This is a genomic window from Mycolicibacterium nivoides (genome assembly GCF_003855255.1).
Classification (GTDB): Bacteria; Actinomycetota; Actinomycetes; order Mycobacteriales; family Mycobacteriaceae; genus Mycobacterium; species Mycobacterium nivoides.
The window spans coordinates 911,175-968,845 of sequence record NZ_CP034072.1; the positions used below are offsets into that span (position 1 = coordinate 911,175).

Sequence of the window (57,671 nt, forward strand, 5' to 3'; positions counted from 1 at the left end):
GACCGGGCCCGCCAGTCGCGGCGCTTCATGCAACTGCTCGGGGTCGGCGCCGAGCAGCTCAAGGTGCTGCCGCAGCGCCAGTTGCGCCGGGCCGCCGGTCAGCTACAGCTCGAGAGTGCGCAGCAGACACCGAAGTTGGCCTACGGGCTGACCCACGGCGTCGACCTGCTGCCGCTGCACCCGACCGAAGCCGCACGCGCGGGTGCGGTGTCCGCGGTGCCGTTGATCATCGGCACCAACAGTCACGAGGCGTCGATGTTCGCCTGGGGCAAGCCGCCGATGCTGCCGACCACGCAGGCCGGCGTCGAGGACTATCTGCGCCGTCGCGCTCCGCACGACCGCGATCGGGTGTTGAGCGCCTATCCCGATCTCCCGCGCCGCAGGGCGTTGATCGCTTTCGGGTCCGACGTCATGTTCGGGGCGCCGACCTGGGCGTTCGCCGATGCCTACAGCGGGCACGCGCCGACTCACGTGTACCGGTTCGACCACACCACCTGGACGTTGAAGGTATTGGGCCTGGGCGCCACCCATGGCAGCGAGATCGTGCACATCCAGCACAGCTACGGGTCGTATCTCGGGCGCAAGTTGCACCCGCTGGGCCGGCGGGTGCAGCCGTCGGTCGGCCGGCGGATGCAACGTACCTGGCTGGATTTCGCCCGCGCCGAGGTCGCCGACTGGCCTGAGTACGACGTCGAGCGGCGCCTGACCCGGGTGATCCGTTCCGCGCGCGACGAGACCGTCGCCGATCCGGACGCGGTGCGGCGCGTGGCGTGGGAAGGGCTGGGCTGACGCCCTACTTGCCGTAGCGCTCGTCGCTATACCGGCGGAGGTTGTGCAGGAACCGCTGGAACAGCCACGCCATCACGGGCCGGCCCATGGTCATCCCGAGGCGCCCGGCCAGCCCGCTGGGCTTCATCGCCATCACCCAGGTCAGGCGGCAGCCGTCGGCCGTCTCCACCACGCGGTAGTCCTCGGCGAAGGCCGAGATCGCGTTCGAGGTGCTGGTGTTGAAACGGAAAGCCATGTGAGAGAAAGGTTCCCACGCCAGGAATCCTCATCGCCGACGATGTGCCCGCGCATCGTGACCGTACGGGTGGTGCCGACGCCGCGGGGTTCGGGGCTGGTCCACTCGACATTGGTGATGACGGTGGCCCAGTGTGGCCAGGAGGTCTCGTCGGACAGCACCTCGAACAGCTGCTCTCCGGTGATGGCGAGGTCGACGGTGCTGACGAAGCGGAACGGCGCACGGTCGATGAAATCCAACTCGACGCGTTCGCACTGGTAGGTCCGGGCCATGGGTAGACACCCTAGGGGAAAGTGTCTAGTGCCGGGTCAGCCCGGCCCGTCGCCGGCCGCCGCCAGCAGTGGGACCACCACGTCACTGATGGGGGTGGGCAGGCCATGCGCGGCCGCCTTGCGGGAGATGACGCCGTTGCGGATATCCCACTCCAGCGGCCGGCCGGCCCGATGGTCGGTCAGCATCGAGGTGGTGAGGTCCTCGGGTGCGGCGGCCAGCATGGTGACGATCTCGTCGACCACCTCATCACCCAGATCGGCGCCGTCGGCGCGGGCCACGGCGAGGCACTCGGTCAGATAGCGCCGCGCCAAGGCGGCCACGTCGTCGCGGCGGAACATGCCCGCGCGCCGGTCTGCCAGCACCATGAACCCGACCACGGCGTTGACCAGCAACTTGCGCCAGGCCGCGCTGCGGAAATCGGGGTCGTGTTCGACGGTGATCGCGGTGCCGCGCACCGCGCCGGCCACGGTCGCCGCCGCCGGGGTGTCGGGCAGCACCAACCGGGCCTCGCTGCGCAACCGCACCCAGCCGCCGGGCTGCATCTCCGACGAGATCCACACCGCTGCGGGCACCACGTGGGCCTCGTCGGTGCGAGGGCTGATCCCACTGACCCGCTCGACCTGCTCGACGCCGTTCTGCAGCGCGCACACCACGGTGTTCTCGTCGCACAGCCGGTCCAGCCACCCCGCCGCCCTGCCGTTCTGGGTGTCCTTGACGGCGAGAAACACCACGTCGAGCGGCCCGTCGACCGTGGCCGGATCGGTGTGCACCGGGCCGGGTAAATAAATGGGCGGGTGGCCGTCGGGCCGCACCTCGACACCGTCGCGCGGGGTCCGTCCACACAGCAGGACCGGTCGGCCTGCGGCATACAGGAGTGCGGCGACGGCGGACCCGATGGCGCCCGGGCCGATGACCGCGATGGGGGAGTTCAGTGTTCTCGGGTCTTCGCGCAAGCGCTCATCCACAGCCGATCGGTCTTCGCGCAAGCGCTCATCCACAGCCGATCGGTCTTCGCGCAAGCGCTCATCCACATCGCCAAGTTACCGCCGCAGACCGACTCTCTAGACTGGTCAATCGTCACCACCAGTCTCTCTCGACTCAACATTCAGGAGTTTTCGTGCTGCGCAGTCATGGCGCCGGTTCATTGCGGGCCGCGGATGCCGGTCAAACGGTCACCTTGGCGGGATGGGTGGCGCGTCGCCGTGACCACGGCGGGGTCATCTTCATCGACCTGCGCGACGCTTCGGGCGTGTCTCAGGTGGTGTTCCGCGAAGGCGATGTGCTCGCCGCCGCGCACCGGCTGCGCGCCGAGTTCTGCATCGCCGTGACCGGAGTGGTCGAGGTCCGTCCCGAGGGCAACGAGAACCCCGACATCCCCACTGGCAAGATCGAGGTGAACGCCACCTCGCTGACCGTGCTGTCCGAGAGCGCCCCGCTGCCGTTCCAGCTCGATGAGACCGCCGGCGAGGAAGCCCGGCTCAAGTACCGCTACCTGGATCTGCGCCGCGAGGGCCCGGGCCACGCAATCCGGTTGCGGTCCAAGGTCAATGCGGCCGCCCGCAGTGTGCTGTCCGAGCACGACTTCGTCGAGATCGAAACCCCGACGTTGACGCGTTCGACCCCGGAGGGCGCCCGCGACTTCCTGGTGCCCGCGCGCCTGCAGCCCGGCTCGTTCTACGCGCTGCCGCAGAGCCCGCAGCTGTTCAAGCAGCTGCTCATGGTCGCGGGCATGGAGCGCTACTACCAGATTGCGCGCTGTTACCGCGACGAGGACTTCCGAGCCGACCGCCAGCCGGAGTTCACCCAGCTGGACATGGAGCTCAGCTTCGTCGACGCCGACGATGTCATCGCGATCTCCGAGCAGATCCTGAAGGCGTTGTGGGCCCTCGTCGGCTACGACCTGCCGCTGCCGCTGCCCCGGATCAGCTACGCCGACGCGATGCGCCGGTTCGGCTCCGACAAGCCCGACCTGCGGTTCGGCGTCGAACTCATCGAGTGCACCGATTACTTCAAAGACACCCCCTTCCGGGTGTTCCAGGCGCCGTACGTGGGTGCCGTCGTCATGGCCGGTGGTGCGTCGCAGCCGCGTCGCACCCTCGACGGCTGGCAGGAGTTCGCCAAGCAGCGCGGCCACAAGGGGCTGGCCTACGTCCTGGTGGCTGAGGACGGCACGCTGGGCGGCCCGGTGGCCAAGAACCTCACCGACGCCGAGCGCGACGGCCTGGCCGCCCACGTCGGCGCCAAGCCCGGTGACTGCGTGTTCTTCGCGGCGGGCCCGGCCAGGTCGGCGCGAGCGCTGCTGGGCGCCACCCGCATCGAGATCGCCAAGCGCCTCAACCTGATCGACCCGGCCGCCTGGGCGTTCACCTGGGTGGTGGACTTCCCGATGTTCGAGCCCGCCGATGTGGCGACGGCCTCGGGCGACGTGGCTGTGGGCTCGGGGGCCTGGACGGCCGTGCACCACGCCTTCACCGCGCCGAAGGCCGAATCGGAGGGCAACTTCGACACCGATCCGGGCAGCGCGTTGTCCGATGCCTACGACATCGTCTGCAACGGCAACGAGATCGGCGGCGGCTCGATCCGTATCCATCGGCGCGACATCCAGGAGCGGGTGTTCGCCATGATGGGCATCGATCACGATGAGGCCCAGGACAAGTTCGGATTCCTGTTGGACGCCTTCGCCTTCGGGGCGCCGCCGCACGGCGGCATCGCGTTCGGCTGGGACCGCATCACCGCGCTGCTGGCCGGGGTGGACTCGATCCGCGAGGTCATCGCGTTCCCCAAGTCGGGTGGTGGCGTCGACCCGCTGACCGATGCGCCCGCGCCGATCACTCCGCAGCAGCGCAAGGAATCGGGAATAGACGCCAAGCCCGAGGAGCTCAAGAAGTCATGAGCGATATCGACCCTGACTTCGACAAGAGCGAATTGGTCGCCGACACGGCGGCTCTCGATGACTTCAACCGCAACGTGGTCGAGGAATTCCGCGCCAATGGAGGCAAGGTGGGCGGGCCCTTCGAGGGCGGCACGCTGCTGCTGTTGCACACCACCGGGGCCAAATCCGGTCAGCCCCGGCTGTCGCCGCTGGCCTACCTGGATGTCGACGACCGGATGCTGATCGTGGGCTCCTACGCCGGTGCACCGAAAGACCCGGCGTGGGTGCACAATCTGCGGGCCAACCCCAAGGTGCGCGTCGAGGTGGGCACCGAGGCCTACGACGCGACGGCCCGGGAGCTGCCCGCCGACGAGCGCGACGCGGCGTACCCGAAGATCATCGAGCGCGCCCCCGTCTTCGCCGAGTATCAGTCCAAGACCACCCGGGCCATCCCGCTGTTCGAGCTGGTCCGCGCTTAACCCGTGAGTCGAGACGGTATTCCGGCAGCTCAGCTGCCGGGATACCGTCTCGGCGCGGATCGGGGTTACAGCCGCTCGATGATGGTGGCGTTGGCCATGCCGCCGCCCTCACACATCGTCTGCAGGCCGTAGCGCCCGCCGCGCTGCTCGAGCGCGTTGACCAGGGTGGTCATGATGCGCGCCCCGCTGGCGCCCAGCGGGTGCCCGATCGCGATCGCCCCGCCGTTGACATTCGTCTTGCCCAGGTCGGCACCTGTGTCATGCGCCCAGGCCAGCACCACCGGTGCGAACGCCTCGTTGACTTCGAACAGGTCGATGTCCGACAGTGTCAGACCCGCGCGCGCCAGGACCTTCTCGGTGGCCGGGATGACGCCGGTCAGCATGTAGAGCGGATCGGACCCCACGACGGTGGTGGTATGAATACGCGCAAGCGGGCTCAAACCCAGCTTCCTGGCCGTCGCGCCGCTGGTGATCATCACCGCGGCACTGCCGTCGGACAGAGGTGACGAGTTGCCGGGGGTGATCTCCCAGTTGATCTGCGGGAACCGGGCGGCATATGCCTCGTTGTAGAACGCCGGCTTCAGCCCGGACAGGGTGTCGACCGTGGTGCCCGGCCGGATGATCTCGTCGGTGCTCAGCCCGGCGATCGGCGCGAGTTCGGCCTCGAACGATCCGTCCTTGGTGGCCCGGGCGGCCTTCTCGTGACTGCCCGCCGAGAATTCGTCCAGCTGGGCACGGGAGAAGCCCCATTTGGCCGCGATCAACTCGGCGCTGATTCCTTGTGGGACAAGACCTTCGGAGTAGCGTTCGGCGAAGGCCAGGCCGAAGGGGTCGCTGCCCGGCAGCACCGAGCTGCCCATCGGCACTCGCGACATGGACTCCACGCCCGCGGCGATCACGACGTCGTACGCACCGGCCAGCACGCCTTGGGCGGCGAAGCTGATCGCCTGCTGGCTGCTGCCGCACTGGCGGTCGACGGTGGTCCCGGGTACCGATTCGGGGAACCCGGCGCCCAGCAGGGCGTTGCGGGCGACGTTGACGGCTTGATCGCCGACCTGGGTCACGGCGCCCGCTATGACGTCGTCGACGAGTACCGGGTCGACACCAGTGCGGGTGATCAGCTCCCGCAGGCTGTGGGCCAGAAGATCCGCCGGCAGAACGCCGTGCAGTGCACCGTTGGCCTTGCCTTTGCCGATCGGGGTCCGGACCGCTCCGACGATGACTGCGTCCCGGTCTGCATATCCGGTCATTCCGTGCCTCCTGATGCTCGACGCTGAGTATTGTTATGGCTACCCAGGTATAACACCTGGGTATAGTAAGAACAACTCAGGGATGGGGTTTGATTCCGTGGGAATGCTGCAGGGCAGGCTCGCCGACCGGGACAGTTGGTCGGCGGTGGGCCATTGCCCGATCGAGAGGACCATGGCGTTCGCCGGCACCAAGTCGGCGATGCTGATCATGCGCGAGGCCTTCTACGGCACGACCCGCTTCGACGACTTCGCCCGCCGGGTCGGGATCACCAAGGCGGCAACCTCGGCACGGTTGTCCGACCTGGTGGCGGCTGGACTCCTGGCAAAACGGCCCTATCGCGAGCCCGGTCAGCGGGAGCGCGACGAGTACGTGCTCACCGAATCCGGAACCGATTTCATGCCGGTGGTGTGGGCCATGTTCGAGTGGGGTCGCAAGCATCTCAACGACACCGGGCTGCGGCTCGCGCATGACGGGTGTGGTGCGCTGGCCGGAGTCGAAATCCGTTGTGAGGAAGGACACCAGGTGCCGCCCGACGATCTCGTCGTACGCGTCGAGCGTGGCACGTCCTGACGACTGAAACCGCTACTCTCGGCCCGTGCTGCACTTACGCGTCATCGCGCCGGCCGATCTGCGTGAACCGATTCTCCATGTCCTGGGCGAGCAGCCCGGTGTCACCCACATCGTGTTGTTGCCCGGTGCCGCGGTTGATCCCGCCGGCGACCAGATCACCGCCGATGTCGCCAGAGAAGCGGCCGACGACGTCGTCCATCGGTTGAAATCCCTTGATGTGCAGCACTTCGGCGCCATCACCCTCGAACCGCTCGACACCGTTCTGTCGAGTGCGGCCTATCACGCGGAGGACGTCGCGGGCGGTGACGGAGCCGATGCGGTGATCTGGGACGAACTGGTGTCGCGGACCCGCGAGGAGTCCAGTCTCAGCGTGACGTTCCTGATGTTCCTGTGCATCGCGTGCCTGCTCGCCGCCATCGGTGTGGTGACTGATTCGGCCATCACCGTGGTCGGGGCGATGGTCGTGGGGCCGGAGTTCGGCCCGCTCGCGGCACTCGCGGTCGCGCTCGTCCAACGCCGGATGTCGCTGGCGCGGCGGGCCGGCGCAGCGCTGCTGGTGGGCTTCCCGCTGGCGATGATCGTCACCGCGGTCGCGACGCTGGGTTTCGAGGCGCTCGGGTGGGTGCAACTGACCACGTTCAGCGAACTCACCGAAGTCGACTTCATCTTCCAGGTGGGACCGTTCTCCTTCGTCGTCGCACTACTGGCCGGCGCCGCCGGAATGCTGTCGCTCGTGTCGTCGAAATCCGAGGCGCTGGTCGGGGTCTTCATCTCGGTGACAACCGTGCCCGCCGCCGGGTTTGCCGTGGTGGCGGCCACTGTGGGCGATTGGGGCGTCGCCGCCGAATCAGTGCTCCAGTTGTTGGTGAACCTGCTGGGCATCACCTTGGCCGGCGTCCTGACGCTCGCGGTCTACCGCCGCGCGAAGGTCGGCCGCGCCGTCACAAGTGGCTGATGCCCGAGGCGAGGAAGAACAGTCCGACCGCGCCGGCGATCACGGCCACCACCAGGCGATGGTGGCGCCCCATCCAGGCATACAGTCGCTCGACACCTGACCGGGTGGCTTCCGGGGCGACCCAGAAGCTGATGATCGGGATCAGCGCGGCCAGGAAACCGACCAGGTTGAACACCACCAGTGCGGCCATCTGCTCGGCCAATGCGGCGCCCGAGGTGAGGGCCGCAGCCATCGCGGCCAGGTAGTAAGGCGTGGGGAAACCATTGATGAGGCCCAGCAGGGCAGCTGCCCACGGTGCCTCGCCGCGCAGCGCGGCCTGCATCCCCGCCGGCAGTTTCGACAGGCCTGGCACCTCGTCCTCTGCGGCCTCCACGGGCTGCGCATCGGTGCCGTCGCCCACCCCGGCCGGTACGGCCCGGCGAGCGCGCACCCGGTTGACCAGGCGTTCGAGCTGTCCTGTCGCGGACAGGACAGCGATCACCAGCGCCACGGCGCCGATGCCGAACTCCAGCCCCGGCGGCATCGTGCTTCCGCCGCCGCCCGTGGCGTTCTTGAAGACGAACACCACCGCGGCACCCACTGCGACATTGGCGGTGAAGGCGAAGAGGAAGAACGGGAGCAGCAACCGGACCGGCCGCGACCGCGACAGCATGAAGGCAACGACCCCGATTCTCAGTGGGTCGATTGCCGCCACGGCGGCCATCACCAGCACGGTGCTCCACATCGCGGGCGGCCACATCCCTTCACCTCAGTCACTCCACCGCTGAATTCAACCAGCGCTGACCGAATACGGCCGAATCCGGGCGCGCCGGCCGTGGCCGCCAGTCGCACACAGTGCGGGGGAGTGCGCCGTGTGGTGGGATTTGCAGATGGGGATCAAAGTGGCGCTGGAGCACCGCACCAGCTACACCTTCGACCGGTTGGTGGAGCTGCATCCACACGTCATCCGGTTGCGCCCGGCGCCGCACTCGCGCACCCCCATCGAGGCGTACTCACTGACTGTCGAACCGGCCGGCCATTTCATCAACTGGCAGCAGGACGCGTTCGGGAACTTCCTGGCCCGCTTGGTGTTCCCGGACCGGGCGCGCACGCTGACCATCACCGTCGGGCTCATCGCCGATCTCAAGGTGATCAACCCGTTCGACTTCTTCATCGAGGATTACGCGGAGACCTTCGGCTTCGAGTACCCCAAGGCTCTGCTCGAGGATCTCAAGCCGTACCTGCGCCCGGTCGACGAGGAAGACGAGGGATCCGGTCCGGGCGAACTCGTGAAGGCCTGGGTGAGCAATTTCACCGTGCCGCCGGGCACCCGCACGATCGATTATCTGGTGGCGCTCAACCGGGCCGTCAATGCCGATGTCGGCTACTCCGTCCGGATGGAACCGGGCGTGCAGACCCCCGACGTCACGTTGCGCACCGGAATCGGTTCGTGCCGCGACTCGGCGTGGCTGTTGGTGTCGATCCTGCGGCAGCTGGGTCTGGCGGCTCGCTTCGTCTCGGGTTACCTGGTCCAGCTGACCTCGGATGTGCAGGCCCTCGACGGTCCATCCGGCCCTGCCGCGGATTTCACCGACCTGCACGCGTGGGCCGAGGCATACATTCCGGGTGCGGGCTGGATCGGCCTGGACCCGACCTCGGGACTGTTCGCCGGGGAAGGCCACATCCCGCTCTCGGCGACCCCGCACCCGGAATCGGCGGCCCCGATCACCGGTGCCACCGGACCGTGCGAATCCACGCTCGAATTTTCCAACGTGGTCACCCGGATCCACGAGGACCCGAGGGTGACGCTTCCGTACACCGATGCCGCCTGGACGGCGATCACGAAGCTGGGCGCCGAGGTGGATCAGCGCCTGGCCGACGGCGATGTGCGGCTCACTGTCGGGGGCGAGCCGACCTTCGTCTCGATCGACAACCAGGTCGATCCGGAATGGACCACCGACGCCGACGGTGAGCACAAGCGCGAACGCGCCTCGGTGCTCGCGGCGCGTCTCAAGGCGGTGTGGGCGCCTGCCGGGCTGATCCAGCGCAGCCAGGGCAAGTGGTACCCGGGAGAACCGTTGCCGCGCTGGCAGATCGGCCTGTTCTGGCGCACCGACGGCCAGCCACTGTGGAACGACGCGGCGCTGCTGGCCGATCCGTGGGGCGGTGAGGTGCCCGCCCTGGCCGACGACGCCGGTCAGCGCATCCTCGCAGCGGTCGCCGCCGATTTCGGGCTTCCTGCCCGTCAGGTTCGCCCGGCTTATGAGGATGCGCTGAGCCGGCTGGCGGCTGCTGTGCGGCAGCCGGCCGGCGAGCCGGTGGCCGCCGCCGACGACCTGGCCGAGGACACCCCGGGCGCCCGGGCCGAGCTGCTGGCCCGGCTCGATACCTCGATCGATCAGCCCACCGCCTATGTCCTGCCCCTGCACCGCCGCGCCGACGGCTCCGGCTGGGCCAGCGCGGACTGGCAGCTCCGGCGTGGGCGGATCGTGCTCACGGAGGGCGATTCACCGGCCGGGCTGCGGCTGCCGCTTGATGCGATCAGCTGGCATCCGCCGCGCCCGTCCTATGACGCCGACCCGCTGTCACGGGGCACCGACGTGCGCGCCGAACCCGACGAGGCGGAGCTCGAGCCCGCAGACGACGCGCCCACGACGGCGCTGGTCGCCGAGATCCGTTCGGGGTTCCTCTACGTCTACCTGCCCCCGACCGAGGAGCTCGACGATTTCGTCGACCTCGTGGCCCGTATCGAATCCGCGGCCGCCAAGTTGGACACGCCGGTGGTGATCGAGGGGTACGGGCCGCCACCGGACGCCCGCATCGCGTCCATGTCGATCACGCCGGATCCGGGCGTCATCGAGGTCAACGTCGCACCGACCGCCAGCTTCGCCGAACAGAGCGCCCAATTGGAGACCCTCTACGAGCAGGCCCGGCAGGCCCGGCTGTCAACCGAATCGTTCGACGTGGACGGTACGCACGGCGGTACCGGCGGCGGCAACCACATCACGCTCGGCGGCATCACTCCGGCCGACTCACCGCTCTTGCGCCGGCCCGACCTGCTGGTGTCGCTGCTCACCTATTGGCAACGCCACCCCTCGTTGTCCTACCTGTTCGCCGGCCGGTTCATCGGCACCACGTCACAGGCCCCGCGGGTGGACGAGGGCCGGTCGGGAGCGCTCTACGAGCTGGAGATCGCCTTCGCCGAGATCGCGCGTCTCACCGATGCTGGCGGGACTTCGCAAGCCTGGGTCACCGACAGGGCACTGCGCCATCTGCTCACCGATATCACCGGCAACACTCACCGCGCCGAATTCTGCATCGACAAGCTCTACAGCCCCGACAGTGCACGAGGGCGCCTGGGGCTGTTGGAGTTGCGGGGTTTCGAGATGCCGCCGCACTTCCAGATGGCGATGGTGCAGTCGCTGCTTGTGCGCGCACTGGTCGCCAGGTTCTGGGACGAGCCGTTACGGGCTCCGTTGATCCGGCACGGCGCCAATCTTCATGGCCGGTACCTGTTGCCGCACTTCCTGATTCAGGACATCGCCCAGGTCGCGGCCGACCTGCGGGCGCACGGCATCAACTTCGACACCAGCTGGCTGGATCCGTTCACCGAGTTCCGCTTCCCGCGGGTGGGCACCACGGTCTGTGACGGCGTGGAGATCGAGCTTCGCGGCGCGATCGAACCGTGGAATGTGTTGGGGGAGGAGTCGACTGCCGGGGGCACCGCCCGCTACGTGGACTCGTCGGTGGAGCGGGTCCAGGTGCGGCTGGTCGGGGCGGACCGGCACCGCTACATCGTGACCGCCAACGGCTACCCGATCCCGTTGCTGGCCACCGACAATCCCGACGTCCAGGTGGGCGGTGTGCGGTTCCGTGCCTGGCAGCCGCCCAGCGCGCTGCACCCGACGATCACCGTGGACTCCCCGCTGCGGTTCGAACTGGTGGACAGCAGTACAGGGCAGTCCAAGGGTGGCTGCACGTACCACGTGGCGCACCCGGGTGGGCGGTCCTACGACACCCCGCCGGTCAACGCGGTCGAGGCCGAGTCGCGGCGTGGCCGTCGATTCGAAGCGACGGGATTCACCCCGGGCACCATCGACCTGTCGGACCTGAGGGAGAAGCAGGCGCGCCAATCCACCGATGTCGGCGCGCCCGGAATTCTGGATCTCCGTCGGGTGCGTACCGTTCTTCACTGATGGTTCTACGTGCGAATGGCTCACCGGAGTCCGCCCAAGCCACCGGTGTAATCGCGGACACCGGTGTGGATGTTGACGGCTTGCTGGCCGCCTACTGCCGCTCCCGGGCCCAGCAGGCGCTGTTCGACATGCGCGACGACGGTGGCGGTGCCGGTTACGACGAGCTGGTCGATGCCTCGGGCGATGTCCGCCCGGCCTGGCGGGAGCTGGCCGAAGGCGTGGGTGAGCGCGGCCGCGACGGGCTGGACCGGCTGCGTGCCGTGGTGCGCGGCCTCGTCGACAACGACGGCATCACCTACATCCAGGTGGACCGCCACGGGGAAGTGGTCACCGACGGCGACGGGACCGCGGTGCCCGGTCCCTGGCGTCTCGATGCCCTGCCGCTGGTCGTCTCGGCACAGGATTGGGACGGCCTGGAATCGGGTCTGGTGCAGCGTTCCCGGTTGCTGGATGCGGTTCTCGGCGATCTGTACGGGGCCCGTCGCTCGATCACCAGCGGGGTGCTGCCCGCCGAGTTGCTGTTCGCCCATCCCGGATACCTGCGCGCCGCCCGCGGCATCGTGGTGCCCGGGCGTCATCAGCTGTTCCTGCACGGCTGCGACATCAGCCGCGGCGACGACGGCGCATTCGTCGTCAACGCGGACTGGACGCAGGCGCCGTCGGGCGCCGGCTACGCCCTGGCGGACCGACGGGTCATCGCCCATGCGGCGCCTGACCTCTACGAGCGGATCGGCCCGCGGCCGGCCTCACCCTGGGCCCAGGCGCTGCGCCTGGCGCTGCTCGACGCGGCACCCGAGGCCGCCGAGGAACCCGTTGTGGTGGTGCTCAGCCCCGGTATCCATTCCGAGACCGCCTTCGACCAGGCGTACCTGGCCGGAGTGCTCGGCTTTCCACTCGTCGAGAGTGCCGATCTCGTGGTCCGTGACGGCACGCTGTGGATGCGGTCGCTGGGCACCCTCAAACGCGTCGACGTGGTGTTGCGCCGCGTCGACGCCGATTACATGGACCCGCTCGATCTGCGCCCCGATTCCCGGCTCGGCGTGGTCGGCCTGGTCGAGGTGTTGCGCCGTGGCGCGGTGACGGTGGTCAACACGCTGGGAAGCGGAGTCCTGGAAAGTCCGGGTCTGGCACGGTTTTTGCCGCAGTTGGCCGAGCTGTTGCTCGACGAGACGCCGCAACTGACGACCGCTCCGATGTACTGGGGCGGCATCGACATCGAGCGCTCCCATCTGCTCACCAAACTGTCCTCGCTGTTGATCAAGCCGGTGAGCGGCGGCGAGACCATCGTCGGTCCCATGCTGTCGGCGGCCGCCCGCGAGAAGCTGTCGGCCCGTATCGAGGCCGAACCGGGCGAGTGGATGGGGCAGGAGCTTCCTCAGTTCTCCACCGCACCAACCGATTACCGGGCCAATGGGCTGTCGGCCGGAAATGTCGGCATGCGGTTGTTCACGGTGGCCCAACGCGGCGGGTATGCCCCCATGATCGGTGGGCTGGGGTATGTGGTCGCACCTGGGCATGCCGCCTACCGGATGAACACCCTTGCCGCCAAGGATGTTTGGGTACGCACACCGCAACGGGTCACCGCCGAGCGCGGCCCCGTGATCTCGGTCGAGCTGGTGGCTCCCGGCACGATCCCCAGCTCCACCCGGGCGGTCAGCTCGCCCCGTGTGCTCTCGGACCTGTTCTGGATGGGGCGCTACGCCGAACGCGCCGAGGGGACGGCCCGGTTGCTCACGGTCACCCGCGAGCGCTACCACGAATTCCGCTACCGCCCGGATCTCGAAGAGAGCCAGTGCGTCCCGGTGCTGTTGGCGGCGCTCGGCTCGATCACGGGCACCGATACCGGCGACACCGACGACGACCACGAGATGATCGCGATCGCCCCGGCCACCCTGTGGTCGGCCACTGCGGACCGGCACCGGCCGGGCTCGCTCGCCCAATCGGTCGAGCGCCTCGCGCTGGCCGCGCGGGCGGTGCGTGACCAGATGTCCAACGACACCTGGATGGTGTTGGCCGGGGTCGAACGCGCGGTGTTGCGGCCGTCGGCCGCTCTGCCCGAGTCGCCTACCGCCGCCGACCTCTATCTCGCCAACGCGCACAGCCAGACCCTGGCCGGAATGCTCGCGCTGTCCGGGGTGGCCGCGGAGTCGATGGTGCAAGACATCGGCTGGACCATGATGGATCTGGGCAAGCGCATCGAGCGGGGCCTGGCGCTGACCGCGTTGCTGCGCGCCACCCTGACGAAGATGCGCAGCGCCGAAGCCGAGCGCGCGGTGACCGAATCTGCGTTGGTGGCCTGTGAATCGTCGGTGATCTACCGGCGGCGCAATCCCGGCCAGATCAATATCGCGGCGATCGCCGAACTGGTGTTGTTCGATGCGGAGAACCCCAGATCGTTGATCTACCAGCTGGAGCGGATCCGGTCCGGTCTCAAGACCCTGCCCGGATCGTCGGGCTCGTCGCGTTCGGAACGTTTGGTCGACGAACTGGCCACGCGGTTGCGCCGGCTCGACCCGGCCGACCTAGAGGAGGTCACCGGCGAGGGGACACGCGCCGAACTGGCGGCGCTGCTCGACGGCATGCATGCGGGCCTGCGGGACCTGTCCGTCGTGATCACCGCGGCCCACCTGTCCCTGCCCGGCGGCATGCAACCGCTGTGGGGACCGGACGAACGACGGGTGGTGCCATGACCGAACCCGGCACTCGCTGCTACGAGATCACCCATCGCACCGTCTACCGATACTCCGACGATGTCACCAGCTCCTACGGTCGTGGCTTTCTGACGCCTCGTGACCTCGACTGGCAGCGTTGCCTGTCCCACGAGCTGGTGATCGAACCGGACGCGGCCGACCGTTCCACCAGCCGCGACGCCTACGGCAACATCAGCTCGTATTTTCACGTGACCGAACGTCACCGCACTCTGAGCATCACCAGCCACTCCGTGGTGGAGGTGGATCCGCCTGAGCCCGAACGTTATTCAGGTGCATCCGCGCGGGCGCCGTGGGAGCTGGCCCGGCCGGTCGGCGGGGACGGCGCGCTGGCTGCCGAGTTCACTCTGGACCTCTCTCCGCCGGAGATCACCGATGCCGTGCGGGAGTACGCCGCACCGAGTTTCGTGCCCGGACGGCCGCTGATCGACGTGCTGCGCGAACTGACGTCGAGGATCTATTCCGACTTCACCTACCGGTCGGGTTCGACGACGGTGTCCACCCAGGTGGCCGAGGTGCTGGCGGCGCGCGAGGGAGTGTGTCAGGACTTCGCCCGGCTCGCCATCGCCTGCCTGCGCGCCAACGGCCTGGCTGCCAGTTACGTCTCGGGTTATCTGGCCACCGATCCGCCGCCCGGTAAGGAACGCATGATCGGGGTGGACGCCACGCACGCCTGGGCGTCGGTCTGGACACCGCAGAACGTCTGGCTGGGAATGGATCCCACCAACGACCAGATGGTCGACGAGCGCTACATCGCTGCCGGATTCGGCCGTGATTATGCCGACGTACCCCCGTTGCGGGGCATCATCTACACGGATTCGGACAGTAGCGTGATCGAGGTATCGGTCGACGTGGCGCCGTACCGGCCGGATCGAGAAGGGTTGCTGCATGCGTGATTTCAACTGCCCCAACTGTGGTCAGCACCTGGCATTCGAGAACTCCCTGTGCCTTTCGTGCGGCAGTGCGCTGGGGTTCTCGGTCGACGACATGGCGCTGCTGGTGATCACCGACACCGACCAGAGCGACCACGCCGGCGCGGTCGACGAGGACCAGTATCAGCTGTGCGCCAATCTGCATCTGGCCGAGTGCAATTGGCTCGTCCGGATCGGGCAGGGCGGCCAGCTGTGTGCCTCATGTGCACTCACCCGCACCCGGCCGGCCGACACCGACACCGCGGCGATGGCGTCGTTCGCCGACGCGGAGAAGGCCAAGCGCCGGTTGATCGCCGAGCTGCACGAGCTGAAGCTGCCGATCGTCGGCCGTGACCAGGATTCTCAGTTCGGACTGGCGTTCGACCTGCTCTCCAGCGAGTCCGACAAGGTGTTCACCGGCCATCACAACGGTGTCATCACCCTGGATCTCGCCGAAGGCGACGATGTGCACCGCGAGCAGCTGCGGATCGCGATGGACGAGCCGTACCGCACTCTGCTGGGCCACTTCCGCCACGAGATCGGTCACTACTACTTCTACCGATTGGTCGCCCCGTCAGAGGACTACTCCGCGCGGTTCCGTGAGTTGTTCGGGGATCCGGACGCCGACTATCAGGCCGCCCTGGACCGTCATTACCAGGACGGTCCGCCCGCGGGCTGGGAAGACGAGTTCGTGTCGTCGTATGCCAGCATGCACGCGGCCGAGGACTGGGCCGAGACGTTCGCGCACTATCTGCACATCCGCGACACCCTGGATACCGCGGCGGCCTACGGGTTTGCCCCGGCCGGGGCAACCTTCGATCGGAAACTGCTGGGGCCCAGCGGGTTCGACACCATCATCGAGATGTGGCTGCCACTGGCATGGTCGCTGAACATGGTGAACCGATCGATGGGCCACGATGACCTGTACCCGTTCGTGTTGCCCCCGGCGGTGCTGGAGAAGATGCGGTTCGTTCACACCGTCATCGACGAGGTCACCGCCTAGACCGCCGACAGGTTACCCGGGATCGAGTATCCCGTGGGCGAGGCGGGTGAGCGCCCCTTTGATCTGCTCGACGCTCAGCCCACGCGCACGCTGGTGGGTGAAGCTTTCCGCCGCCAAGGGGGCCAGTAGCACATCCACCAGCGGATCCGGTTCGGCCACACCGGCTTCCATCAACAGGGCGCGCACATGCGCGGCCCAGAAACCGTAGGCGCCGGTCGCGAACCGGGCGCCCCCGGTCTCGGCGCCGAGTGCCAGATCGGCATGCGTATCCAGGAGTTCGGCCATCGCCGCGTAGAACGCGGAGAGCCGCTCGGCCGGTGGCGCGCCCGGGCCAAGCGGTGGTTCGCCTGACAACAACTGCTGCTGCAGTGCGCGTTCGTGTTCGTCGAGCAGCGCCTCGGCAATGGCGGCGGTGCTGGGGTAACGGCGATAGAGCGTGCCGCGCCCGACGTGGGCTGCCGTGGCGATGTGGTCCATCGTGACCGTTCGAGGATCGCGGCCGGCGAACACCGTGGCGGCTGCCGCAAGAATCTTGGCGCGGTTGCGGGCCGCGTCGGCCCGCTCCGCGCCGGCCCGTCCGGTGCCGGCGTCGTCGGACGCAAGGAGGTCTGCGCCGATGTCCATCACTGCACTGTAGCCGATCCGGGAAATAAGTGGACGAATTGTCCGGTTATCTGGAACGCTAAACCGGACGTAGTGTCCACTTACCTGGAGGTTGTCATGCCCACGCTTCTTCACATCGACGCCAGTGCCCGCAATCGCTCCGTGAGTCGCCGGATCGGCGCGGAGTTCGCCCGGTCCTGGCGGGCTGCCCGTCCGGATGGCCGGTACCTCTACCGAGATGTCGCGGCCGATCCGGTGCCGTTCATCGGGGAGGGCTGGACGGAACTCTGTGACGCGGTGCTGGCTGCCGGCAGTACCGACCTGGACCGGCTCGAGGAGTTGGCGCGCACGCCGGAGCAGGCCGCGGCCTGGGCCATCGTGGAACCGCTGCTGGGTGAACTGCGCTCGGCCGACATCGTGCTGATCGCAACGCCGATGTACAACTACTCCATCCCGGCCTCGCTCAAGGCCTGGCTGGACCAGGTGACTTTTCCGCGAATGTCCCTGGCGCCGAGACGGTTTGTCGTGGCTACGGCACGAGGCGGTGCGTACTCACCGGGCTCGCCGAAGGCGCAGTTCGACTACCAGGAACGGTTCCTGCGGGATTTCGTCGCCGGACACTACGGCGTGGCCGACACCGTGTTCATCAACGCCGAGATGGCCAACGCGCGGGTGGATCCCGCGTTGGCGCGGTTTCGGTCCATGCACGACGATTCAACCGCGCAGGCCCTTGCGGCGGCTCGCACTCTCGGCAAGGAGTACGCGAAATGAGCTGGCTGGTACTGGGTTTGGCCGGGCTGGTGGAGATCGCCTGGTCGCAGAGCATCAAGCCGACCGAAGGATTCACCCGTCCGCTACCCACGATGGTGTGCGTCGCGGTCGGGGCGTTGTCGGTGTACCTGCTGTCGTTGGCCATGCGCGGTCTGCCCGTCGGCACCGCCTACGCGGTCTTCACCGGCATCGGCGCGGTAGGTGCCATCGCGCTGGGCGTGCTCATCCACCGTGACCCGTTGAGCGTGGGGCGGGCCCTGGCCCTGTCGATGATCGTGGGAGGGATCGCGCTGGCCCGGTTCACGAATCCGGATTGACCCCGGTGGCCGCCAGGTAGGCGCGTCCCCGCGGGGCGAGCCGGTAGCCGACGTCGAGGCTGATGGTCAGGCCCAGTCCCTTGAGTTGGCGCACCCGTCGCTTGAACCGTGGCACCTCGAGGCCGACGCTCGCCGCCAGATCCGGTGCGCGGACGGCCTCGTTGGCCGCGATCATCGCCAGGTACCGACGGGTCCACGCACCGTCGGTGCCGGCCGCGTCCCAGCGGTCCAGCCGCGCGTCGATGGCCTGGACGTCGGCGTCGGAAAGCGTGTCGTCGGCCGCCAGGTCGGGCCGCTCGTCCGGACCCAGGTACGAGACCGCGATGAGGTAGGTGTGCGCGGCGGGCCTCTGGTCGAGCTGGGCCTGTGCCGCTGCGGCATCCGGATATCCGGCGGCGCGGGCCTGCCAGGCACTGACTCGGTAGTCGCCGGGGTATTCGGTGACCGACCCGATTCGGATCGTGCCGGCCTGGGTGCGTTGGGTTCCGCCCGGCTTGGCCCGGGGCTTGTCCCAGCGCCGTAGCACCAGTGAGATGGTCCCGTCGGCAATGCCATCGGCAGTCGGCCGATCTAACAGCACGATCACGATCGTATGTCGCAACCCTGCTTTCGCCGCAGGCGTTCCTAGGATCGCCGCGTGACTGATCGCTACGGTTCCGACATTCTGGCCCGAAATCCGCACACCCCGAAGCTGACTCGATCGGCGGAGCAGCCCGCGGAGAAGGGCCTGGTCGTCGAGGATGCCCAGAGCGGCTACGTGGGCGCGGTGGTGCGGATCGAGGGTGGCCGGGTCGAACTCGAAGACCGTAGGGGCAAGGTGCGGGCTTTCCCGATGGGGCCGGGTTTCCTGATCGACGGCAAGCCGGTGAGTCTCGTGGTGCCCAAGCGGACCGCCGCGCCGGCACGCACGGCGTCGGGATCGGTCGCGGTACCCAATGCCAAGGCGCGGGTCGCGCTGGCCAGCCGGATCTATGTGGAAGGCCGCCACGACGCCGAGCTCGTCGAGCAGGTCTGGGGCGCCGATCTGCGTATCGAAGGTGTCGTCGTCGAGTACCTCGGCGGCGTCGACGACCTGGCCGGCATCGTGGCCGAGTTCGCGCCCGGACCGGGACGCCGTCTGGGCGTGCTGGTCGATCACCTGGTGACCGGTTCCAAGGAAGCACGCATCGCCGAGGCGGTGCGCCGTGGCCCTGGCGGTGGGCACACCCTGGTGGTCGGGCACCCGTTCGTCGACATCTGGCAGTCCGTCAAACCGGCCCGGCTCGGGATGAAGGCCTGGCCGGCCATCCCGCGCAACGTGGAGTGGAAACACGGCATCTGTGCGGCGCTGGGCTGGCCGCACCAGGACCAGGCCGACATCGCGCGGGCGTGGCAGCGGATCCGCGGCCGGGTCCGGGACTGGAACGACCTGGAGCCCGCGCTGATCGGCCGGGTCGAGGAACTGATCGACTTCGTCACCGCGCCGGCGTAGTCCGTCGTGTCGGCGTGGTAAGCAGAAAGCGTGTCCGACGGTTTGTTCGACGTGCCAGGTGACCCGGGGCCGGGTGACCCCGGCGCGCTTGCCGCACCCGGCAGCGCGCCGCTGGCGGTGCGGATGCGCCCGGCCGGGCTCGACGAGGTCGTCGGCCAGACCCATCTGCTGCAGGCCGGTTCGCCGTTGCGCCGCCTCGTGGAGGGGTCGGGAGCGGCGTCGGTCATCCTCTACGGCCCGCCCGGCACCGGCAAGACCACGCTGGCCTCGCTGATCTCGCAGGCCACCGGCCGCCGGTTCGAGGCTCTGTCTGCGCTGAGCGCCGGGGTCAAAGAGGTCCGTGCCGTGATCGATGTGGCCCGGCGCGCGGCCGTCCACGGCGAACAGACCGTGCTGTTCATCGACGAGGTGCACCGCTTCTCCAAGACCCAGCAGGACGCCCTGCTGGCCGCCGTGGAGAACCGGGTCGTGCTGTTGGTGGCGGCCACCACGGAGAACCCGTCGTTCTCGGTGGTCGCGCCGCTGTTGTCGCGGTCACTGATCCTGCAGTTGCAGCCGCTGACCCCGCAGGACGTCGAGATCGTGCTACGTCGCGCGATCACCGACCCGCGGGGTCTGGGTGGTGCGGTCGAGGTCACCGACGAGGCCGTCGATCTCCTGGTGCAGCTCTCCGCCGGCGATGCGCGGCGGGCGCTGACCGCGCTGGAGGTTGCTGCCGAACCCGGCGAACAGGTCACCGTCGAAATCATCGAGCAGTCGCTGGACAAGGCGGCCGTGCGGTACGACCGCGACGGCGATCAGCATTACGACGTCGTCAGTGCCTTCATCAAGTCGGTCCGCGGATCCGATGTCGACGCGGCCTTGCACTACCTGGCCAGGATGCTGGTGGCGGGGGAGGACCCTCGCTTCGTGGCGCGCCGGTTGATGATCCTGGCCAGCGAGGACATCGGGATGGCCGACCCGACCGCTTTGCAGACCGCCGTCGCCGCGGCGCAGACCGTGCAGCTGATCGGGATGCCCGAGGCGCAGCTGACGCTGGCGCATGCGACGGTGCATCTGGCCACCGCGCCCAAGTCCAACGCGGTGACCACGGCGCTGGGTGCGGCGATGAACGACATCCGGGCCGGAAAGGCCGGGTTGGTGCCCCCGCATCTGCGGGACGGTCACTACTCGGGAGCGCAGAAACTCGGCAACGCCGTGGGATACAAGTATGCCCACGATCATCCCGATGGTGTTGTGCCACAACAGTATCCACCGGACGACCTGGTGGGAGTGGACTACTACCAGCCGACCGGGCGCGGTTTCGAACGCGAGCTGGTCACCCGGCTGGACAAGCTGCGGGCCATCATCCGCCGCAGGCGCTGATACCGCTGGGACGCGCGAAAACCACGGTCCCGGTTGAAAATTCAACCGGGACCGTGGCGCGGGGGTAGGTGGTCAGCGCAGCAGGCCGGACCGTCGGGTTCCCAGGATGCCGGTCCTTCTGCGCCCCATCAGGGCGGATATCAGGGCCACCCCGAGCGCGGCCACGACGACCTGGACGAGCAGCTCGAGCCAGTCGACGCCGCTGGTCGCCGTCGGGATGCCCATGGCGCGTGCGAGTGCGGTACCGATGAACGCGGAGACGATACCGACGAGGATCGTCACCAGAATGCCGATGGGTTGTCTGCCGGGAACGATCAAGCGGCCGATCACGCCGACGGCAATGCCGATCAGAATTGCGCTGATGATGCCGGTGATGGTCATGGTCTCCTCCGTGGCTGGTTTGGGCTGACCATCAAGTACCCAGCGCCGTCACGATGCAAACGGTGCCGTCAATTCACTTCGTCCCTCTTCGTCGGCGGGTCAGGCCATCTCGGGCACTCGCAGGTGGGCCAGCACGAGTTCGAACTCTCCGACGTCGATTTGATCGGCACTCAGGTCGCGTAGCCGGGCGGTGCGCAACGCCCGCGCCTGATCGCGGTTGCGGTCCATCGCCTCGGCGCTGTCGAAGGTGGCCGAGGACACCGCTCTGCCGGACCCGCGGTCGAGCATGAGGCTCGCGCTGCAGAAGCCCTCGAGGTCTTCCATCGCGGGCAACACCGAGGTGCGGTAGAACTCCACGGCCCGGTCGAACAGCTCGGGGCGGGTTCGCAGCCACGTCGCCCTTACGCAGGCGCCGGGTCCGGAGTACTGCTCGCGGTGAACCATCGCGATCTCCCATTCGTCGACGGTGGCGGTGCCTTCGAACGCCTCCACCACGCGATGGCGCATCGGCGCTACCGCGTCGGCACTGGCAAGCATTGCCTCTTCAGACCGCCAGGCCGTGGTGAGGACACACTCGCCCGATTCCCGGTTCACCATCAGGGACAGGCCTACACAACCGTCGATGGTGTCGATGGCGGGCATGACCTCGTCGCGGACATGGGCGATACCGGCGTTGACGGCCCGGGTGCGCGCCGCAATCGTGGTTGAACGTGCGAACACGGTCCACCCCTTCCTGCCAGGGCGGCGCCCCGGTGGCGCCACCGGTTCCACTCCCAACCATCCTCCGGTGTGTCGCAGGTGGCAATGGTGTGGCGCCAGGCTCGTAGGCTGGGCCGATGGACACCGACGTGATCGACGTGGACACCTCACGGCGCCGCATCGTCGATCTCACCGACTCGGTACGCAGGTTCTGCGGCGCGCACCGCGATGGCCTGTGCAACGTGTTCGTCCCGCACGCGACGGCCGGCGTGGCCATCATCGAGACCGGCGCCGGCTCCGACGACGACCTGCTCGATACCCTGGAACGGTTGTTGCCGCGTGACGACCGCTACCGGCACAGCCACGGATCGTTCGGCCATGGCGCAGATCACGTGCTGCCCGCCCTGGTGTCGCCGTCGGTCACCCTGCCGGTCCAGGCGGGCCGGCCGTTGCTGGGAACCTGGCAGAGTGTGGTGCTGGTCGATCTGAACCGCGACAACCCGCAGCGTTCGGTGCGGCTGAGCTTTCTGGGGGCGTGAGGCTTGTCGCCCTTTTCGGGGTGAACGCGCAGAACGGTAATGTAAAGCGGTCGAACTGATGGTTGCCTGCGCAACCCCAGCCACCCACGAACACGAGGACACGAGCAACGTGCAGACACACGAGATCAGGAAGCGCTTCCTCGATCATTTCGTGAAGGCGGGCCACACCGAGGTGCCCAGCGCCTCGGTGATCCTCGACGACCCCAACCTGCTGTTTGTCAACGCCGGCATGGTGCAGTTCGTGCCTTACTTCCTCGGTGCCCGCACGCCACCGTGGGACCGCGCCACCAGCGTGCAGAAGTGCATCCGCACGCCTGACATCGACGAGGTGGGCATCACCACCCGGCACAACACCTTCTTCCAGATGGCCGGCAACTTCTCGTTCGGCGACTACTTCAAGAAGGGCGCCATCGAGCTGGCCTGGACCCTGCTGACCAACCCGGTCAGCGAGGGCGGCTACGGATTCGACCCGGAAAGGCTGTGGGCAACGGTCTATCTGGACGACGACGAGGCGATCGAGCTGTGGCAGGAAGTCGCCGGGCTGCCGCTCGAGCGCATCCAGCGCCGCGGCATGGCCGACAACTACTGGTCGATGGGCATCCCCGGGCCGTGCGGGCCGTGTTCGGAGATCTACTACGACCGCGGCCCCGAATACGGGATCGAGGGCGGGCCCGAGGCCAACGAGGACCGCTACATCGAGATTTGGAATCTCGTGTTCATGCAGAACGAGCGCGGTGAGGGCACCTCGAAGGACGACTTCGAGATCCTCGGCCCGCTGCCGCGCAAGAATATCGACACCGGGATGGGCGTCGAACGCATCGCCTGCCTGTTGCAGGACGTGGACAACGTCTACGAGACCGACCTGGTGCGTCCGGTGATCGATCTGGTCGCCGGGATCGCCCCGCGCGGATACGGCGCAGGCAACCACGAGGACGACGTCCGCTACCGCATCATCGGCGACCACAGCCGCACCGCGGCCATCATCATCGGCGACGGGGTCAGCCCCGGCAACGAGGGCCGCGGCTACGTGCTGCGGCGCCTGCTGCGCCGCATCATCCGCGCGGCCAAACTGCTCGGTGTCGAGGAGCCCATCATGGGCCGGCTGATGTCCACGGTGCGCGATGAGATGGGCCCGTCGTACCCGGAGCTCGTGACCGATTTCGAACGCATCAACCGGATCGCCGTCGCCGAGGAGACCGCGTTCAACCGGACCCTGGTCGCCGGCTCGAGGCTGTTCGACGACGCCGCCGCGGCGACCAAGAAATCCGGTGCTTCCGTGCTTTCCGGCAGTGACGCGTTCACCCTGCACGACACCTACGGCTTCCCGATCGACCTCACGCTGGAGATGGCGGCCGAGGCCGGCCTCGCGGTCGACGAGCAGGGCTTCCGAACGCTGATGGCCGAGCAGCGCCAGCGCGCCAAGGCTGATGCCGCCGCGCGCAAGCAGGCTCACACCGATCTGTCGGCGTACCGCGAGCTGGTCGACGCCGGGCCCACCGAGTTCACCGGCTTCGACGAATTGTCCACTGAAGCAAGGATTCTCGGCATCTTCGTGGACGGCAAGCGGGTGCCCGTGGTGACCCACGAAGGCCTGGACGCCGATCGCGTGGAGCTGATCCTGGACCGCACCCCGTTCTACGCCGAGTCCGGTGGCCAGATCGCCGACGAGGGAACGATTTCCGGTACGGGTGCCTCAGTCGCCGCCAAGGCCGCTGTGACCGATGTACAGAAGATCGCCAAAACCCTGTGGGCACACCGGATCAACGTCGAGTCCGGAGAGTTCGTCGAGGGCGACACCGTCACGGCCGCGGTGGATCCCAAGTGGCGCCACGGCGCCACCCAGGGCCACTCGGGCACCCACATGGTGCACGCCGCGTTGCGACAGGTACTGGGCCCCACCGCGGTTCAGGCCGGTTCGCTGAACCGTCCCGGTTACCTGCGGTTCGATTTCAACTGGCAGGGCGCGCTCACCGACGACCAGCGCACCCAGATCGAAGAGGTCACAAACGAGGCCGTCGAGGCCGACTATCAGGTGAACACCTTCGTCACCGCCCTGGACAAGGCCAAGGCAATGGGTGCGATGGCGATGTTCGGCGAGAACTACCCCGACCAGGTGCGGGTGGTCGATATCGGCGGGCCGTTCTCGCTGGAACTCTGCGGTGGCACCCACGTGCGCAACTCGGCCCAGATCGGCCCGGTGACCATCCTCGGGGAGTCCTCGGTCGGATCCGGCATCCGCCGCGTGGAGGCCTACGTCGGCCTCGAGTCCTTCCGCCACCTGGCCAAGGAACGCGCCCTCATGGCAGGCCTGGCCTCCTCGCTCAAGGTCCCCTCCGAAGAGGTGCCCGCCCGGGTGGCCAACCTGGTCGAGCGTCTCAAGGCCGCCGAGAAGGAACTGGACAAGGCCCGCCTGGCCAACGCCCGGGCCGCGGCAGCCAACGCGGCCGCCGGAGCCGAGACCATCGGCAAAGTCCGGGTCGTCGCCCAGCGGATGGCCGGCGGCATGTCGGGCGGTGATCTGCGCACCCTGGTCGGCGACATCAAGGGCAAGCTCGGCAGCGACCCGGCGGTGATCGCGCTGATCGCCGAGGGCGAGGACGACGCGGTGCCCTTCGTGGTCGCGGTCAACCCGGCCGCCCAGGATCTGGGGCTGCGCGCCAATGAACTGGTCAAACCGTTCAGCGCTGCAGTCAACGGCCGCGGTGGCGGCAAAGTGGACATGGCACAAGGTTCCGGTAAGGGGGCGGCGGGTATCGACGCGGCATTGGCCGCGCTGCGCGCCGAGATCGGCCGGGGCTAGCTTCGTGTCCGACACGGTCGACGACCGGCTACCGGACCGCCCAGGGGACGACGACCCCGGACGTGGGCGGCGCATCGGCATCGACGTCGGAACCGTGCGGATAGGCGTGGCAAGTTGCGATCCCGACGGGATCTTGGCCACTCCGGTCGAGACCGTTCAGCGGGACAAGCGGGACCGGTCGGGCAGACACCTGCGCAGACTGGTGACGCTGATCGGCGAGTATGAGGCCGTCGAGGTCGTCGTCGGGCTGCCGCGCACGCTCGCCGATCGGGCCGGCAGCTCTGCCCTCGACGCCATCGAACTGGCCGATCTGCTGGCTCGCCGAATCGCCCCGATACCGGTGCGACTGGCCGACGAGCGGCTCACTACTGTTTCGGCTCAGCGGTCGTTGCGTGAAGCGGGAGTCCGGGCAAAGGGACAGAAGGCGATGATCGACCAGGCCGCCGCGGTTGGCATTCTGCAGAGCTGGCTGGATCAGCGGCGCGCGGCTCTGGCTGCGCGCGGAGAGGGCATGGATGGCTGAGAAGTGGGGTGCCGACAAAGCGAAGCCCGAGGTGGTCGGACCACCGCGGCGCGGGCTGAGCAAGGCCGAGCGGGCCCGCAAAGCCCGCAACGACCGGAAGCGACGTGTCACCAGGGGCTTCTCCATCGCAGCGCTCATCGTGGTCTTGATCGGCGCGGTGTTCCTCGGTTCCAGGCTGTGGCACGGCATGTCGGGCTCCTCCGGCGACTACGCGGGTGACGGTGTCGCCGATGTCGTCATCCAGGTGCATGACGGCGATTCCACGACGGCCATCGCCAAGACGCTGCAGGAAAAGAAGGTGGTCGCAACGGTCAAGGCCTTCGTCGACGCGGCCCACAAGAACGAGGCGATCTCGGCGATCCAGCCCGGCTTCTACAAGGTGCGCACCGAGATCCCGGCAGCCAACGCCGTTGAGCGACTGGCAGATCCGGACAGCCGGGTGGGCAAGCTGACAATCCCGGAGGGACGTCAGCTCGACGACACCGCCGACGTCAAGACCAAGGCCGTCACCGAAGGCATCTTCACGCTGATCTCTCAGGCCTCGTGCGTCGAACTTGACGGCGAGAAGCGTTGCGTACCGGTCGATGAGCTCCGTACGGCTGCGCAAACCGCACCCGCTGCCGCGTTGGCGGTACCCGACTGGGCCGCGGCTCCGGTCGCGGCGATGCCCAACGATCACCGACGGCTGGAGGGGCTGATCGCGCCCGGTACCTGGAATGTGGACCCGGCGGGAACGGCGCAGGACATCCTGTCCACCCTGGTCGCCGGCAGCGCCACCCTCTACACCCAGAGCGGTCTGCTCGACACCGCGGCAGCGATGCAGATGTCGCCCTATCAGATCCTCACCGTCGGATCCCTCGTGCAACGCGAAGCCAAGCCCCAGGACTTCTCCAAGGTGGCGCGGGTGATCTACAACCGGCTCGCCGAACACCGCAAGCTGGAGTTCGACTCGACCGTGAACTATCCGCTGGACCGCCAGGAAGTGGCGACCACCGATGACGACCGGGCCAAGGTCACCCCGTGGAATACCTATATGAGCCAAGGGCTTCCGCAGACGCCGATCTGCTCGCCCGGCACGGATGCGCTGGCCGCGGCCGAGCGTCCGGCCGAGGGGGACTGGCTGTACTTCGTGACCATCGACCTGCAGGGCACCACGCTGTTCACGCGCGACTACGACCAGCACCTGGCCAACATCGAACTGGCCCAGCACAACGGTGTCCTCGACAGTGCCAGATAGGCGGCTCGCCGCCGTGCAAGGTAGGCCGGATACCGGCCGCAAGGCCGCCGTTCTGGGCTCGCCCATCACGCATTCGCGCTCGCCGCAGCTGCACCTGGCCGCCTACCGGGCGCTGGGCCTACCGTCGTGGACCTACGACCGCATCGAGTGCACGGCCGAACAGCTGCCCGGCCTCGTCAGCTCTCTGGGCCCGGAATGGGTCGGTCTGTCGGTCACCATGCCGGGCAAGTTCGCCGCACTGGAGTTCGCCGATCAGCGCACCGAACGCGCTGAGCTGGTGGGCTCGGCGAACACCCTGCTACGGCTGCCCACGGGTGGCTGGCGTGCCGACAACACCGATGTCGACGGGGTGGTCGGAGCGCTCGGCACGGCCGGTGACTCGGCACTGGTGATCGGATCCGGCGGCACCGCCCCGGCAGCCGTCGTGGCCCTGGCCGAACTCGGCGTACAGCGGATCACCATCGTGGCGCGCGACGAGGGCAAGGCATCGCGGTTGGTGGAGTTGGCCGGCCGGTGCGGCGCGCAGGGCAGCTGGTGCGACATCGGCGGCTCGGCGCTGACCGACGCGGTGGCCACCGCCGATGCGGCCGTCAGCACGATCCCGGCCGACGCGGCCGCCGCGTACGCGGGCACGCTGGCCGGGGTGCCGCGCGTGCTCGACGCCATCTACGACCCGTGGCCGACGCCGCTGGCCCAGGCCGTCGAGGAAGCGGGCGGTGAGGCGATCAACGGGCTGCAGATGCTGCTGAACCAGGCCTTCGCCCAGGTGGAGCAGTTCACCGGGATGCCCGCTCCCAAAGAGGCGATGCGCGCCGCACTGGACTGAGCCTTCACGGGGCGAACGTGCCCCGGTGGTAGGAGCTGTAGAGGTATTCCTTGGATCCGACCAGACGCGCCAGCGGGGACTGGACCGTGTTCTCGGTGTCCACCATTTCCGCGATCGCGGCCATGTCGTATCTGGGATGCCAGCCCAGATCGGCACGGGCGCGGGCGTTGTCGTAGACCCGGTCGATGCGGGTGGGAAAGCGCCAACCGCGCCGCGCCCACACCTCGGCCGCCCTGGGCGCCCGTCGGGCGAACACGCCGGCGGCATCGGTCCGCAACTGCGCCAGGTCCTTCGGCAGGAACGGCGTGGTCGCGGAGACGATGTAGCGGCCGAACCCGATCCGGCGGGCGGCGGCGGCGGCCAGCAGGTGCGCGTCGACCGCGTCGTCCAGCGAAACTCGGCGTGTCGCGTATTCATCGGCCTTGACGTTGGAGTCGGTCCGGCCCTCGTGGGCGTCGGGCCTGTCGTCGGTTTCCGGGAAGAACCGGGCCACCCGCAGCACCACGCAGGACAACCCGTGGTTTCGGTGGGCCAGCTGACACAAGTCCTCGGCAGCGGCCTTGGTGACGCCGTACATGTTCTTGGGCACCGGCGCCACCGACTCGTCGATCCAGGCTGCCGGTCTCTCGGCCTCGGGCACCAGGGCATCGCCGAAAACCGTTGTGGAAGAGGACATCACGAAGGCCTGGACGCCGGCTTCCGTGGCCGCCTCCAAGAGTGCCAGCGTCCCGCTGACATTCGTTTCGACAAAAGCCTGCCCTGGCACGAACGCCAACTGCGGCTTGTGCAGCGTCGCGGTGTGCAGCACCACGTCAACGCCTGCCATCGCGGCCCGGACGGCTGCGGGATCGGTGACAGAACCGACCCTGTCGGTCCACGGCGAGGGCCGGATGTCCATGCCCGCCACGTCTTCACCGCGGGCGCGGAGGGTGCGGACGATCGCCTCACCAAGATGGCCGGAACTGCCCGTGACCAGTGTTCGCACCACTCGACCGTGTCATACCGCCGCAAGCGGTTTTCCGGGCAGCATCTGGGCGACCGTAGGGTGGCGACCATGACCCAGTCCGGCCACCGGCCCCGAGTCGGGGTGGTGTTTCGTCCCGACCGCTCACCCGAGACCCTGCCCAGCACCGCAGCTGCCGCACAGCGAGCCGGCATCGACGAACTCTGGTTGTGGGAAGACTGCTTCCTGCAGGGCGGCATCGCGCAGGCGGCGGTCGCACTCGCCGGCAGCGAGACGCTGACCGTCGGCATCGGGGTCCTCCCGGCGCCGTTGCGCAACGTGGTGTCCACGGCGATGGAGATCGCCACCCTGGCCACCATCTATCCGGGCCGCGTCCGGGTCGGAATCGGGCACGGTGTGCAGGCCTGGATGCGCCAGGCCGGGGCCGCGGTGCCGTCCCCGCTCACGCTGCTGCGCGAATACCACGCCGCGCTGCGGCAGTTGCTCTCCGGCCGATCGCTCAGCACCGACGGCCGGTTCGTGCGTCTTGATGGTGTGCAACTGGAATGGGTTCCGCCTCAACCCGTTCCGTTGCTCATCGGCGGTACCGGACCGAAGACCCTGCGGCTCGCCGGCGAGATCGCCGACGGTGTGATCATCGACAGCACCAACACGCCCGCCTCGGCCCGTGCGGCGCTCGGACATGTCGCCGCCGAGCAGGCTCAGCGGGTCAGCGCTCCACCTTTCGCGACGGTGCAGTACCTGGCGTGCGCACCCGGTGCGGACGGGCGTCAGCTCCTCGACGACGTGGCAGTGGAGCGTGGGCTGGACTCCGGCGGCTACGGCGTCAGCGGCACCGTAGAGGAGATCGTCGCGGCGGCGTCCGCATATTCCGCCCAGACGTTGGTGTTCCAACCGATCGGGCCCTCGGTCGACATGGACGGCTTCACCCACACCGTTGGCGAGGTGGCGACCGCTCTGCGGGCGTAGCCCGCCGAAGTGCCAGGGCGGGCGCAGCCCGCAAAAGAGGCGACGAGGGACACGCTCTGCGCGCCTTAGCCTCGATTGATGAGGGTGGGGGTAACCGTCATCGCGTGCGCCTGGCTGCTGGTACTCAGCGGCTACGACATCGCCGAACGCAGGCTGCCGAACTGGCTGACGCTTCCCGGCGCACTGCTGGTTCTGGTGGTGGCGGCCGTGGCGTCCCGCGGCCTCGCCGCACTGGCCGGAGCGACGGCACTGTCGGGTCTGTACCTGGCGGTGCATCTGCTCTCACCGCGGGCCATGGGCGGGGGAGACGTCAAACTCGCCGCCGGGCTGGGGGCGATGACCGGTGCGTTCGGTATCGATGTGTGGCTTCTGGCCGCGCTGGCCGCACCCTTGCTCACCGCGGGCCTCGCATTCGGCGCAGCGGTCCGCGGTATCCGCACCGTGCCGCACGGGCCGTCGATGTGTACGGTCAGTGCCGTCGCGGTCGCCCTGGTGCTGGTATAGCCGACGGCCGGTCGGCTTCAGGCACGGATTTCAGGAGGCAAACCCCGACGTGGGAGAATGACACCCGTGTTGCGTTGGACCACAGCTGGTGAATCCCACGGCCGCGCCCTGGTGGCCATGCTCGAAGGGATGGTTGCCGGCGTGCCCATCACCTCAGAGGAGATCGGGGCACAGCTCAAGCGTCGTCGTCTCGGCTACGGCCGGGGTGCCCGGATGAAGTTCGAACAGGACCAGGTCACCATGCTGGCCGGGGTGCGTCACGGCACCACCCTGGGCGGGCCGATCGCCATCGAGATCGGCAACACCGAATGGCCCAAGTGGGAGACCGTGATGTCTCCGGACCCCGTGGACCCGGCCGAACTCGATGTGGCGCGCAACGCCCCGCTGACCCGTCCGCGCCCGGGCCACGCCGACTACGCCGGCATGCTCAAGTACGGCTTCGACGACGCCCGCCCGGTGCTCGAACGTGCCAGCGCACGCGAGACCGCTGCGCGGGTGGCGGCCGGCACCGTGGCCCGCGCCTTCCTGCGTGCGGCGCTCGGTGTTGAGGTCGTCTCGCACGTCATCTCCATCGGCGCGTCCAAGCCCTACGACGGTCCGCCGCCGCAGTTCTCCGACCTGGACCAGATTGACGCGAGTCCCGTTCGTGCGTTTGACGAAGCCGCTGAGTCGTCGATGATCGCCGAGATCGAGGACGCCAAGAAGGATGGCGACACCCTCGGTGGTGTCGTCGAGGTCGTGGTCGATGGTCTGCCGATCGGGTTGGGCTCGTTCACCAGTGGCGACAACCGCCTCGACAGTCAGCTCGCCGCCGCGGTGATGGGCATCCAGGCGATCAAGGGTGTGGAGATCGGCGACGGCTTCGAGACCGCGCGCCGTCGCGGCAGCGTCGCCCACGACGAGATGTACCCGGGCCCCGACGGGGTCCTGCGCTCGACCAACCGGGCCGGTGGTCTGGAAGGCGGCATGACCAACGGCCAGGCGCTGCGGGTCCGGGCCGCGATGAAGCCGATCTCGACCGTGCCGCGCGCACTGGCCACCGTCGACATGGCGACCGGCGAAGAGGCCGTCGCCATTCACCAGCGGTCCGACGTGTGCGCGGTGCCGGCCGCCGGTGTGGTGGTGGAGACCATGGTCGCCCTGGTGGTGGCCCGGGCCGTGCTGGAGAAGTTCGGTGGGGACTCGCTGGCTGAGACCCGCGCCAACATCGACGCCTACCTGCGGGCCGTCGCCGAGCGCGAGCCCGCGGCGCAGGCCCTGGGCTGATGGCCCCCAAGGCGGTACTGATCGGCCTGCCGGGTTCGGGCAAGTCGACCATCGGCCGCCGGCTGGCCAAGGCGCTGAACCTCACGATGCTCGACACCGACGCCGCGATCGAGGAGACCACCGGCCGCACGATCGCCGACATCTTCGCCACCGACGGCGAGGCGGAGTTCCGCCGCATCGAGGAAGAGGTCATCCGTTCGGCGCTGGCCACCCACGACGGGGTGCTGTCCCTGGGCGGCGGCGCGGTCACCACCGCTGGAGTGCGTTCCGCACTCGCCGGCCACACCGTCGTGTACCTGGAGATCAGCGCGGCCGAGGGGGTGCGCCGCACGGGTGGTTCCACGGTCCGGCCACTGCTGGCCGGGCCCGACCGGGCCGAGAAGTTCCGCGCTCTGATGTCCGAACGGGTGCCGCTCTACCGTCGCGTCGCGACCATGCGGATCAACACCAACCGGCGCAATCCCGGCGCGGTGGTGCGCACCATCGTCACGCGACTGGAAAACCCCCCGGTCCAGAAGCAGCCGCAGAAACCGGCACAGCAGCCGCGGACGGCCAAGCGTCGCCGGCGTCGCCCACCGTGGCGGCGTGGTGCGGCATCCGGATCCTCGTCCGGTTCCGAGGCCAAGGGCGCCAACACCGCGGCTACTTCCTCCAACACAGAATCTGCAGCCATACCCACCCCCGCGGCCCTGGCCGCTCGCAACGCGGAGCGACATGATGACTGACCCGGTAATCGTCGAGGTACTGGTGGACCGGCCCTACCCGGTCATCATCGGAACCGGCCTGCTCGCGGAGCTGGGTAACACGCTCGAAGGCCGTCACAAGGTGGCGATACTGCATCAGCCGGTGTTGACCCAGACGGCCGAAGCTGTTCGGCAACACTTGGCCGACAAGGGAATTGAAGCCCACCGTATCGAGATCCCGGATGCCGAGGCGGGCAAGGAGCTGCCCGTCGTGGGCTTCATCTGGGAAGTCCTGGGGCGCATCGGTATTGGCCGCAAAGACGCGGTGGTCAGCCTGGGCGGGGGAGCGGCGACTGACGTTGCGGGCTTTGCTGCGGCCACCTGGCTGCGCGGTGTCGACATCGTGCACGTGCCGACCACCCTACTGGGCATGGTCGACGCGGCGGTCGGCGGCAAGACCGGGATCAACACCGACGCCGGCAAGAACCTCGTCGGCGCGTTCCACCAGCCGGCCGCGGTACTGGTCGATCTTGCGACGCTGGAAACGTTGCCGCGCAACGAGATCGTCGCCGGGATGGCCGAGATCGTGAAGGCCGGTTTCATCGCCGACCCGGTCATCCTCGATCTGATCGAGGCCGATCCGGAGGCGGCGCTCGATCCCACCGGAGCCGTTCTGCCCGAACTCATCCGCCGCGCGATCGCGGTCAAGGCCGAGGTGGTTGCTGCCGACGAGCGCGAGTCGCAATTGCGCGAGATTCTCAACTACGGCCACACCCTCGCGCACGCCATCGAGCGACGCGAGCGCTACAAGTGGCGCCACGGCGCCGCGGTGTCCGTGGGATTGGTGTTCGCGGCCGAATTGGGCCGGCTGGCCGGGCGGCTCGACGACGAGACCGCCGACCGGCACCGGTCGGTGCTGACCGCACTGGGGCTGCCGGTCAGTTACGACGGCGACGCGCTGCCCCAGCTGATGGACTACATGGCAGGCGACAAGAAGAACCGCTCGGGAGTGCTGCGGTTCGTCGTGCTCGACGGGCTGGCCAAGCCGGGCCGCCTCGAGGGCCCCGACCCGTCGCTCCTCGCTGCCGCATACGCAGAAGTGGCGCGGGCCTGACTGCCCGCGCCACGTGCGCCTGAGTTCTGCTTCGCCCTGGTGGGCGGGCTGGTTACTGCTTGGGTTGCTCGGGGTAGTCGACCGGGGCCTCGGCGTCGGCATTCTCTGACGCGCCGTTGGCCGTCACGGCGGCGAACACGTCGGTGTCTGCGCGTTCGTCGGCTGCCAGGCCGTGGTGGCGCTGGCGCGGCATCGGCGGGGCCTTGCGGTCCACCAGCCAGCGGCCCACGGTCACGCCGCCAACGCCGAGCAGGAACACCAGCAGCGCGGTGAACGCCGCGAATGTGGTGACCTCGTTGAGCAGCGCATCGGTGTAGAGGCTCTTGTAGAACAGCCCGATGAACCACGCCACCGCGCCGCTGACGACGCCGGCGAACAGGCCGGCGATCAGCCAGATCATCGCCATGTCGGCACGACGATCCGGATCCGGATTGGCACGTGCGTCGGCCTGGCCGTCGAACAGGCCCCAGATCAGCACGCCGATCCCGAACAACGTGACCAGCCCCAAGCTGAACCAGGTGGCGTTACCCGGCGAGGCGTTGATCAGTGCTCCTTGCAGTAAGCGCACTATGACCATCGCTGTTGCGAACACCACTCCGCGCAGTAACCACTTGCTCATGGGGGCACACTGTAGCGAGTAGCGTCACAGACCGTGACTATTTCCCAGCGCAGGGACCGGCTGCGGCGTCGGCTGGCCGATTTGGGCCTGGACGCGATGTTGGTAACTGACCTGGTCAACGTGCGTTATCTGTCCGGATTCACGGGTTCCAACGCTGCCCTGTTGGTCCTCGCCGAGCACACCACTCCGGTGCTGGCCACCGATGGGCGCTATCGCACGCAGGCCGCGCAGCAGTCCCCGGACGCCGAGGTGGTCATCGAGCGGGCCTGCGGGTCGCACCTGGCCGGGCGCGCCGCCCGTACCGGCGCCCTGCGGTTGGGTTTCGAGAGCCATGTGGTGACCGTGGATGCCTTTGCGGCCCTGAAGAAGGCGGCCGGCGACACGGTCGAGTGGGTGCGCGCGGCGGGCACCGTGGAGGCGCTGCGCGAGATCAAGGATGCCGGCGAGATCGCGATGCTGAGACTGGCCTGCGAGGCCGCCGATGCGGCGCTCATGGACCTGCTGGAGCGTGGCGGCCTGCGTCCCGGCAGGACCGAGCGCGAGGTACGCAACGAGCTGGAAGCCCTGATGCTCGACCACGGCGCCGACGGGCCGTCCTTCGAGACGATCGTGGCGACGGGCTCGAACTCGGCAATCCCGCACCACCGGCCCACGGAGGCGGTGCTGGCCGCGGGGGATTTCGTCAAGATCGATTTCGGTGCCCTGGTGGAGGGCTATCACTCCGACATGACGCGCACGTTCGTGCTTGGCCCGGCGGCCCAGTGGCAGCTCGACATCTATGACCTGGTGGCCACCGCACAGCAGGCGGGTTGTGACGCGCTGGCCCCTGGAGTTTCGCTGAGTGCGGTGGACGCGGCATCGCGCCAGGTCATCGCCGATGCCGGCTACGGCGACAACTTCGGCCACGGCCTCGGCCACGGTGTCGGACTGCAGATCCACGAAGCGCCGGGAATCAATGCCGCCGCCGCCGGTACACTGCTTGCTGGCTCTGCGGTCACCGTTGAGCCAGGTGTCTACTTGCCCGATCGCGGCGGTGTCCGGATCGAGGACACCCTGGTCGTCGGAGAGGCGGCACCCGACCTGCTTACCCGGTTCCCCAAGGAACTGGCCATTTTGTGACAAAAGCTTAGGAGCTACACCCTCATGGCATCGACTGCCGACTTCAAGAACGGGCTCGTCCTGCAGATCGACGGACAGCTGTGGCAGATCGTCGAATTCCAGCACGTCAAGCCGGGTAAGGGCCCGGCCTTCGTGCGGACGAAGCTGAAGAACGTGGTGTCCGGCAAGGTCGTCGACAAGACCTACAACGCCGGTGTGAAGGTGGAGACCGCCACCGTGGACCGCCGCGACGCCACCTACCTGTACCGCGACGGCAACGACTTCGTCTTCATGGATTCCGAGGACTTCAATCAGCACCCGTTGTCCGAGGCGCTCGTCGGCCGCTTGGCCGACTTCCTGCTCGAGAGCCTGCCGGTGCAGATCGCCTTCCACGAGTCCGCGCCGCTGTACCTGGAACTTCCGGTGTCCGTCGAGCTCGAGGTTTCCCACACCGAGCCCGGCCTGCAGGGTGACCGCTCCAGCGCCGGCACCAAGCCCGCCACCATGGAGACCGGCGCCGAGATCCAGGTGCCGCTGTTCATCAACACCGGTGACAAGCTCAAGGTCGACACCCGCGACGGCAGCTACCTCGGCCGCGTGAATGGCTGACCATGCCTGACCGCCGTGGCGACCGGGGCCGTCACCAGGCCCGCAAGCGCGCCGTGGATCTTCTGTTCGAGGCCGAGGCGCGCGGTCTGACGCCGGAGGCGGTGGCCGATGGCCGTACCGCCCTGGCCGAGGATCAGCCCGACGTCACCCCGCTCAATCCCTACACGGTGTCGGTGGCGCGCGGTGTCACCGAACACGCCGCCCACATCGACGACCTCATCTCGGCGCACCTGCAGGGATGGACGTTGGAGCGGCTGCCCGCCGTGGACCGGGCCATCCTCCGGGTGGCGGTCTGGGAACTGCTGCACGCCGAGGACGTGCCCGAACCCGTCGCCGTGGACGAGGCCGTCGAGCTGGCCAAAGAGCTGTCCACCGATGAGTCGCCCGGGTTCGTCAACGGGGTGCTGGGCCAGGTGATGCTGGTGACCCCGCAGATCCGGGCCGCGGCCGCGGCCGTGCAGGGCGCGGTTCAGGACCGGCCCGAGCAGTAGGTTCGTGTCCCGGAGATCGGGAACACAGGTGCCGATCGGTGCCACGATGTTGTTACGTGTGTGACTACCCGTACCGACATCCGGAGGCCACTGATGGGACACGAGTCGAGAAGCATCGCGGACGTCGGTGCGGACGGCCTGCACCTGCACGCCTGTCCGCTGTGTGAGGCCATGTGCGGCTTGGAGATTCAGGTCGCCGACGGCAAGGTTGCGAGCGTTCGGCCGAACAAGTCCGACCAGTGGAGCGCGGGCCACATCTGCCCCAAGGGCGCGTCGCTGGCCGGGTTGCACGATGACCCCGACCGGATCCGCCGGCCGATGATCAAGCTGGACGGCGAATGGCACGAGGTCGACTGGGACACCGCGTTCCGTCGCTGCACCGAGCTGCTCGCTCCCGTCATCGAGAAGTACGGCATCGGCGCGGTCGCGGCGTATACCGGGAATCCGCTGGCGCACTCGTTCTCGTTGTCCCGCTACTCGGCGATCCTGCTCGGCCTGTCCGGTATGCCGATCACCTACTCGCCGGGCACCATCGACCAGTGGCCGAAGAACCTGTCGTCGCACCTGATGTACGGCAGCTGGTGGGCATTCCCGACGCCGGACATCCAACACACCGACCTGCTGGTGGTGATGGGGGCGAATCCCGCGGCCTCGCAGGGTTCGCTGCTGGCCGCCCCCGACGTGATGGGCATCATCGCCGGTATCCGCAAGCGCGGCAAGGTGATCGTCATCGACCCGGTGCGCACCGCCACCGCTGTCAAGGCCGACGAGTGGCTGCCGATCACGCCCGGTACTGACGCGGCACTGCTGCTCGGGATCGTCCATACCGTGTTCGACGAAGGGCTGGTCAACCTCGGCGAGTTGGAACGCCACCTCGAGGGAGTGTCCACCCTGCAGCAAGCGGTGGCCGACTGGTCACCCGAAAGGGTCTCTGCCACAACAGGTATCGATGCGGAGCGGATTCGTGGACTGGCCCGCGAGCTGGCCGGCACGCCGCGCGCGGTGGTCTACGGCCGGATCGGCACGTGCAATCAGGAGTTCGGCAGCCTGGCCAGCTGGCTGGTGGATGTGGTCAACATCGTCACCGGTCACTTCGACACCCCCGGCGGCGCGATGTTCGCCAGGCCGACGGCCTGGACGATCACGAGCCAGCCGATCCCGGGGCTGGAGGACGGGGCGCCGAATTTCGGCCGCTACCGCACCCGGGTGCGCGGGGCCAAAGAGGTGCTCGGGCAGGTGCCGGTGTCATGCATGCTCGAAGAGATCACCACGCCCGGTGAAGGGCAGCTCAAGGCCCTGATCACCGTCGCGGGCAACCCGGTGCTGTCCACCCCGGGCGGCGACAAGCTCGACGAGGCGCTGCCGCAGCTGGACGCGATGATCTCGGTGGACCTGTGGCTCAACGAGACCACCCGGCACGCCGACGTGATCCTGCCCGGTGCCTCGGCGCTCGAGCAGCCGCACTCGGCCGACCTGCTGCTGGGTGCGGCGATCAACAGCTTCGCCCGGTACTCACCGCCGGTGTTCCACCGCGAGGATCCCGATGCACCGGAGGAATGGGAGATTCTGATCCGGCTCACCGGGCTGTGCACGGGCACCCCGGCCGAGGATGTCGACATCGCCGCGCTCGATGACGGCTGGTTCGACTACCTGTGTTTCACCCAGGGGCTCGACGGCGCCGAGATCCGCAAGCAGTACGACCACGGCGGCCCCGAGCGGATGCTCGATCTGACGCTGCGGACCGCCGCGTTCGGCGACCGGTACGGCGAGAACCCCGACGGTCTGACCCTGGACAAGCTCAAGGCCCACCCGGACGGAATCAACTACGGCCCCATGGTGCCCCGGGTTCCCGAGGTGCTCGGCACCGCCGACCAGAAGATCCGGCTGGCGCCGCAGTATCTGCTCGACGACCTGCCGCGGCTGGCCGAGCGGCTCGATCGGGCTCCCGACGAACTGGTGTTGGTGAGCCGGCGCCATCTGCGGTCCAACAACTCCTGGCTGCACAACGTCGGTGCGTTGATGAAGGGGCGCGACCGGTGCACCCTGCTGATGCACAGTCAGGATGCGGCGGCCCGGAGGATCGCAGATGGCGACATCGCGGAAGTGGCGTCGGCCGGCGGCAAGATTGTTGTCCCGGTCGAGGTGACCGACGCGATCAAGCCCGGAGTGGTGTCGATGCCGCACGGCTGGGGCCACGGTCAGCCCGGGACGCGGCTCGGCGTCGCGAACGCGTCGCCCGGGGTCAACACCAACATCCTGTCGCTGCCCGATTTCCTCGACGAGCCGTCCGGCAACGGAGCGCTCAACGGCATCCCCGTCACGGTCAGCGCGACGACGAGCTAGCGGTGGTCCCGTCAACCGCTTGGTTCCGGGGGAACCAGTAGTTCCGCGGGGTGGAAGTGGTGGTTGAGGGTGTCTTGCCCGGCGTTCATCAGGGGTGGCGGATGCCAGTGGACACGTCCGGTGTCTGGATCGATGCTGGTGGTCCAGCCGAGTCCGACGAGGCGGTTGTCGGGGCCGCAGCCCAGGGCGAGGTCGGGGGCGTCGGTGTGGCCGCCGTGTTGCCAGTCGGCTCTGGCGTGGTGGACTTCGCAGCGATCGGCGGCTGCGGTGCATCCGGGGCGGGTGCAGCCGCGGTCGCGGTTTTAGAGCAGGAGTCGTTGGGCTTTGGTGGCCAACCGTTTGGTGCGGGCCAGGTACAGCGGTTCGGCGGTGTGGCGTTTGTAGACGGTGAGGTAGTGAAAGCTGTGTGATGCCAACCGGATCAGGTCGTTCATCGGCATCCGGATGCCCGCGCCGGTGACGGCGATCCCGGCGCCGGCTTCCAGTTCGGCCAGGGTGGTGGACACGACCACGGTGACCGGCAGGCCACCGTGTTGGCCGAGCCGTTTGGACATCAGCACTTCGCGTAGTGCCACTTTGAGTGCGTCGTGGTTGCGCTGGGCGACGGTGCGGGTGTCACGGTTGGCGGCGGCGTGCTGGTCTTGGCGGGCTTGAGCGGTGTCCTGTTCTGCCTCAGCGTCATCGAGCGGATTGGGCGAGGAGTCGTGGATCGGTTCGGGATCATCGGGATTGTTGATGCCCGGTGCACCCCACACGCCAGTGACGGTGGTCAGGTACGCCGCTGTCTCGGGGTCCAGCCAGCCTTGGACGTGCACCAGTCCGTCGGCGTCCTGTGTGCCGATCCGCAGCCCACGCAGGTGGGCCGCGACATCGGGTGAGTCGCCGTCCTGGTTGAGCAGATACAGCAGTTTGTCCGCAGCGGCTTTGAGCGTTTCAGGAGTGTCGCGGGTCGCCGCGGCCACCAGGTCCGATTCGATCTGGACGAGTTCAGCCGTGCTGACGTACTTTTTCGCCTCCACCAGAGTGTCGCGGATGATCGCGATGTGTTCGGTGTTGATGGTCCCTGACAGCAGCGCCTCGGCGCATGCGGGAAGTAGCGGCTCCAACACCTCACCGCCGATGGCATACCGCGGCCCCAGCTCGGCGGCTGCGGTCACGCGGCGTGAGGCCTCCTTGCCGCTGATCCGCATCCGGGTGGCCAGCACATCCTTCCAGGACTTGCCGCCGATCTCGTGCGGGATGGCCTGCGCCATCAGGGCGGCTTGGATCCGGTGATCGATCATCGCCTCGGTGCGGGCCTGCTGTTCGCGCTGGGACTGCAGTGCCAGCAATTCCGCGGTGCTCAACGCGGTGAAGTCGACATCGAGCAGCGCGGAGGTCGTCGCGCGGTGACCGGCCAGCGCCGCGTGCACCTCATCCCGGTTCTGTGCCAACCCGATCACCATGATTCGAACACTAGTTCGATACTCTGACAGGAATCACCAGGTTGGGACTGGCGAGACCAAAGTGGCCAAAGTTTTTCGGCCCGGCGCAATGAGTTTCGATCACCGCGATTTGTAAATTCTTGCCGGGATCGAGGTGGCGTAATGCCGGTCGGCAAGGCGGTTTCGCCAGGTACGGATCCTGGGTCGGCGGCGCAATCAGTTAACCTGCGTCGACGGCGTATCCGCCGCACTGCAGGTGCCTCCGACAGGCCCTTACCTTGAGTGCGTGTCTTCCCAGCCCGAAGCCCATCCCGTATCGCTGCCGAGTCGCCGTGCGCGTGCCGACCAGGCCCGTCAGGTCGCCGACGTGCTGCGCCACCAGATCCACGAGGGCACGTACGACCGGGCGCTGCCGGCCGAGGCGGAACTGGCCGCCGAATTCTTCGTCTCCCGCAACACCGTCCGTGAAGCCCTGGCCGTCCTCAAGTCCGAGGGCCTGATCGACCGCGGCACCAAGGTGGGCACCCATGTGGCGGGCCGCAAGTACGACCATGGCCTCGACGCGTTGGTGGGGCTGAAGGAGACCTTCAAGGACTACGGCGACGTCCGCAACGAAGTCCGTGCCGTGCAGCGACTCTCGGCCCCGCCCGCGGTGGCCCGCAAGCTGGCGCTGGAGCCCGGCGCCCAGGTGGTCTTCATCGAGCGCCTGCGCTACCTCGCCGATCTGCCGCTGTCGCTGGATCTGACCTACCTGGCGCCCGAGATCGGCGAGCAGGTGATCGGCCACGCGCTGGAGGACAACGACATCTTCGCGCTCATCGAACGGGTCAGTGGGCATCGCCTGGGCGGGGCGAGTCTTGCGCTGGAAGCGGTTTCGGCTGACCCGCACACCGCCGTGACGCTGCAGGTGCCGGCTGGATCAGCCCTGCTGATGGCCGAGCGGCTCACGAGTCTGGACGACGGCACGCCCGTCGACCTGGAGTACATCAGGATGCGTGGTGATCGAATCACCATGCGCGGCAACCTCAATAGGAGAGACGCATGACGCTGGTCAACCAACGCGCCGATGTCCCGGTGACCATCGACGAGTCCCTGTGTATCGAGGGCTGCACGTTGTGCGTGGACGTGTGTCCGCTTGATTCGCTGGCCATCAACCCCGACAACGGCAAGGCCTTCATGCACGTCGACGAGTGCTGGTACTGCGGGCCGTGCGCGGCCCGCTGTCCCACCGGCGCCGTCACCGTCAACATGCCCTATCTCATCCGTTAGAGGACCCGAAGTGAAAACAGCCCTGATCGCCCTCACCGCCGGTCTCACGCTCGCGACCGCCGGCTGCTCCCTGGACTCGGCGACGAAATCGGCCGACACGGTCGACGTCGTCGTCGGCTACCAGTCCAAGACCATCAACACCGTCACCGCCGGCACCCTGCTGCGTGCCCAGGGGTACCTGGAACGCCGGCTGGCCGACATCACCACCCGCACCGGCACCAAGTACAACGTGACGTGGCAGGACTACGACACCGGCGCCCCGATCACCGCGCAGATGGTGGCCGAGAAGATCGACATCGGCTCGATGGGTGACTATCCGATGCTCATCAACGGGTCCAAGACCCAGGCCAACGAACGCGCCAAGACCGAGATCGTCTCGGTCACCGGGTACAACCCGAAGGGTGCGCTGAACATGGTTGTGGTGGCGCCGGATTCGCCGGCCAAGTCGTTGACCGACCTGGCAGGCAAGAAGGTCTCGGCCAGTGTCGGATCGGCCGGCCACGGCATGCTGGTGCAAGCCCTCGGCAAGACCGGGATCGACGCCAAGACCGGTGTGGAGGTGCTCAACCAGCAGCCGCAGGTCGGTGCATCGTCGCTGGAATCCGGTCAGGTCCAGGCGCTTTCGCAGTTCGTCGCCTGGCCGGGTCTGTTGGTTCACCAGGGCAAGGCCAAGCTGCTCTACGACGGTGCCGAACTGAACTACCCGACCCTGCACGGTGTCGTGGTGCGCCGGGCGTATGCGGCCGATCACCCGGAGGTGCTCGACGCGTTCCTGCAGGCGCAACTCGACGCCACCGACTTCCTCAACGCCAAGCCGCTGGAGGCGGCCCGCCTGGTGGCCGAGGGCAGCGGGCTGCCACAGGAGGTCGTGTACCTGTACAACGGGCCGGGCGGCACCTCGTTCGACACCACCCTCAAGCCGTCGCTGGTCGATGCGCTCAAAGGTGATGTGCCCTACCTGAAGTCGATCGACAACTTCGCCGATCTCGACGTGGCCGGTTTCGTACAGGACGGACCGCTGCGGGCGGTGTACTCCGCACGCGGTCAGGACTACGACAAGGCATTGAACTCGAACGCCAACCCGTCGGCGTTGAGCGGCACCGACCCGGTGTGCCACACCGCCGTCGACAATCCCGCCACGGCCGGCGAACTGTGGCTCGACGGATCGGACACCACCACCGCGGCCGCGACGCCGGTCTGCCTGCTCAAGGCGATCCGGCAGGCAGAAGGCGAGGGCAAGAAGGTCCGCGCCGCCTACGTCTCCGACGCCGAGCTGGGCACCCGGTGGTTCGCCGACAAGGCGGTGTGGGTGCGCCTTCCCGCACCGGGTGCCGAGGGGTACCTGCCGTTCGGAACCCAGGCCGGTGCCGAGCGCTATACCGCCGCGCATCCCGGCGCGGCGATCGTCGACTATCGGCAAGCCCTGGCAGGTGCGGTGTGACCACCACCGATACTCCGCCCGTCGCGGTCGGTGACCCTCCGGCCCCGCCGGAATCGCAGCATTCCCGGCGCGCGCCCTCGGTCTGGCCGCATCGCCTGGTGCGGCTGGCATCGGTGGTCGGCGCGGTCGTCCTCTGGCAGCTGCTGACCGCCAACGACGTGCGCCTGGGCCTGCGGTTCGACACCCTGCCAACCGTCACCGAAATCACTGCGGCCCTGGTGAACCGGCTGGGCACACCCGAATACTGGCTGGATCTCGGCCAGTCGCTGATCCGGATCCTCACCGGGTTCGGGATCGCCGCGGTGGTCGGCGTGATCACCGGAATTCTGCTCGGGCGCACCGCCTGGTTCGCCGACATCTTCGGTCCGCTCACCGAGTTGGCCCGGCCGATACCGGCGATCGCCATGGTGCCCGTGGCCATCCTGCTGTTCCCCAGCGATGAAGCGGGAATCGTGTTCATCACGTTCCTGGCCGCCTACTTCCCGATCATGGTCAGCGTGCGGCACGCGGTGCGTGCCCTGCCGACCATCTGGGAGGACTCGGTACGCACTCTCGGTGGCGGTCGCCTCGACGTGCTGCGCCAGGTGGTGCTGCCGGGCATCCTGCCCGGACTGTTCGGCGGGCTCTCGGTCGGCATGGGGGTGGCCTGGATCTGTGTGATCTCGGCCGAGATGATCTCGGGCCGCCTCGGTGTGGGTTACCGCACCTGGCAGGCGTACACGGTGCTGAACTACCCCGACGTGTTCGTCGGCATCATCACGATCGGCGTGCTCGGTTTCGTGACTGCCGCGGCGGTCGAGTTGATCGGCCGCCGGGCCACCCGCTGGCTGCCGCGTGGTGAGGAGAGCACGCGATGAGCCCCACCGACACCGCCACGCGGACGGCCACCGGCATGAGACTGGAACTCGATCGAATCCGGTTGTCCTACACCGGTGCCCCGGTGATCGACGACCTGAGCCTCACCGTCGAGCCCGGCGAGATCCTCGTGCTCACCGGTCCGTCGGGCTGCGGCAAGTCCACGGTGTTACGCGCGTTGACCGGACTGTTGCGGCCTGACGGAGGCCGGGTACTGGCCGACGGCGATCCGGTCACCACCACCTCACGGGACCGCGGCATGGTGTTCCAGGACAGCGCGCTGCTGCCGTGGCGCACGGTGCGGTCCAACATCGAACTGGCCCTGCAGCTCCGCGGCGAGCCGCGCAATGGACGCAGTGGCGAGTCCAAGGCGGCACGCCGGGACCGGGCCGACCGCTGGATCGCCGAGGTCGGCCTGACCGGGTTCGCCGACTTCCTGCCGAAGAACCTGTCCGGCGGTATGCGGCAGCGGGTTCAACTCGCACGCGGCCTGGCCGGCGCACCGCGCGCGGTCATGATGGACGAGCCGTTCGCGGCCCTGGACACCCAGACCCGGGCGGCCATGCAGCGGTTGCTGATCGACACCTGGCAGGCCCATCCGACGACGATCGTGTTCGTCACGCACGACGTCGACGAGGCGCTCACGCTCGGTGACCGCGTCGCGGTGCTCGGTCGTGCCGGGCAGCCGTTGCGCGCCCTGATCGAGGTGGCCCAGCCCCGAACCGACCATCCCGAACGATCCGCGCTGCGCGCCGAGATCATTGCCGCCCTGGAGCAACCGTGACCGAATTGACCGAGATTCCCGATGTCGATGACGCGATTCGCATCGACTGCGACGTACTGGTGATCGGCGGTGGCACCGCGGGCACCATGGCGGCGTTGACCGCCGCCGAGAACGGCGCCCAGGTTCTGCTGCTGGAGAAGGCCCACGTTCGGCATTCGGGTGCGCTGGCCATGGGTATGGACGGCGTCAACAACGCAGTCATCCCGGGAAAGGCCGAGCCCGAGGACTACGTCGCCGAGATCACCCGGGCCAACGACGGAATCGTCAACCAGCGCACCGTCTATCAGACCGCGACCCGTGGATTCGCCATGGTGCAGCGGCTGGAACGGTACGGAGTCAAATTCGAGAAGGACGAGCACGGTGAGTACGCCGTGCGGCGCGTGCACCGATCGGGCTCCTATGTGCTGCCGATGCCCGAGGGCAAGGACGTCAAGAAGGCGCTGTACCGGGTGCTGCGCCAGCGCTCGATGCGCGAGAAGATCCGCATCGAGAACCGGCTCATGCCAGTGCGTGTGCTCACCGAATCGGGCAGGGCCGTGGGTGCGGCGGCATTCAACACCCGCACAGGAGAATTCGTCACGGTGGCCGCCAAGGCCGTGATCCTGTCCACCGGGGCGTGCGGCCGCCTCGGGCTGCCCGCATCGGGCTATCTGTACGGCACCTACGAGAACCCCACCAACGCCGGTGACGGATACGCCATGGCCTACCACGCCGGCGCCGAACTGTCGGGAATCGAGTGCTTCCAGGTCAATCCGCTGATCAAGGACTACAACGGGCCCGCATGTGCCTACGTGGCCAACCCCTTCGGCGGCTATCAGGTCAATGCGCTGGGGGAGCGGTTCGTCGACTCCGACTACTGGTCGGGTCAGATGATGGCCGAGGTCAAGGAGGAGATCGAATCTGCCCGCGGGCCGATCTACCTCAAAGTCAGCCATCTGCCCGATGAAACGCTGACCACGCTGGAGAACATTCTGCACACCACGGAGCGACCCACCCGCGGAACGTTCCACGCCAATCGCGGGCACGACTACCGCACCCACGACATCGAGATGCATATCTCCGAGATCGGTTTGTGCTCAGGGCATTCCGCGTCCGGCGTGTGGGTCGACGAGCATGCCCGCACCACGGTGCCCGGGCTGTACGCGGCCGGGGACCTGGCGTGTGTACCGCACAACTACATGATCGGGGCCTTCGTCTACGGCGATCTCGCCGGCGAGCACGCGGCCTCGACACTGTCGGAAGTGTCTGCGCCCGAGGGTCTTCCGTCCGATCAGGTGGCCCAGGCCCACGAGCTCATCTACCGCCCGCTTCGGCAACCGGACGGTCCGCCGCAGCCGCAGGTCGAGTTCAAGCTGCGGCGGTTCGTCAACGACTATGTGGCACCACCGAAGACCGCCACCAAATTGTCGATTGCAGTGCAGACCTTCGAGCGCATGACGACCGAGGTCGAGGGTATCGGCGCGCGCACCCCCCACGAACTGATGCGCGCTGCCGAGGTGTCCTTCATTCGGGACTGCGCGGAGATGGCGGCCCGATCCTCGCTGACCCGGACGGAATCCCGCTGGGGTCTGTACCACGAGCGGGCCGACCTGCCGGAGCGCGACGACGCGCAGTGGCGCTACCACCTCAACCTCTACAAGGACGCCGACGGCGCCATGAAGTTCGTGAAGCGGCCGGTGGCACCGTACTTCGTCGCGGTGCCCGAGCTGGACCATCTGACTTCCCACGATCCGGTGACGGCCGTCGAGCAGCCCGATCTGCACGCCGGCCGGGCGCCCGCAGCCGAACGCTCCAGGGTCCGTCCCACCGGATCCGCGCAACCGCCGTCACCGCGTATCGCCGCGGTCCTGGCGTTGGAGGAGCCCTCGCTGGAGGATCTGAGTACCTACCTGACCGATCCGGATGCGGGCGTGCGCCGCACCGCGGTCGCCACCCTCGTCGAGCATCTGCCCGACGGGTACCAGCCCGCGCTGGTGTCCGCGCTGGCCGATGACGACGCCGAAGTACGGCGCGAAACTGCCGATTCGGTACGGGAACTCGTCGAGGTGCTGCCCGACCCGGGCGCCTTCGCCGACCGGCTGGAGTCCGCGGACCCGGTGGTCCGTGCGGTCACGGTGTACCTGCTGAGTTCCCGGCGCGTCGGCAATGGCCAGGCCTACCGGGTCGCGTCGACCGATGCCGATCACCGGGTACGGATCGAGGCGGTGCGGGCGCTGGTGTCGGTCGACGACCACACCGGGGTGGCGGCCGCCACCACCGACGAGAACCGGGAAGTGCGGATCGCCGCGGTGGGCGGACTCGCGACCCTGCGTGCCGGTGCCGATGCGGTGCGCGTGGCCCTGGACGACCCCGATCCGCTCGTCCGGGCGGCGGCCCTGGCCTCACTCGGCGCGGTCGGCTGCACCGACGAAGACGTGGTGAGCGTCGAGAAGGCGTTCACCGAGTCGGCCTGGCAGATCCGCCAGGGCGCGGCCCGGGCGTTGGCCGGAGCGTTACCGGAGGTGGCGGTTCCCACCCTGTCTCGAGCGTTGGACGACCAGCATCTCGATGTCCGCAAGGCCGCGGTGCTGAGCCTGAGCCGGTGGGCGAGCTCGGAGTCGATCGCCCGGCAGGCCCTCACCGTGGCGCTGGACGACACCGACGCCGACGTGCGCGCCTATGCGCGTCAGGCGCTGACTGGTTGAGCGGCACCTTGCCCGGACAGCAAGATCCGTGCCGTAGCGCGCCATCGCGCTGATACTGGGCAGGGTGCACACAAGCCAGCAGCGCAGGCGGGACAACCCGCCGCCGCGCACCGCGAACAGCGAAGCCGAGGTCTTGCGGGGATTTCTCGATTACCTCCGCACGTCGATCGCCGCGAAGGTCGAGGACGCGCCTGAACCGATGGCGCGGACGTTTTCGGTGCCGTCGGGCACCACGCTGCTTGGCCTGCTGAATCACCTGACCTACGTCGAACGGTGGATTTTTCTCGGGGACGACGTCTCCGACTGGCAGGCGACGTTCACTGTCGAACCGTCGGACAGCATTGCCGATGTGGTGGCCGGCTACCGGAATGCCGTCGAGCGCGCCAACGAGGTGCTCGACGCCTGCACCGATCTCGCGGCACCGCTACCGCGTTCGCGGCCGGGGCGGTCCGCGGCCAGCGTCCGCTGGTCCCTCACCCACATGATCGAAGAGACCGGCCGCCACGCAGGTCACGCCGACATTCTGCGTGAACTGATCGACGGCACGACGGGTCGGTGACCACGCTGAGCTCGACCCGGGTTTCTTACAGCATCGAAGTTCGTCGTTAACGCTGCTAACGACCGGGCCTGGGCCTAGTGTCGATGCGTGCGACTCGCCTGGCCGCTGACGGGGCGGTTGGAGGAGGCCCGGCTGATCGACGCCGCGCTGGCCTCCGCCGAACTGTCCGGGATCGTGATCTATGGAACTGCCGGGGTGGGCAAAAGCCGTATCGCCCGTGAAGCGCTCTCCACAGCGGGCAGCAACGGTCACGAAACCCGCTGGGCGGTGGGCACATCAGCTGCCCGGGCACTGCCGCTGGGGACGTTCGCACGATGGGTAGGAACCTCGGACGCCGACAGCGTGGCGCTGGTCGGCAGGGTGATCGACGGCCTGACCGCGGTATCGAACGGCCGGCCGGTGCTGGTGTGTGTCGATGACGCGCACCTGCTCGACGGGTTGTCGGGTTTCGTGTTGCAGCAGATCGTGCAGCGCGGCGCCGCCAAGCTCCTGCTGACCGTGCGCACCGGTTCGCCGGTACCTGCCGAGGTGCTGACGGCGTGTGACCGTGGCCGGTTCGAGCGGTTGGACCTTCAGCCGCTGTCCCGGGACGAGTCGACTCAGTTGCTGACCGCCGCGCTCGGCGGGCCGCTCGATCACGAAGCAGCGCAGCGGCTGTGGCGGCTGACCCGCGGCAACGTGCTCTATCTGCGCAATATCGTCGAGCAGGAAGTCGCCCAGGGGCGGCTCGCCTGCCAGGAGGGCACCTGGCGGTGGACCGGGGATCCGGTGATGCCGCCCGGGCTGGTCGAACTGATCGAGACGAGGATCGGCGCCCTACCGCCGGCGGTGAGCGAGGTCGTCGATGTCCTGGCGGTGGCCGAGCCGATCCAGCTGGACCGGCTGACCGCGATCACCGATGCCGATTCGGTGGCCGCTGCCGAGACACGCGGGTTGATCACGATCGATGCCACCGACCACGAGGTCCGCGTAGCTCACCCGCTCTACGCCGAGGTGCGACGCAACCGGGTGCCGGGTTCTCGCTTGCGCCGGTTGCGGGGGCTGGTGGCCACCGCGCTGGGTGACCGGGATGACCGTGACGCCATGAGGGTGGTGGTACGACGGGCCACGCTGATGCTCGACTCGGACCTGCCGCTCGATCCCGAGTTGTTGACCCGGGCGGCACAGGGCGCGGTGTGGCTGTCCGATCTGGCCCTGGCCGACCGGTTGGCCCACGGGGCGATCGAGGCCGGCGCCGATGCAGAGGCGAAATTCATTCGCGCGCATGCCTTGTCGTGGCTCAGCCGAGGTGAGGAATCGGATGCGGTGCTCGACGCCATCGAGCTCGGCGACCTCACCGACGACGGGCGGGCCCGGTTGGCCTTCCTGCGTGCGTCGAACATGTTGTGGTCGCTCGCCGATCCGGCAGGCGCCAAGCGGCACGTCGACGATGCTGCGGCGCACATCCCTACCGCTGCCCGTGCCTGCATTGACGCGTTCTACACGGTGTACTGGGCCGCGATGGGTGATCCGGAGCGGGCCAGGGCTGCGTCCAGCGGCCTGGATCTGGACGCTCTGCCCGCCATCGTGGGTGCGGTGACCGCGTGGGCCGTGGCCGCGTCGTGCGGCGATGCCGGCCGCGTCGACGAGGCCGTCACTGCCGCTCACGCCGGTTACCGCATCACGGACGGCTCCTTCGATGCCGCGCACACGCGGTTCGTCATCGCCGACGCGCACATCGGTGCGCTGCTGCTGGCCGGGAGGATCCGTGAGGCGCGCGAGGAAGCGGAGCAGTTGAGCCGGCACGCCGCGAACCTGCCCGGAGCGGCCCAGCTGTTCGGCGTCGCGCTGACAGGCCGTGCTGCCTCGGGGGCCGGCCAGCTCGGCCTCGTGGCCGAACTGCTGGATCCGGTGGTCGAGATGATGCGGGCCGCGGGGGAGACCAACGGGTTCGGCTACCGATTCCACCTGCCCCGGGCCACGGCACTGGCCATCCGGGGTCTGGCTGACGACAGCACCCTGACTGAACTCGACGAACGCCGTCATGCCAGCTGGCGCTACCTCGCCTATGAACACACCCTGGTGCGGGCCTGGGTGGCTGCGACCCAGGGCGCGGTGTCGGAAGCCATTGCCATCGCACTCGATGCCGCCGATACCGCCGGAGCGCAGGGACAAATGGCGGGCGAGGCGTTGTGCCTGCAGACCGCGGCGCAATTCGGCGACGCTTCCCGCGCGGACCGGCTCGACGAGTTGACCGGGCTGGTCGAGGGGCCGCGAGTCGGTGCCGCCGCCGCCATGTGCCGCGCGCTTGCCCACGACGACGGTGACGGGTTGGCAAAGGTATCAATCGAATTCGAGGAACTCGGGGACCTGGTGGCCGGGGCTGACGCCGCCGGACTCGCGGCGGTGGCGTACCGGCGCAGGGACATGCGTGGCTCGGCGATGGCGTCCGCGGCGCGGGCCAGGGCACTGGCCGACACCTGCGGCGGTATGGCCACTCCGGCGTTGCTCGCCGCCGCCGAGCGTCTGCCCTTGACCGACAGGGAGCGGGAGATCGCCATGCTGATCGGTGCGGGCCTGTCCAGCCGGGCGATTGCCGACCGGCTGCGGCTGTCGGTGCGCACCGTCGAGGGGCACATCTACCGCGCGATGGCGAAAACCGGAGTGTCCACCCGGGCTGAACTGATCGCGCTGCTACCCCGACGGCACCGCTGATTCGAGTATTGGGTTACTCGCTTCGGATCGGCTGATCCGTCGCATCCTGGATCGCATGGCCGACGAGGGCGACACACGCGAACAGGCGCTACGTCAGCTGCCGTTGCCGTACTCACTGGCACTGCGGCTGCGCGACGCCGGGGTTGCGCGCGACGTCGTCTGTGAGTACCTCAGTATCGAGGAGTCCGCGCTCGACGGCCTCTACCGGATCGCCGAGGCCAAACTGGCCGCGGTGTCGGCGGCCAAGGCCGGCGCATAGCGCTGCCTCAGCCTGCAGGCAACGGGTAGTCCGGGAGGTCGACCGCGTCGGCAGTGGTGAACCATTTGCGCTCGGCGAACCCACGGAACGGCCGGCGCTGCATCCACTTCATCACCTGAGCGGTCACCGCGACATCGCTGGACGACTTGGGGAGGTAGCCGTCAATACCCTGTGGCAGGGCCTGGCACCGGTCGATGTAAGGCCGCATCACCGCCTCGTACCGCATCAGTGCGTCCGGGATCTGCTCGGCATCAAAGGACTCGGCCGCACCGAGTTCGCCGGCCAGGACGTGGGCGCCGACCAGCGCCAGGCTGGTACCCATGCCGGACAGCGGTGAGGCGCAGTAGCCGGCATCGCCGACCAGCGTCACCCGGCCGTTCGAGAGGGTTGGCATGTGGACCTGTAGAAAGGCGTCGAAGTAGAAGTCGCCGGCCTCCGCCGCCGCGGCCAGTAACGCCTCGCAATGCCAGCCGGCGCCCGCGAAATATGTTGCCAGCAGGGCTCTTTGCTCGTCGGGATCGCGGCGGTCGAACGACAGGGGCCCGGACCGAAAGGCCAAGCCGGCCTTGCACAGGGCCGGCTCGTGGGCCGGGCGCATCGACGCGTTGCGTCCGGGCTCCTGATACATCAGGTACCACGCGTCGAGCCCGGCGGTGTCCGGGGCGGTGAACCAGGCGTTGTAGCCGCCGAGCAGTTTGACGAATTGCTCCTCGGGACCAAACGCGAGCCGCCGAACCGCGGAGTGCGGCCCGTCGGCGCCGACCACCAGATCCGCGGTCACCGCAGTACCGTCGCTCAACGTCGCCTCGACGACACGTCCCGTCTGGCGCAGCGCGGTGATGCGGGTGCCGAACCGGTATTCGGTGCGCGCCCTTGTGTGTTCGTAGAGCGCGTCCACCAGATCACCACGCAGGATCTCCAGTTTCGACACCACGCCGTTGCCGTGAAACGCCGTCACCGGCATCTCTGCCCGACGGGTGCCGTCGGCGCGGACCCACGCGATTCCCTTCTGATCGATCAACCGGCGCTGCAGTTCGTCCGTCAGTCCCATCCGGCTCACCACGTCGCGACCGGCGCCCCGCAGGTCGACAGTCTGTCCACCCGGCCGGATTCCGGGTGCGGATTCCACAACGGTCACCCGGTACCCGTAGTTGGTCAACCAATGCGCCAGCGCGGGTCCGGCGATCCCGGCGCCGCTGACAAGAACGGTGGGCTGCGTCATGGGGCACAGCGTATGCGCGGCGGCTGTGACCGAGTCGGTCAGACGTTCAGAGGTCGAGCGCCTGATACGTGCGGCGGACGAATCTGGGTTGCGCGGTCTGGAGTTTCGCCGTCGAGGTGTTGCCGCTGACGGCGGCCGCGTCGACCGACAGGTTCGGATGGTTCTGGATCAGGTAGATCAGGATCAGATCCGCCGAAGGGTCGGCCTGCCACCAGGTGCCGTAGGCGCCCGGCCAACTGAAGGTGCCCAGTCCGCCCGGGGCGAACAACTGACGCGACTTCGCCGGGTCGGTCACCACCGACAGGTTCAGCCCGAAGCCCCGGCCGACCCAGAACGGTGCCCCCAGGAACGGGTACTGCTTCTGTTCGGGGGTGAGCCGGTCGGTGCGCATCAGCCGTACCGACTCCTCGGACAGCACGCGCACCCCGTCGACGGTGCCGCCGGCCAACAACATCCGGGCGAACTTCAAATAGTCGTCGGCGGTGGAGAACAGCCCCGCCCCGCCCGTGCAGAACGGGGGATCGGTGATGGGCGCCGGACCCATCACATCGTGGGTCAGGGTGTTGTCGGCGGTCAGTTGGTACATCGTCGCCGACCGGCGCCGGCCGGCCGCGTCGACCGAGAAACCAGTGTCGCTCATGCCCAGTGGCGCGAAGATGCGCTCGGACAGCACCTGTGACAGCGGCTTGCTCTCGATGCGGGACAACGCGATCCCCAGCACATCGGTGGAGTGGCTATACGTGAGGCGTTCCCCGGGCTGATGGGCCAGCGGCAGTTTGGCCACCTCGGCCAGCCAGCGGTCCTGGTCCTGGCGCAGCGACAGCTTGCCGTAGGCCGACGCCAGCGGCCCCAGTACCGAGAACACGTAGGCCAGGCCGCTGCGATGGGTCATCAGGTCGTCGAAGGTGATGGGCCGGCGCGCGGGCTCGGTGCGGTCCAGCGGTCCGCGCGCCTCGCGTAGCACCCGCATGTCGGCCAATTCCGGCAGCCATTTCGTCACCGGCTCGTTCAGCCTGAACTTGCCCTCCTCGGCCAGCGCCATCGCCGCGGCCACCGTCACAGGCTTCGTCATCGACGCGATCCTGAAGATGGTGTCGGTCTGCATCGGCAGCCCCGCATCGACGTCCCGGTGACCAAGGGCACTGACTTGAAGGACCTTGCCCGCCTGCCACACCAGCGTGACCGCGCTGGCCAGCAGCCCGGCGTCGATGGCCTCCCGGATGGACGATTGATTGCCGTCGAGGTTCACCCGGGCCAGGCTAGCGGGCGCCTCCGAGGCTCGGCAGTCCACACTCGCGGTCCGCCGCCGGGCATTCTCGACAACAATCACCGCGGCTTGGGCGATACTTCCCTGGCGAACATGGCGTGAGAAGAGGCAGATGACCCAGCAGGACCAGATCGACGGCGTGTCCACCCCCGAGCCCAACCCCATGAGACGGGTGGCGTTCGCGAGCTTCGTCGGGACGGCGATCGAGTTCTACGACTTCTATATCTACGGCACCGCCGCGGCACTGATCTTCCCGCACGTGTTCTTCCCGAACATGGGCCCCACGATGGCCACCATCTCCTCACTCGGCACGTTCGCGGTCGCGTTCCTGTCCCGTCCGATCGGTGCCGCGGTCTTCGGGCATTTCGGAGATCGGCTGGGCCGCAAGAAGACTCTGATCGCGACGCTGCTGATCATGGGGTTGTCGACCGTGTGCGTGGGGTTGGTGCCCAGTGCGGCGACCATCGGCGTCGCCGCACCGATCATCCTGCTGATCCTGCGGCTGCTGCAGGGCTTCGCCGTCGGTGGGGAATGGGCGGGGTCGGCGCTGCTGAGCGCCGAGTACGCGCCAGTCGGAAAGCGCGGAATGTACGGGATGTTCACCCAGCTCGGTGCGGGTGCCGGACTTGCGGTGAGCAACCTCGTGGTCTTCATCGTCAGCCTGACCGTCGGTGAGAAGAGCGCGGTGTTCCTGGACTGGGGCTGGCGGCTGCCGTTCCTGTTCAGCGCGGTGCTGCTGATCGTGGCGCTGTATGTGCGGTTGAGCATCGACGAGACGCCCGTCTTCGCCCGGGAGCGGGTGACCGGCGGCGTGCCCAAGGCGCCGCTGAGCGAACTGTTCCGGACCCAGACCCGGCAGGTGGCGCTCGCGGCGGGCTGCATGGTCGGCATCTTCACCATGAGTTTCCTGGGTGGCACCTACCTGATGAGCTACGCCAGCACCCGCATCGGACACCCGCGCAGCCTGATCCTCGGTGTCGGGGTGCTCGCCGGCGTCGCGCTCATGATCTTCTCGGCGATTTCGGCGGTGCTGTGCGACCGGTACGGCCGCCGGCGCGTCATACTCGCAGGCTTCGGGCTGGCCCTGCCATGGGCGTTCGTGGTGATGCCGCTGATCGACTCCGGTTCACCGGTGGCCTTCGCGGTGGCGATCGCCGGCATCTTCTGCATCTTCGGCCTGTCCTACGGGCCGATCGGGTCCTTCCTGCCTGAGATCTTCGCCACCCGCTACCGCTACACCGGCGCCGGTCTCTCGTTCAACCTGGCCGGCATCGTGGGCGGGGCAATTCCACCGTTGGTCGCCGGAGTCCTGGTGGCCACGCTGGGTAGCTGGGCTGTTGGGGCGATGATGGCGGCTTTCGTCGTCGTCAGCATCGTTTCGACCGTGCTGCTGCCCGAGACAAAGGGAACCGAACTGGACGCCGTATTGAGTGACTCCGCGAGATGACCGTGGCAGGCCGGACGTTTGCGGCCTGCTAAGCTACCCGGCAGTTCGACGTCCTTTAACGATCCGTCCCGAGAGGCGGAGAAGGAGGTCAGGGTCACCTTATGGGCTCTTCAAGTGCCGACCGGGAATTGTTGTCTGCGGCGGACGTCGGCCGCACCATTTCCCGGATCGCCCATCAGATCATCGAAAAGACCGCTCTTGACGATCCCGCCGAACGTGAGCGGGTCGTTCTCCTCGGCATCCCCACGCGCGGCGTGACGCTGGCCACGCGCCTGGCCGCCAAGATCGACGAGTTCGCCGATGTGGCGTTGCCGGTCGGTGCCCTCGACATCACGCTCTACCGTGACGACCTCAACTTCAAGCCGCCCCGGCCGCTCGCGGCGACGTCGATCCCGCCCGGCGGCATCGACGACGCCGTGGTGATCCTCGTCGACGACGTCCTGTACTCGGGGCGTTCGGTGCGCTCGGCGCTGGATGCCTTGCGCGACATCGGTCGTCCTCGGGTGGTGCAGCTGGCGGTGCTGGTCGACCGCGGCCACCGGGAGCTGCCGATCCGGGCCGATTACGTCGGCAAGAACGTGCCGACCTCCCGCGCCGAGAGTGTCCATGTGCTGCTGTCCGAGGATGACGACCGCGATGGGGTGGTGATTTCGAAATGACGACACGTCATCTCCTATCGGCGCAGGACCTCACCAGGGATGACGCGACGGCGATCCTCGATGATGCCGACCGGTTCCGTGAGGCGCTGCTGGGCCGCGAGGTCAAGAAGCTGCCGACATTGCGCGGCCGGACCGTCATCACGATGTTCTATGAGAACTCCACCCGGACCCGGGTGTCGTTCGAGGTCGCGGGCAAGTGGATGAGCGCCGACGTGATCAACGTGAGCTCGTCGGGATCCTCGGTGGCCAAAGGGGAGTCGCTGCGCGACACGGCGCTGACGCTGCGCGCCGCCGGGGCCGACGCGCTGATCATCCGCCACCCCGCCTCGGGCGCTGCCCAGCAGCTCGCCGAGTGGACCGCCGAGGACGGCGGCGGCGGGCCCAGCGTCATCAACGCCGGTGACGGGACGCATGAACACCCCACCCAGGCGCTGCTCGACGCCTTGACCATCCGCCAACGGCTCGGCTCCATCGAGGGCAGGCGTGTGGTGATCGTCGGCGACGTGCTGCACAGCCGGGTGGCCCGGTCGAACGTGTCGCTGCTGGCGACCCTGGGTGCCGAGGTGGTGCTGGTGGCGCCGCCGACGCTGCTGCCGGTCGGGGTGTCCGGCTGGCCGGTCACGGTGTCGCACGACCTCGACGCCGAACTGCCCGCTGCCGATGCGGTGTTGATGCTGCGGGTTCAGGCCGAGCGGATGAACGGTGCGTTCTTCCCGTCCGCGCGTGAGTACTCGGTGCGCTACGGATTGTCGGAGAAGCGCCAGGCCATGCTGCCCGGCAACGCCGTGGTGCTGCACCCGGGGCCGATGCTACGCGGCATGGAGATCGCGTTCCCGGTTGCCGATTCCTCGCAATCGGCTGTTCTGCAACAGGTTTCTAATGGTGTCCACGTGCGGATGGCGGTGCTGTTCCATCTGCTGGTGGGCGCGGATCGGGAGGCGATCAGCGTATGACGAAACACATCGCAGGCTCGAATCCGCCGGTCCTCATCCGCGGTGTCCGGCTCTACGGTGAGGGTGACGCGCTCGACGTGTTGGTCGCCGATGGGCAGATCGCCGAGATCGGTTCGGCCCTCAAGGCTCCCGAGGATGCCGAGGTCATCGAAGCTGCCGGCCAGATACTGCTGCCGGGCTTCGTCGATCTGCACACCCATCTGCGCGAGCCGGGCCGCGAATACGCCGAGGACATCGAAACAGGTTCAGCCGCAGCGGCTCTGGGTGGCTACACCGCGGTGTTCGCGATGGCCAACACCGATCCGGTCGCCGATTCCGCGGTGGTCACCGACCACGTGTGGAACCGCGGACAGCAGGTGGGCCTGGTCGACGTGCACCCGGTCGGCGCGGTCACGGTCGGCCTCGAAGGCAAGCAACTCACCGAGATGGGCCTGATGGCCGACGGTGTCGGTCAGGTGCGGATGTTCTCCGATGACGGTCTGTGCGTGCATGACCCGCTGGTGATGCGCCGGGCACTCGAATACGCCACCGGCCTCGGGGTGCTCATCGCCCAGCACGCCGAAGAGCCGCGGCTGACCGTCGGCGCCGTCGCTCATGAGGGGCCGAACGCGGCCAAGCTCGGGCTGGCCGGTTGGCCGCGGTCGGCGGAGGAGTCGATCGTCGCCCGGGATGCGATCCTGGCCCGCGACGCCGGCGCCCGGGTGCACATCTGCCACGCATCCACAGCGGGCACCGTGGAATTGCTGAAATGGGCCAAGGCACAAGGTATTTCCATCACCGCCGAGGTCACCCCGCATCATCTGCTGCTCGATGACGGCCGGCTGGCCAGCTATGACGGGCGCAACCGGGTCAACCCGCCGCTGCGCGAATCCAGTGACGCCGTGGCCTTGCGTCAGGCCCTGGCCGACGGCGTCATCGACTGTGTGGCCACCGACCATGCCCCACACGCCGAACACGAGAAGTGCTGCGAGTTCTCGGTAGCCCGACCGGGCATGCTGGGCCTGCAGACCGCGCTGTCCGTGGTGGCCGAAACCATGGTGCGTCCCGGCCTGCTGACCTGGCGCGGCGTCGCCAAGGTGATGAGCGAGGCGCCCGCTGCCATCGTCGGCCTGCCCGATCAGGGCCGGCCCCTGGAGGTGGGGGAGCCCGCCAACCTCACCGTGATCGATCCCGACGCGACCTGGACGGTGGAGGGCGACGAGCTGGCCAGCCGCTCCGACAACACGCCTTTCGAATCGATGACGCTGCCTGCGACCGTGACCGCCACGCTGCTGCGCGGCAAGATCACCGCCCTGGACGGGAAGTCGGGACCACGGTGAACACACCTACCCTGATCGCGTCGCTGGTGCTGGCCGGCCTGCTGGCCGTGCTGATCGCTTTCCTGATCCGCCAGATGATGCGCGGCTGGCTGCATCGTGCACAGCGCCAGGCCGAGCTGATCGGCACCTTGCCGGCGCTGCCCGACACCGTCGGTGCGGCGACGATCGCGGCCACCAAGGGGATGTACGTCGGCAGCACGCTGGTACCGCACTGGAACGACAAGGTCGCCGCGGGGGATCTGGGCTTTCGCACCAAGGCGGTGCTGACCCGCTACCCCGAGGGAATCATGATGCAGCGCAGCGGTGCCGGGCCGATCTGGATCCCCGCCGAGTCGGTCACCGCGATCAGGACCGAACGCGGAATCGCAGGCAAGGCACTGACTTACGACGGAATCCTGGCCATCAGGTGGCGACTGCCCTCG

53 protein-coding genes and 1 pseudogene (2 of these 54 cut by a window edge) are annotated in these 57,671 nt (G+C 68.2%); 41 read left to right on the forward strand and 13 right to left on the reverse strand.

Annotation, left to right across the window (positions count from 1 at the left end; translation table 11 throughout):
* Positions 1-789: the 3' portion of a carboxylesterase/lipase family protein gene (locus EH231_RS04500; protein WP_124711971.1), read on the forward strand. The gene continues 687 nt to the left of window position 1, outside the view; 789 of the gene's 1,476 nt are visible here — the last part of the coding sequence; its start codon lies beyond the left edge, outside the window; its stop codon occupies positions 787-789.
* A gap of 4 nt (positions 790-793) precedes the next feature.
* Here the strand turns inward: EH231_RS04500 and EH231_RS04505 are convergent.
* Both EH231_RS04505 and EH231_RS04510 read right to left on the reverse strand, forming a co-directional pair.
* Positions 794-1,296 (reverse strand): annotated as a pseudogene (locus tag EH231_RS04505) (SRPBCC family protein).
* Between the two features lie 36 nt (positions 1,297-1,332).
* Entirely contained in the window at positions 1,333-2,229 is an 897-nt protein-coding gene (locus EH231_RS04510; protein ID WP_124714173.1) for an oxidoreductase, read from the reverse strand.
* Between the two features lie 185 nt (positions 2,230-2,414).
* On the opposite strand from EH231_RS04510, the gene aspS reads away from it, so the two are divergent.
* Together aspS and EH231_RS04520 are read left to right on the forward strand one after the other, a co-directional pair.
* The gene (gene aspS, locus EH231_RS04515; RefSeq protein WP_090425484.1) at positions 2,415-4,190 is read left to right on the forward strand and encodes an aspartate--tRNA ligase; all 1,776 of its coding nucleotides are present in this window, start codon (positions 2,415-2,417) and stop codon (positions 4,188-4,190) included.
* Positions 4,187-4,648, forward strand: coding sequence for a nitroreductase family deazaflavin-dependent oxidoreductase (locus EH231_RS04520; protein ID WP_090425485.1), 462 nt, complete (start codon positions 4,187-4,189; stop codon positions 4,646-4,648). The genes aspS and EH231_RS04520 overlap by 4 nt, the downstream gene beginning before the upstream one ends.
* 65 nt (positions 4,649-4,713) lie before the next feature.
* Here the strand turns inward: EH231_RS04520 and EH231_RS04525 are convergent, their stop codons facing one another.
* Positions 4,714-5,898, reverse strand: coding sequence for a thiolase family protein (locus EH231_RS04525; RefSeq protein WP_124711972.1), 1,185 nt, complete (start codon positions 5,896-5,898; stop codon positions 4,714-4,716).
* Positions 5,899-5,995: 97 nt separating this feature from the next.
* Between EH231_RS04525 and EH231_RS04530 the strand changes: the two genes are divergently transcribed.
* Together EH231_RS04530 and EH231_RS04535 are read left to right on the forward strand one after the other, a co-directional pair.
* Complete coding sequence (locus tag EH231_RS04530) at positions 5,996-6,469, forward strand: winged helix-turn-helix transcriptional regulator (protein WP_124711973.1); 474 nt, start codon at positions 5,996-5,998, stop codon at positions 6,467-6,469.
* Between the two features lie 25 nt (positions 6,470-6,494).
* Entirely contained in the window at positions 6,495-7,424 is a 930-nt protein-coding gene (locus EH231_RS04535) for a DUF389 domain-containing protein (protein ID WP_090425488.1), read from the forward strand.
* On the opposite strand, the gene EH231_RS04540 is transcribed toward EH231_RS04535, so the two are convergent.
* Positions 7,411-8,163, reverse strand: coding sequence for a GAP family protein (locus EH231_RS04540; RefSeq protein WP_234927130.1), 753 nt, complete (start codon positions 8,161-8,163; stop codon positions 7,411-7,413). The two genes, EH231_RS04535 and EH231_RS04540, sit on opposite strands and share 14 nt — an antisense overlap.
* A gap of 130 nt (positions 8,164-8,293) precedes the next feature.
* Between EH231_RS04540 and EH231_RS04545 the strand changes: the two genes are divergently transcribed.
* Genes EH231_RS04545 through EH231_RS04560 form a run of 4 tightly spaced genes read left to right on the forward strand, consistent with a single transcriptional unit; the run spans position 8,294 to position 16,221 of the window.
* Entirely contained in the window at positions 8,294-11,599 is a 3,306-nt protein-coding gene (locus EH231_RS04545; protein ID WP_124711974.1) for a transglutaminase family protein, read from the forward strand.
* A complete protein-coding gene (locus EH231_RS04550) occupies positions 11,599-14,289 on the forward strand; it encodes a circularly permuted type 2 ATP-grasp protein (protein ID WP_090425490.1) in 2,691 nt (896 codons plus the stop codon). The genes EH231_RS04545 and EH231_RS04550 overlap by 1 nt, the downstream gene beginning before the upstream one ends.
* Entirely contained in the window at positions 14,286-15,203 is a 918-nt protein-coding gene (locus tag EH231_RS04555) for a transglutaminase family protein (protein WP_124711975.1), read from the forward strand. The genes EH231_RS04550 and EH231_RS04555 overlap by 4 nt, the downstream gene beginning before the upstream one ends.
* Positions 15,196-16,221 (forward strand): zinc-binding metallopeptidase family protein, encoded by a 1,026-nt coding sequence (locus tag EH231_RS04560; protein ID WP_090425492.1) that lies wholly within the window; start codon positions 15,196-15,198, stop codon positions 16,219-16,221. Before EH231_RS04555 ends, EH231_RS04560 begins: the two co-directional genes overlap by 8 nt.
* Positions 16,222-16,233: 12 nt before the next feature.
* On the opposite strand, the gene EH231_RS04565 is transcribed toward EH231_RS04560, so the two are convergent.
* Positions 16,234-16,845: a TetR/AcrR family transcriptional regulator gene (locus EH231_RS04565; RefSeq protein WP_124711976.1), complete on the reverse strand. Its 612-nt coding sequence runs from the start codon at positions 16,843-16,845 to the stop codon at positions 16,234-16,236.
* A 96-nt stretch (positions 16,846-16,941) separates the two neighbouring features.
* Between EH231_RS04565 and EH231_RS04570 the strand changes: the two genes are divergently transcribed.
* Positions 16,942-17,595 (forward strand): FMN-dependent NADH-azoreductase, encoded by a 654-nt coding sequence (locus EH231_RS04570; RefSeq protein WP_124711977.1) that lies wholly within the window; start codon positions 16,942-16,944, stop codon positions 17,593-17,595.
* Positions 17,592-17,912, forward strand: a complete 321-nt coding sequence (locus tag EH231_RS04575; RefSeq protein ID WP_124711978.1) for a DMT family transporter — start codon at positions 17,592-17,594, stop codon at positions 17,910-17,912. Before EH231_RS04570 ends, EH231_RS04575 begins: the two co-directional genes overlap by 4 nt.
* On the opposite strand, the gene EH231_RS04580 is transcribed toward EH231_RS04575, so the two are convergent.
* A complete protein-coding gene (locus tag EH231_RS04580; RefSeq protein WP_124711979.1) occupies positions 17,896-18,492 on the reverse strand; it encodes a hypothetical protein in 597 nt (198 codons plus the stop codon). The genes EH231_RS04575 and EH231_RS04580 overlap by 17 nt on opposite strands.
* A gap of 57 nt (positions 18,493-18,549) precedes the next feature.
* Here EH231_RS04580 and EH231_RS04585 point away from each other — a divergent pair, with 57 nt between their 5' ends.
* Both EH231_RS04585 and EH231_RS04590 read left to right on the forward strand, forming a co-directional pair.
* Positions 18,550-19,383, forward strand: a complete 834-nt coding sequence (locus EH231_RS04585) for a DUF3097 domain-containing protein (RefSeq protein ID WP_124711980.1) — start codon at positions 18,550-18,552, stop codon at positions 19,381-19,383.
* A gap of 30 nt (positions 19,384-19,413) precedes the next feature.
* Positions 19,414-20,748 carry a replication-associated recombination protein A gene (locus EH231_RS04590; protein WP_090425496.1) on the forward strand — a complete coding sequence of 445 codons (1,335 nt, stop codon included), beginning with the start codon at positions 19,414-19,416 and terminating at the stop codon, positions 20,746-20,748.
* A 72-nt stretch (positions 20,749-20,820) separates the two neighbouring features.
* Here the strand turns inward: EH231_RS04590 and EH231_RS04595 are convergent, their stop codons facing one another.
* Entirely contained in the window at positions 20,821-21,129 is a 309-nt protein-coding gene (locus tag EH231_RS04595) for a GlsB/YeaQ/YmgE family stress response membrane protein (protein WP_090425497.1), read from the reverse strand.
* Between the two features lie 99 nt (positions 21,130-21,228).
* Complete coding sequence (locus EH231_RS04600) at positions 21,229-21,849, reverse strand: antibiotic biosynthesis monooxygenase (RefSeq protein WP_090425498.1); 621 nt, start codon at positions 21,847-21,849, stop codon at positions 21,229-21,231.
* A gap of 116 nt (positions 21,850-21,965) precedes the next feature.
* Between EH231_RS04600 and EH231_RS04605 the strand changes: the two genes are divergently transcribed.
* From EH231_RS04605 to EH231_RS04625, 5 genes are all read left to right on the forward strand, one after another.
* Complete coding sequence (locus EH231_RS04605; protein ID WP_044518137.1) at positions 21,966-22,367, forward strand: secondary thiamine-phosphate synthase enzyme YjbQ; 402 nt, start codon at positions 21,966-21,968, stop codon at positions 22,365-22,367.
* A 109-nt stretch (positions 22,368-22,476) separates the two neighbouring features.
* Positions 22,477-25,167, forward strand: a complete 2,691-nt coding sequence (gene alaS / locus EH231_RS04610) for an alanine--tRNA ligase (RefSeq protein WP_124714174.1) — start codon at positions 22,477-22,479, stop codon at positions 25,165-25,167.
* 4 nt (positions 25,168-25,171) lie between these two features.
* The gene (gene ruvX / locus EH231_RS04615) at positions 25,172-25,690 is read left to right on the forward strand and encodes a Holliday junction resolvase RuvX (RefSeq protein ID WP_090425499.1); all 519 of its coding nucleotides are present in this window, start codon (positions 25,172-25,174) and stop codon (positions 25,688-25,690) included.
* Positions 25,683-26,927, forward strand: coding sequence for an endolytic transglycosylase MltG (locus tag EH231_RS04620; protein ID WP_090425500.1), 1,245 nt, complete (start codon positions 25,683-25,685; stop codon positions 26,925-26,927). Before ruvX ends, EH231_RS04620 begins: the two co-directional genes overlap by 8 nt.
* Positions 26,917-27,753, forward strand: a complete 837-nt coding sequence (locus EH231_RS04625) for a shikimate dehydrogenase (RefSeq protein WP_164480769.1) — start codon at positions 26,917-26,919, stop codon at positions 27,751-27,753. Before EH231_RS04620 ends, EH231_RS04625 begins: the two co-directional genes overlap by 11 nt.
* A 4-nt stretch (positions 27,754-27,757) precedes the next feature.
* Here the strand turns inward: EH231_RS04625 and EH231_RS04630 are convergent, their stop codons facing one another.
* Positions 27,758-28,738 (reverse strand): NAD-dependent epimerase/dehydratase family protein, encoded by a 981-nt coding sequence (locus EH231_RS04630; protein WP_124711981.1) that lies wholly within the window; start codon positions 28,736-28,738, stop codon positions 27,758-27,760.
* Between the two features lie 69 nt (positions 28,739-28,807).
* Between EH231_RS04630 and EH231_RS04635 the strand changes: the two genes are divergently transcribed.
* The 5 genes from EH231_RS04635 (at position 28,808) to aroB (ending at position 33,253) form a co-directional block, all read left to right on the forward strand.
* The gene (locus EH231_RS04635; protein ID WP_124711982.1) at positions 28,808-29,686 is read left to right on the forward strand and encodes an LLM class flavin-dependent oxidoreductase; all 879 of its coding nucleotides are present in this window, start codon (positions 28,808-28,810) and stop codon (positions 29,684-29,686) included.
* Positions 29,687-29,764: 78 nt separating this feature from the next.
* Positions 29,765-30,190, forward strand: a complete 426-nt coding sequence (locus EH231_RS04640; protein WP_124711983.1) for a prepilin peptidase — start codon at positions 29,765-29,767, stop codon at positions 30,188-30,190.
* A gap of 66 nt (positions 30,191-30,256) precedes the next feature.
* The gene (aroC, locus tag EH231_RS04645; protein ID WP_124714176.1) at positions 30,257-31,456 is read left to right on the forward strand and encodes a chorismate synthase; all 1,200 of its coding nucleotides are present in this window, start codon (positions 30,257-30,259) and stop codon (positions 31,454-31,456) included.
* Entirely contained in the window at positions 31,456-32,181 is a 726-nt protein-coding gene (locus tag EH231_RS04650) for a shikimate kinase (RefSeq protein WP_090425503.1), read from the forward strand. The genes aroC and EH231_RS04650 overlap by 1 nt, the downstream gene beginning before the upstream one ends.
* Complete coding sequence (aroB, locus tag EH231_RS04655; protein ID WP_090425504.1) at positions 32,174-33,253, forward strand: 3-dehydroquinate synthase; 1,080 nt, start codon at positions 32,174-32,176, stop codon at positions 33,251-33,253. Before EH231_RS04650 ends, aroB begins: the two co-directional genes overlap by 8 nt.
* 52 nt (positions 33,254-33,305) lie before the next feature.
* Here aroB and EH231_RS04660 read toward each other — a convergent pair whose 3' ends face one another.
* Positions 33,306-33,872 carry a B-4DMT family transporter gene (locus EH231_RS04660; protein WP_090425505.1) on the reverse strand — a complete coding sequence of 189 codons (567 nt, stop codon included), beginning with the start codon at positions 33,870-33,872 and terminating at the stop codon, positions 33,306-33,308.
* A gap of 33 nt (positions 33,873-33,905) precedes the next feature.
* On the opposite strand from EH231_RS04660, the gene EH231_RS04665 reads away from it, so the two are divergent.
* From EH231_RS04665 to EH231_RS04680, 4 genes are all read left to right on the forward strand, one after another.
* The gene (locus EH231_RS04665; protein ID WP_124711984.1) at positions 33,906-34,991 is read left to right on the forward strand and encodes a M24 family metallopeptidase; all 1,086 of its coding nucleotides are present in this window, start codon (positions 33,906-33,908) and stop codon (positions 34,989-34,991) included.
* A gap of 24 nt (positions 34,992-35,015) precedes the next feature.
* Positions 35,016-35,579, forward strand: coding sequence for an elongation factor P (efp, locus tag EH231_RS04670; protein WP_044518154.1), 564 nt, complete (start codon positions 35,016-35,018; stop codon positions 35,577-35,579).
* 2 nt (positions 35,580-35,581) lie between these two features.
* Positions 35,582-36,070 carry a transcription antitermination factor NusB gene (gene nusB, locus EH231_RS04675; protein ID WP_044518156.1) on the forward strand — a complete coding sequence of 163 codons (489 nt, stop codon included), beginning with the start codon at positions 35,582-35,584 and terminating at the stop codon, positions 36,068-36,070.
* Positions 36,071-36,163: 93 nt separating this feature from the next.
* The gene (locus EH231_RS04680; RefSeq protein ID WP_124714177.1) at positions 36,164-38,413 is read left to right on the forward strand and encodes a molybdopterin-dependent oxidoreductase; all 2,250 of its coding nucleotides are present in this window, start codon (positions 36,164-36,166) and stop codon (positions 38,411-38,413) included.
* Positions 38,414-38,715: 302 nt separating this feature from the next.
* Here the strand turns inward: EH231_RS04680 and EH231_RS04690 are convergent, their stop codons facing one another.
* Positions 38,716-39,858 carry a DUF222 domain-containing protein gene (locus tag EH231_RS04690; RefSeq protein ID WP_090425508.1) on the reverse strand — a complete coding sequence of 381 codons (1,143 nt, stop codon included), beginning with the start codon at positions 39,856-39,858 and terminating at the stop codon, positions 38,716-38,718.
* Positions 39,859-40,123: 265 nt separating this feature from the next.
* Here EH231_RS04690 and EH231_RS04695 point away from each other — a divergent pair, with 265 nt between their 5' ends.
* From EH231_RS04695 to EH231_RS04735, 9 genes are all read left to right on the forward strand, one after another.
* Positions 40,124-40,882: a GntR family transcriptional regulator gene (locus EH231_RS04695; RefSeq protein WP_170856247.1), complete on the forward strand. Its 759-nt coding sequence runs from the start codon at positions 40,124-40,126 to the stop codon at positions 40,880-40,882.
* Positions 40,879-41,106, forward strand: coding sequence for a 4Fe-4S dicluster domain-containing protein (locus EH231_RS04700; RefSeq protein ID WP_044518161.1), 228 nt, complete (start codon positions 40,879-40,881; stop codon positions 41,104-41,106). Before EH231_RS04695 ends, EH231_RS04700 begins: the two co-directional genes overlap by 4 nt.
* A gap of 10 nt (positions 41,107-41,116) precedes the next feature.
* Positions 41,117-42,547, forward strand: a complete 1,431-nt coding sequence (locus tag EH231_RS04705) for an ABC transporter substrate-binding protein (RefSeq protein WP_090425509.1) — start codon at positions 41,117-41,119, stop codon at positions 42,545-42,547.
* The gene (locus EH231_RS04710) at positions 42,544-43,404 is read left to right on the forward strand and encodes an ABC transporter permease (protein ID WP_090425510.1); all 861 of its coding nucleotides are present in this window, start codon (positions 42,544-42,546) and stop codon (positions 43,402-43,404) included. Before EH231_RS04705 ends, EH231_RS04710 begins: the two co-directional genes overlap by 4 nt.
* The gene (locus EH231_RS04715; protein ID WP_090425511.1) at positions 43,401-44,186 is read left to right on the forward strand and encodes an ABC transporter ATP-binding protein; all 786 of its coding nucleotides are present in this window, start codon (positions 43,401-43,403) and stop codon (positions 44,184-44,186) included. Before EH231_RS04710 ends, EH231_RS04715 begins: the two co-directional genes overlap by 4 nt.
* 5 nt (positions 44,187-44,191) lie before the next feature.
* Positions 44,192-46,870: a fumarate reductase/succinate dehydrogenase flavoprotein subunit gene (locus EH231_RS04720; protein ID WP_090426234.1), complete on the forward strand. Its 2,679-nt coding sequence runs from the start codon at positions 44,192-44,194 to the stop codon at positions 46,868-46,870.
* Positions 46,871-46,934: 64 nt separating this feature from the next.
* Positions 46,935-47,429 (forward strand): DinB family protein, encoded by a 495-nt coding sequence (locus EH231_RS04725; protein WP_090425512.1) that lies wholly within the window; start codon positions 46,935-46,937, stop codon positions 47,427-47,429.
* Positions 47,430-47,516: 87 nt separating this feature from the next.
* Positions 47,517-50,123, forward strand: coding sequence for a helix-turn-helix transcriptional regulator (locus tag EH231_RS04730; RefSeq protein ID WP_124711985.1), 2,607 nt, complete (start codon positions 47,517-47,519; stop codon positions 50,121-50,123).
* A gap of 55 nt (positions 50,124-50,178) precedes the next feature.
* Positions 50,179-50,382, forward strand: a complete 204-nt coding sequence (locus tag EH231_RS04735; protein WP_090425514.1) for a hypothetical protein — start codon at positions 50,179-50,181, stop codon at positions 50,380-50,382.
* A gap of 7 nt (positions 50,383-50,389) precedes the next feature.
* Here the strand turns inward: EH231_RS04735 and EH231_RS04740 are convergent, their stop codons facing one another.
* Together EH231_RS04740 and EH231_RS04745 are read right to left on the reverse strand one after the other, a co-directional pair.
* Positions 50,390-51,604, reverse strand: coding sequence for an FAD-dependent monooxygenase (locus tag EH231_RS04740; protein ID WP_090425515.1), 1,215 nt, complete (start codon positions 51,602-51,604; stop codon positions 50,390-50,392).
* Between the two features lie 46 nt (positions 51,605-51,650).
* Positions 51,651-52,853, reverse strand: a complete 1,203-nt coding sequence (locus EH231_RS04745; protein WP_124711986.1) for a serine hydrolase domain-containing protein — start codon at positions 52,851-52,853, stop codon at positions 51,651-51,653.
* 130 nt (positions 52,854-52,983) lie between these two features.
* On the opposite strand from EH231_RS04745, the gene EH231_RS04750 reads away from it, so the two are divergent.
* The 5 genes from EH231_RS04750 to EH231_RS04770 all read left to right on the forward strand — a co-directional run.
* Positions 52,984-54,318 carry an MFS transporter gene (locus tag EH231_RS04750; RefSeq protein ID WP_090425517.1) on the forward strand — a complete coding sequence of 445 codons (1,335 nt, stop codon included), beginning with the start codon at positions 52,984-52,986 and terminating at the stop codon, positions 54,316-54,318.
* A 101-nt stretch (positions 54,319-54,419) separates the two neighbouring features.
* On the forward strand, positions 54,420-54,977 hold the full coding sequence (gene pyrR, locus EH231_RS04755; protein WP_090425518.1) for a bifunctional pyr operon transcriptional regulator/uracil phosphoribosyltransferase PyrR: 558 nt from the start codon (positions 54,420-54,422) through the stop codon (positions 54,975-54,977).
* A complete protein-coding gene (locus tag EH231_RS04760; protein WP_090425519.1) occupies positions 54,974-55,930 on the forward strand; it encodes an aspartate carbamoyltransferase catalytic subunit in 957 nt (318 codons plus the stop codon). Before pyrR ends, EH231_RS04760 begins: the two co-directional genes overlap by 4 nt.
* Positions 55,927-57,249 carry a dihydroorotase gene (locus EH231_RS04765; RefSeq protein WP_090425520.1) on the forward strand — a complete coding sequence of 441 codons (1,323 nt, stop codon included), beginning with the start codon at positions 55,927-55,929 and terminating at the stop codon, positions 57,247-57,249. The genes EH231_RS04760 and EH231_RS04765 overlap by 4 nt, the downstream gene beginning before the upstream one ends.
* Positions 57,246-57,671 carry the 5' portion of a PH-like domain-containing protein gene (locus EH231_RS04770; protein ID WP_090425521.1) on the forward strand. It continues 75 nt past the right edge of the window, so the window shows 426 of its 501 coding nt (coding positions 1-426); the start codon lies at positions 57,246-57,248; the stop codon falls past the right edge of the window. The genes EH231_RS04765 and EH231_RS04770 overlap by 4 nt, the downstream gene beginning before the upstream one ends.

Bases quoted from the DNA above. Each gene is read 5' to 3' on its own strand.
- EH231_RS04520 (WP_090425485.1), top strand. From the start codon at position 4,187: ATGAGCGATATCGACCCTGACTTCGACAAGAGCGAATTGGTCGCCGAC.
- EH231_RS04525 (WP_124711972.1), bottom strand. From the start codon at position 5,898: ATGACCGGATATGCAGACCGGGACGCAGTCATCGTCGGAGCGGTCCGG.
- EH231_RS04540 (WP_234927130.1), bottom strand. From the start codon at position 8,163: ATGTGGCCGCCCGCGATGTGGAGCACCGTGCTGGTGATGGCCGCCGTG.
- EH231_RS04545 (WP_124711974.1), top strand. From the start codon at position 8,294: ATGGGGATCAAAGTGGCGCTGGAGCACCGCACCAGCTACACCTTCGAC.
- EH231_RS04550 (WP_090425490.1), top strand. From the start codon at position 11,599: ATGGTTCTACGTGCGAATGGCTCACCGGAGTCCGCCCAAGCCACCGGT.
- EH231_RS04555 (WP_124711975.1), top strand. From the start codon at position 14,286: ATGACCGAACCCGGCACTCGCTGCTACGAGATCACCCATCGCACCGTC.
- EH231_RS04560 (WP_090425492.1), top strand. From the start codon at position 15,196: ATGCGTGATTTCAACTGCCCCAACTGTGGTCAGCACCTGGCATTCGAG.
- EH231_RS04565 (WP_124711976.1), bottom strand. From the start codon at position 16,845: ATGGACATCGGCGCAGACCTCCTTGCGTCCGACGACGCCGGCACCGGA.
- EH231_RS04570 (WP_124711977.1), top strand. From the start codon at position 16,942: ATGCCCACGCTTCTTCACATCGACGCCAGTGCCCGCAATCGCTCCGTG.
- EH231_RS04575 (WP_124711978.1), top strand. From the start codon at position 17,592: ATGAGCTGGCTGGTACTGGGTTTGGCCGGGCTGGTGGAGATCGCCTGG.
- EH231_RS04595 (WP_090425497.1), bottom strand. From the start codon at position 21,129: ATGACCATCACCGGCATCATCAGCGCAATTCTGATCGGCATTGCCGTC.
- EH231_RS04605 (WP_044518137.1), top strand. From the start codon at position 21,966: ATGGACACCGACGTGATCGACGTGGACACCTCACGGCGCCGCATCGTC.
- EH231_RS04620 (WP_090425500.1), top strand. From the start codon at position 25,683: ATGGCTGAGAAGTGGGGTGCCGACAAAGCGAAGCCCGAGGTGGTCGGA.
- EH231_RS04635 (WP_124711982.1), top strand. From the start codon at position 28,808: ATGACCCAGTCCGGCCACCGGCCCCGAGTCGGGGTGGTGTTTCGTCCC.
- EH231_RS04640 (WP_124711983.1), top strand. From the start codon at position 29,765: ATGAGGGTGGGGGTAACCGTCATCGCGTGCGCCTGGCTGCTGGTACTC.
- EH231_RS04650 (WP_090425503.1), top strand. From the start codon at position 31,456: ATGGCCCCCAAGGCGGTACTGATCGGCCTGCCGGGTTCGGGCAAGTCG.
- aroB (WP_090425504.1), top strand. From the start codon at position 32,174: ATGACTGACCCGGTAATCGTCGAGGTACTGGTGGACCGGCCCTACCCG.
- EH231_RS04660 (WP_090425505.1), bottom strand. From the start codon at position 33,872: ATGAGCAAGTGGTTACTGCGCGGAGTGGTGTTCGCAACAGCGATGGTC.
- efp (WP_044518154.1), top strand. From the start codon at position 35,016: ATGGCATCGACTGCCGACTTCAAGAACGGGCTCGTCCTGCAGATCGAC.
- nusB (WP_044518156.1), top strand. From the start codon at position 35,582: ATGCCTGACCGCCGTGGCGACCGGGGCCGTCACCAGGCCCGCAAGCGC.
- EH231_RS04680 (WP_124714177.1), top strand. From the start codon at position 36,164: ATGGGACACGAGTCGAGAAGCATCGCGGACGTCGGTGCGGACGGCCTG.
- EH231_RS04690 (WP_090425508.1), bottom strand. From the start codon at position 39,858: ATGGTGATCGGGTTGGCACAGAACCGGGATGAGGTGCACGCGGCGCTG.
- EH231_RS04700 (WP_044518161.1), top strand. From the start codon at position 40,879: ATGACGCTGGTCAACCAACGCGCCGATGTCCCGGTGACCATCGACGAG.
- EH231_RS04715 (WP_090425511.1), top strand. From the start codon at position 43,401: ATGAGCCCCACCGACACCGCCACGCGGACGGCCACCGGCATGAGACTG.
- EH231_RS04735 (WP_090425514.1), top strand. From the start codon at position 50,179: ATGGCCGACGAGGGCGACACACGCGAACAGGCGCTACGTCAGCTGCCG.
- EH231_RS04740 (WP_090425515.1), bottom strand. From the start codon at position 51,604: ATGACGCAGCCCACCGTTCTTGTCAGCGGCGCCGGGATCGCCGGACCC.
- EH231_RS04750 (WP_090425517.1), top strand. From the start codon at position 52,984: ATGACCCAGCAGGACCAGATCGACGGCGTGTCCACCCCCGAGCCCAAC.
- pyrR (WP_090425518.1), top strand. From the start codon at position 54,420: ATGGGCTCTTCAAGTGCCGACCGGGAATTGTTGTCTGCGGCGGACGTC.
- EH231_RS04760 (WP_090425519.1), top strand. From the start codon at position 54,974: ATGACGACACGTCATCTCCTATCGGCGCAGGACCTCACCAGGGATGAC.
- EH231_RS04765 (WP_090425520.1), top strand. From the start codon at position 55,927: ATGACGAAACACATCGCAGGCTCGAATCCGCCGGTCCTCATCCGCGGT.